The sequence below is a fragment of the Kitasatospora sp. NPDC051853 genome, assembly GCF_044452665.1.
Lineage (GTDB): Bacteria > Actinomycetota > Actinomycetes > Streptomycetales > Streptomycetaceae > Kitasatospora.
The window spans coordinates 1-55,331 of the sequence record NZ_JBITBY010000025.1 but is presented as its reverse complement, the minus strand read 5'-3'; the positions used below and the strand labels follow the sequence as shown (position 1 = coordinate 55,331).

Annotated in this window: 54 protein-coding genes (1 of these 54 running past the window's edge); 17 read left to right on the top strand and 37 right to left on the bottom strand. The window is 73.5% G+C overall.

What is annotated here, in order from left to right; translation table 11 throughout:
* On the bottom strand, positions 1–692 hold the 5' portion of the coding sequence (tyrS, locus tag ACIA8O_RS39805; RefSeq protein ID WP_396298985.1) for a tyrosine--tRNA ligase. 574 nt of this gene lie to the left of the window's left edge; 692 of the gene's 1,266 nt are visible here — the first part of the coding sequence; its start codon is at positions 690–692; its stop codon lies beyond the left edge, outside the window.
* A 264-nt stretch (positions 693–956) separates the two neighbouring features.
* On the opposite strand from tyrS, the gene ACIA8O_RS39800 reads away from it, so the two are divergent.
* Positions 957–1,478 (top strand): HNH endonuclease, encoded by a 522-nt coding sequence (locus ACIA8O_RS39800; RefSeq protein ID WP_396298984.1) that lies wholly within the window; start codon positions 957–959, stop codon positions 1,476–1,478.
* Between the two features lie 115 nt (positions 1,479–1,593).
* On the opposite strand, the gene ACIA8O_RS39795 is transcribed toward ACIA8O_RS39800, so the two are convergent.
* From ACIA8O_RS39795 to ACIA8O_RS39770, 6 genes are all read right to left on the bottom strand, one after another.
* The gene (locus ACIA8O_RS39795) at positions 1,594–3,342 is read right to left on the bottom strand and encodes a PQQ-binding-like beta-propeller repeat protein (RefSeq protein ID WP_396298983.1); all 1,749 of its coding nucleotides are present in this window, start codon (positions 3,340–3,342) and stop codon (positions 1,594–1,596) included.
* 110 nt (positions 3,343–3,452) lie between these two features.
* Entirely contained in the window at positions 3,453–3,749 is a 297-nt protein-coding gene (locus ACIA8O_RS39790) for a 4a-hydroxytetrahydrobiopterin dehydratase (RefSeq protein WP_396298982.1), read from the bottom strand.
* A gap of 34 nt (positions 3,750–3,783) precedes the next feature.
* Positions 3,784–4,542 carry a sulfite exporter TauE/SafE family protein gene (locus tag ACIA8O_RS39785; RefSeq protein ID WP_396298981.1) on the bottom strand — a complete coding sequence of 253 codons (759 nt, stop codon included), beginning with the start codon at positions 4,540–4,542 and terminating at the stop codon, positions 3,784–3,786.
* A gap of 171 nt (positions 4,543–4,713) precedes the next feature.
* Positions 4,714–5,742, bottom strand: a complete 1,029-nt coding sequence (locus ACIA8O_RS39780) for an SPFH domain-containing protein (RefSeq protein ID WP_396298980.1) — start codon at positions 5,740–5,742, stop codon at positions 4,714–4,716.
* Positions 5,743–5,752: 10 nt separating this feature from the next.
* A complete protein-coding gene (locus tag ACIA8O_RS39775) occupies positions 5,753–6,175 on the bottom strand; it encodes an NfeD family protein (RefSeq protein WP_396298979.1) in 423 nt (140 codons plus the stop codon).
* Between the two features lie 133 nt (positions 6,176–6,308).
* Entirely contained in the window at positions 6,309–7,100 is a 792-nt protein-coding gene (locus ACIA8O_RS39770; RefSeq protein ID WP_396298978.1) for an ABC transporter ATP-binding protein, read from the bottom strand.
* Positions 7,101–7,223: 123 nt separating this feature from the next.
* Here ACIA8O_RS39770 and ACIA8O_RS39765 point away from each other — a divergent pair, with 123 nt between their 5' ends.
* Positions 7,224–8,036: a hypothetical protein gene (locus ACIA8O_RS39765; protein ID WP_396298977.1), complete on the top strand. Its 813-nt coding sequence runs from the start codon at positions 7,224–7,226 to the stop codon at positions 8,034–8,036.
* A gap of 78 nt (positions 8,037–8,114) precedes the next feature.
* Positions 8,115–9,875: a glycosyl hydrolase family 28-related protein gene (locus ACIA8O_RS39760; RefSeq protein ID WP_396298976.1), complete on the top strand. Its 1,761-nt coding sequence runs from the start codon at positions 8,115–8,117 to the stop codon at positions 9,873–9,875.
* 7 nt (positions 9,876–9,882) lie between these two features.
* Here the strand turns inward: ACIA8O_RS39760 and ACIA8O_RS39755 are convergent, their stop codons facing one another.
* From ACIA8O_RS39755 to ACIA8O_RS39745, 3 genes are all read right to left on the bottom strand, one after another.
* A complete protein-coding gene (locus ACIA8O_RS39755; RefSeq protein WP_396298975.1) occupies positions 9,883–10,530 on the bottom strand; it encodes a response regulator in 648 nt (215 codons plus the stop codon).
* Entirely contained in the window at positions 10,523–11,674 is a 1,152-nt protein-coding gene (locus tag ACIA8O_RS39750) for a GAF domain-containing sensor histidine kinase (RefSeq protein ID WP_396298974.1), read from the bottom strand. Before ACIA8O_RS39750 ends, ACIA8O_RS39755 begins: the two co-directional genes overlap by 8 nt.
* A gap of 94 nt (positions 11,675–11,768) precedes the next feature.
* Positions 11,769–14,162, bottom strand: coding sequence for an ATP-binding cassette domain-containing protein (locus tag ACIA8O_RS39745; RefSeq protein ID WP_396298973.1), 2,394 nt, complete (start codon positions 14,160–14,162; stop codon positions 11,769–11,771).
* 173 nt (positions 14,163–14,335) lie between these two features.
* On the opposite strand from ACIA8O_RS39745, the gene serB reads away from it, so the two are divergent.
* On the top strand, positions 14,336–15,583 hold the full coding sequence (serB, locus tag ACIA8O_RS39740) for a phosphoserine phosphatase SerB (protein ID WP_396298972.1): 1,248 nt from the start codon (positions 14,336–14,338) through the stop codon (positions 15,581–15,583).
* A gap of 86 nt (positions 15,584–15,669) precedes the next feature.
* Here serB and ACIA8O_RS39735 read toward each other — a convergent pair whose 3' ends face one another.
* The 3 genes from ACIA8O_RS39735 to ACIA8O_RS39725 all read right to left on the bottom strand — a co-directional run bounded on the left by ACIA8O_RS39735 (position 15,670) and on the right by ACIA8O_RS39725 (position 17,714).
* Complete coding sequence (locus tag ACIA8O_RS39735; RefSeq protein ID WP_396298971.1) at positions 15,670–16,200, bottom strand: SixA phosphatase family protein; 531 nt, start codon at positions 16,198–16,200, stop codon at positions 15,670–15,672.
* Between the two features lie 73 nt (positions 16,201–16,273).
* Positions 16,274–16,396, bottom strand: a complete 123-nt coding sequence (locus tag ACIA8O_RS39730) for an SGM_5486 family transporter-associated protein (RefSeq protein WP_396298970.1) — start codon at positions 16,394–16,396, stop codon at positions 16,274–16,276.
* A gap of 43 nt (positions 16,397–16,439) precedes the next feature.
* Entirely contained in the window at positions 16,440–17,714 is a 1,275-nt protein-coding gene (locus tag ACIA8O_RS39725; RefSeq protein ID WP_396298969.1) for an MFS transporter, read from the bottom strand.
* A gap of 96 nt (positions 17,715–17,810) precedes the next feature.
* On the opposite strand from ACIA8O_RS39725, the gene ACIA8O_RS39720 reads away from it, so the two are divergent.
* On the top strand, positions 17,811–18,479 hold the full coding sequence (locus ACIA8O_RS39720; RefSeq protein ID WP_396298968.1) for a FadR/GntR family transcriptional regulator: 669 nt from the start codon (positions 17,811–17,813) through the stop codon (positions 18,477–18,479).
* A gap of 279 nt (positions 18,480–18,758) precedes the next feature.
* Here ACIA8O_RS39720 and fabI read toward each other — a convergent pair whose 3' ends face one another.
* Together fabI and fabG are read right to left on the bottom strand one after the other, a co-directional pair.
* Positions 18,759–19,529 carry an enoyl-ACP reductase FabI gene (gene fabI / locus ACIA8O_RS39715; protein WP_396298967.1) on the bottom strand — a complete coding sequence of 257 codons (771 nt, stop codon included), beginning with the start codon at positions 19,527–19,529 and terminating at the stop codon, positions 18,759–18,761.
* A 2-nt stretch (positions 19,530–19,531) separates the two neighbouring features.
* Positions 19,532–20,251, bottom strand: coding sequence for a 3-oxoacyl-[acyl-carrier-protein] reductase (fabG, locus tag ACIA8O_RS39710; protein WP_345290744.1), 720 nt, complete (start codon positions 20,249–20,251; stop codon positions 19,532–19,534).
* 374 nt (positions 20,252–20,625) lie between these two features.
* Between fabG and ACIA8O_RS39705 the strand changes: the two genes are divergently transcribed.
* From ACIA8O_RS39705 to ACIA8O_RS39685, 5 genes are all read left to right on the top strand, one after another.
* Complete coding sequence (locus ACIA8O_RS39705; protein ID WP_396298966.1) at positions 20,626–21,753, top strand: MBL fold metallo-hydrolase; 1,128 nt, start codon at positions 20,626–20,628, stop codon at positions 21,751–21,753.
* A 60-nt stretch (positions 21,754–21,813) separates the two neighbouring features.
* Positions 21,814–23,382, top strand: coding sequence for a serine/threonine-protein kinase (locus ACIA8O_RS39700; RefSeq protein WP_396298965.1), 1,569 nt, complete (start codon positions 21,814–21,816; stop codon positions 23,380–23,382).
* Between the two features lie 113 nt (positions 23,383–23,495).
* Positions 23,496–25,049, top strand: a complete 1,554-nt coding sequence (locus ACIA8O_RS39695) for a TldD/PmbA family protein (protein ID WP_396298964.1) — start codon at positions 23,496–23,498, stop codon at positions 25,047–25,049.
* A complete protein-coding gene (locus ACIA8O_RS39690) occupies positions 25,049–26,446 on the top strand; it encodes a metallopeptidase TldD-related protein (RefSeq protein ID WP_396298963.1) in 1,398 nt (465 codons plus the stop codon). The genes ACIA8O_RS39695 and ACIA8O_RS39690 overlap by 1 nt, the downstream gene beginning before the upstream one ends.
* A 14-nt stretch (positions 26,447–26,460) precedes the next feature.
* On the top strand, positions 26,461–27,012 hold the full coding sequence (locus ACIA8O_RS39685) for an RNA 2'-phosphotransferase (RefSeq protein ID WP_396298962.1): 552 nt from the start codon (positions 26,461–26,463) through the stop codon (positions 27,010–27,012).
* A 23-nt stretch (positions 27,013–27,035) separates the two neighbouring features.
* Here ACIA8O_RS39685 and ACIA8O_RS39680 read toward each other — a convergent pair whose 3' ends face one another.
* Positions 27,036–27,302 carry a GlsB/YeaQ/YmgE family stress response membrane protein gene (locus tag ACIA8O_RS39680; protein WP_396298961.1) on the bottom strand — a complete coding sequence of 89 codons (267 nt, stop codon included), beginning with the start codon at positions 27,300–27,302 and terminating at the stop codon, positions 27,036–27,038.
* A gap of 198 nt (positions 27,303–27,500) precedes the next feature.
* Here ACIA8O_RS39680 and ACIA8O_RS39675 point away from each other — a divergent pair, with 198 nt between their 5' ends.
* Together ACIA8O_RS39675 and ACIA8O_RS39670 are read left to right on the top strand one after the other, a co-directional pair.
* Positions 27,501–27,830, top strand: coding sequence for a DUF3099 domain-containing protein (locus tag ACIA8O_RS39675; protein ID WP_396298960.1), 330 nt, complete (start codon positions 27,501–27,503; stop codon positions 27,828–27,830).
* A gap of 219 nt (positions 27,831–28,049) precedes the next feature.
* Positions 28,050–28,307 carry a hypothetical protein gene (locus ACIA8O_RS39670; protein WP_396298959.1) on the top strand — a complete coding sequence of 86 codons (258 nt, stop codon included), beginning with the start codon at positions 28,050–28,052 and terminating at the stop codon, positions 28,305–28,307.
* 69 nt (positions 28,308–28,376) lie between these two features.
* On the opposite strand, the gene moaA is transcribed toward ACIA8O_RS39670, so the two are convergent.
* The 4 genes from moaA to ACIA8O_RS39650 form a co-directional block, all read right to left on the bottom strand.
* The gene (moaA, locus tag ACIA8O_RS39665) at positions 28,377–29,366 is read right to left on the bottom strand and encodes a GTP 3',8-cyclase MoaA (RefSeq protein WP_396298958.1); all 990 of its coding nucleotides are present in this window, start codon (positions 29,364–29,366) and stop codon (positions 28,377–28,379) included.
* 141 nt (positions 29,367–29,507) lie between these two features.
* Positions 29,508–31,133, bottom strand: coding sequence for a cation acetate symporter (locus ACIA8O_RS39660; RefSeq protein WP_396298957.1), 1,626 nt, complete (start codon positions 31,131–31,133; stop codon positions 29,508–29,510).
* Positions 31,130–31,486 carry a DUF485 domain-containing protein gene (locus ACIA8O_RS39655; protein WP_396298956.1) on the bottom strand — a complete coding sequence of 119 codons (357 nt, stop codon included), beginning with the start codon at positions 31,484–31,486 and terminating at the stop codon, positions 31,130–31,132. The genes ACIA8O_RS39660 and ACIA8O_RS39655 overlap by 4 nt, the downstream gene beginning before the upstream one ends.
* A 201-nt stretch (positions 31,487–31,687) precedes the next feature.
* A complete protein-coding gene (locus tag ACIA8O_RS39650) occupies positions 31,688–32,731 on the bottom strand; it encodes a zinc-dependent alcohol dehydrogenase family protein (RefSeq protein WP_396298955.1) in 1,044 nt (347 codons plus the stop codon).
* A gap of 175 nt (positions 32,732–32,906) precedes the next feature.
* Between ACIA8O_RS39650 and ACIA8O_RS39645 the strand changes: the two genes are divergently transcribed.
* The 3 genes from ACIA8O_RS39645 (at position 32,907) to ACIA8O_RS39635 (ending at position 35,715) form a co-directional block, all read left to right on the top strand.
* Entirely contained in the window at positions 32,907–33,896 is a 990-nt protein-coding gene (locus tag ACIA8O_RS39645) for a DEDDh family exonuclease (protein ID WP_396298954.1), read from the top strand.
* A gap of 214 nt (positions 33,897–34,110) precedes the next feature.
* Positions 34,111–34,914 carry an SURF1 family protein gene (locus ACIA8O_RS39640; RefSeq protein ID WP_396298953.1) on the top strand — a complete coding sequence of 268 codons (804 nt, stop codon included), beginning with the start codon at positions 34,111–34,113 and terminating at the stop codon, positions 34,912–34,914.
* 39 nt (positions 34,915–34,953) lie between these two features.
* On the top strand, positions 34,954–35,715 hold the full coding sequence (locus ACIA8O_RS39635) for an SDR family oxidoreductase (protein WP_396298952.1): 762 nt from the start codon (positions 34,954–34,956) through the stop codon (positions 35,713–35,715).
* A 20-nt stretch (positions 35,716–35,735) separates the two neighbouring features.
* Here ACIA8O_RS39635 and ACIA8O_RS39630 read toward each other — a convergent pair whose 3' ends face one another.
* The 9 genes from ACIA8O_RS39630 to ACIA8O_RS39590 form a co-directional block, all read right to left on the bottom strand.
* The gene (locus tag ACIA8O_RS39630; RefSeq protein ID WP_396298951.1) at positions 35,736–36,359 is read right to left on the bottom strand and encodes an alkaline shock response membrane anchor protein AmaP; all 624 of its coding nucleotides are present in this window, start codon (positions 36,357–36,359) and stop codon (positions 35,736–35,738) included.
* Positions 36,356–36,853 (bottom strand): DUF6286 domain-containing protein, encoded by a 498-nt coding sequence (locus tag ACIA8O_RS39625; RefSeq protein ID WP_396298950.1) that lies wholly within the window; start codon positions 36,851–36,853, stop codon positions 36,356–36,358. Before ACIA8O_RS39625 ends, ACIA8O_RS39630 begins: the two co-directional genes overlap by 4 nt.
* A gap of 37 nt (positions 36,854–36,890) precedes the next feature.
* Positions 36,891–37,211 carry a hypothetical protein gene (locus ACIA8O_RS39620; RefSeq protein ID WP_396298949.1) on the bottom strand — a complete coding sequence of 107 codons (321 nt, stop codon included), beginning with the start codon at positions 37,209–37,211 and terminating at the stop codon, positions 36,891–36,893.
* Positions 37,208–37,399: a hypothetical protein gene (locus ACIA8O_RS39615; RefSeq protein ID WP_396298986.1), complete on the bottom strand. Its 192-nt coding sequence runs from the start codon at positions 37,397–37,399 to the stop codon at positions 37,208–37,210. Before ACIA8O_RS39615 ends, ACIA8O_RS39620 begins: the two co-directional genes overlap by 4 nt.
* 24 nt (positions 37,400–37,423) lie before the next feature.
* Entirely contained in the window at positions 37,424–37,900 is a 477-nt protein-coding gene (locus ACIA8O_RS39610; protein WP_396298948.1) for an Asp23/Gls24 family envelope stress response protein, read from the bottom strand.
* Between the two features lie 410 nt (positions 37,901–38,310).
* Positions 38,311–39,117 (bottom strand): enoyl-CoA hydratase/isomerase family protein, encoded by an 807-nt coding sequence (locus ACIA8O_RS39605; RefSeq protein WP_396298947.1) that lies wholly within the window; start codon positions 39,115–39,117, stop codon positions 38,311–38,313.
* 254 nt (positions 39,118–39,371) lie between these two features.
* Positions 39,372–39,605, bottom strand: a complete 234-nt coding sequence (locus ACIA8O_RS39600) for a helix-turn-helix domain-containing protein (protein WP_396298946.1) — start codon at positions 39,603–39,605, stop codon at positions 39,372–39,374.
* 358 nt (positions 39,606–39,963) lie between these two features.
* Positions 39,964–41,562 carry an ABC-F family ATP-binding cassette domain-containing protein gene (locus ACIA8O_RS39595; RefSeq protein WP_396298945.1) on the bottom strand — a complete coding sequence of 533 codons (1,599 nt, stop codon included), beginning with the start codon at positions 41,560–41,562 and terminating at the stop codon, positions 39,964–39,966.
* A gap of 304 nt (positions 41,563–41,866) precedes the next feature.
* Complete coding sequence (locus tag ACIA8O_RS39590; protein WP_396298944.1) at positions 41,867–42,775, bottom strand: hypothetical protein; 909 nt, start codon at positions 42,773–42,775, stop codon at positions 41,867–41,869.
* A 187-nt stretch (positions 42,776–42,962) separates the two neighbouring features.
* On the opposite strand from ACIA8O_RS39590, the gene ACIA8O_RS39585 reads away from it, so the two are divergent.
* Together ACIA8O_RS39585 and ACIA8O_RS39580 are read left to right on the top strand one after the other, a co-directional pair.
* Positions 42,963–43,850 (top strand): neutral zinc metallopeptidase, encoded by an 888-nt coding sequence (locus ACIA8O_RS39585; RefSeq protein ID WP_396298943.1) that lies wholly within the window; start codon positions 42,963–42,965, stop codon positions 43,848–43,850.
* Between the two features lie 130 nt (positions 43,851–43,980).
* Positions 43,981–45,054 (top strand): glycoside hydrolase family 26 protein, encoded by a 1,074-nt coding sequence (locus tag ACIA8O_RS39580; RefSeq protein ID WP_396298942.1) that lies wholly within the window; start codon positions 43,981–43,983, stop codon positions 45,052–45,054.
* Here the strand turns inward: ACIA8O_RS39580 and ACIA8O_RS39575 are convergent.
* The 8 genes from ACIA8O_RS39575 to ACIA8O_RS39540 all read right to left on the bottom strand — a co-directional run bounded on the left by ACIA8O_RS39575 (position 45,031) and on the right by ACIA8O_RS39540 (position 55,056).
* On the bottom strand, positions 45,031–46,194 hold the full coding sequence (locus ACIA8O_RS39575) for a GNAT family N-acetyltransferase (protein ID WP_396298941.1): 1,164 nt from the start codon (positions 46,192–46,194) through the stop codon (positions 45,031–45,033). The two genes, ACIA8O_RS39580 and ACIA8O_RS39575, sit on opposite strands and share 24 nt — an antisense overlap.
* Complete coding sequence (locus ACIA8O_RS39570; protein ID WP_396298940.1) at positions 46,191–46,889, bottom strand: lipopolysaccharide biosynthesis protein; 699 nt, start codon at positions 46,887–46,889, stop codon at positions 46,191–46,193. Before ACIA8O_RS39570 ends, ACIA8O_RS39575 begins: the two co-directional genes overlap by 4 nt.
* 75 nt (positions 46,890–46,964) lie before the next feature.
* Positions 46,965–48,158, bottom strand: coding sequence for a glycosyltransferase (locus ACIA8O_RS39565; protein WP_396298939.1), 1,194 nt, complete (start codon positions 48,156–48,158; stop codon positions 46,965–46,967).
* Positions 48,155–48,970 (bottom strand): polysaccharide deacetylase family protein, encoded by an 816-nt coding sequence (locus ACIA8O_RS39560; protein ID WP_396298938.1) that lies wholly within the window; start codon positions 48,968–48,970, stop codon positions 48,155–48,157. The genes ACIA8O_RS39565 and ACIA8O_RS39560 overlap by 4 nt, the downstream gene beginning before the upstream one ends.
* A complete protein-coding gene (locus ACIA8O_RS39555) occupies positions 48,960–50,639 on the bottom strand; it encodes a lipid II flippase MurJ (protein WP_396298937.1) in 1,680 nt (559 codons plus the stop codon). Before ACIA8O_RS39555 ends, ACIA8O_RS39560 begins: the two co-directional genes overlap by 11 nt.
* On the bottom strand, positions 50,636–52,045 hold the full coding sequence (locus ACIA8O_RS39550) for an O-antigen ligase family protein (RefSeq protein WP_396298936.1): 1,410 nt from the start codon (positions 52,043–52,045) through the stop codon (positions 50,636–50,638). Before ACIA8O_RS39550 ends, ACIA8O_RS39555 begins: the two co-directional genes overlap by 4 nt.
* A 7-nt stretch (positions 52,046–52,052) precedes the next feature.
* The gene (locus tag ACIA8O_RS39545; RefSeq protein WP_396298935.1) at positions 52,053–53,543 is read right to left on the bottom strand and encodes a sugar transferase; all 1,491 of its coding nucleotides are present in this window, start codon (positions 53,541–53,543) and stop codon (positions 52,053–52,055) included.
* Positions 53,544–53,877: 334 nt separating this feature from the next.
* The gene (locus ACIA8O_RS39540; RefSeq protein WP_396298934.1) at positions 53,878–55,056 is read right to left on the bottom strand and encodes a glycosyltransferase; all 1,179 of its coding nucleotides are present in this window, start codon (positions 55,054–55,056) and stop codon (positions 53,878–53,880) included.
* Positions 55,057–55,331: the final 275 nt, after the last annotated feature.

Here is a 55,331-nt window from a genome sequence, read left to right as displayed (position 1 = left end):
AACTTCGTGCCGTCGGCCTTGACGATCAGCGGGGTCGCGAGGGCGTGGGCGGACTTGCCCTCGGCCTTGCGGATCAGGTCGGTGCCGGCGGTGAGGTTGCCCCACTGGTCGCTGCCGCCGGTCTGCAGGGTGCAGCCGTAGCGGCGGTTGAGCTCCAGGTAGTCCATGCCCTGGAGGACCTGGTAGCTGAACTCGGTGTAGGAGATGCCGGCCTCGGAGTTGAGCCGTCGGGCGACGGCCTCCTTGGCGATCATGTTGTTGACCCGGAAGTACTTGCCGATGTCGCGCAGCAGGCCGATGGCCGAGATGCCCGAGGTCCAGTCCAGGTTGTTGACCATGCGGGCCGCGAACTCGCCCTCGAAGTCGAGGAACTTCGAGATCTGGCCACGCAGGCGCTCGACCCAGGCGGCCACCGTCTCGGGGTCGTTGAGGACGCGCTCGGCGGTGGGCTTGGGGTCGCCGATCAGGCCGGTGGCGCCGCCGACCAGGCCGAGCGGGAGGTTTCCGGCCTGCTGGATGCGGCGCATGGTCAGGATCTGGACCAGGTTGCCGAGGTGCAGGCTGGGGGCCGTCGGGTCGAAGCCGCAATAGAACGTGACCGGGCCGTCCGCGAACGCCTTGCGCAGTGCGTCCTCGTCGGTGGACAGGGCGATCAGCCCTCGCCACCGCAGCTCGTCGACGATGTCCGTCACGGTCACGCTTCTCCTTCGGTCGGGCGCCCCGCCGCGTGGTCGGGTCCGTATCGGTCGGGCCCGGCGGGGGGACGGTTCCAGCGTGCAAGAGCCTACGCGGTCCGGGCCAGCGGGTTTCCGCTCCGCCCGGCAGGCCGGCCGCCGGGCACCGAAAATTCCGTTGTTCGCAGCACGGGCCGCCGTTCAGAGTGGAGTACCGCCGACCGGCGGACAGGTTCTGGACGGGCGTGCCGTCGGGCACGGTCCGCAGGAAGGTGGCCCGAGGTGCGCAACACGCTGGTGCTGAACGCGAGCTACGAACCGCTGACGACGGTGTCGCTCAAGCGCGCCGTGGTTCTGGTGCTGCAGGACAAGGCGGTGGTGGAGCACGCCCATCCGCTCGGCATGGTGCGCGGTTCGGGGGTGTCCGTCCCGGTGCCGCGGGTGATCAGGCTCCAACGGTACGTCCGGGTGCCGTTCCGACAACGGGCCCCGTGGTCACGGCGGGGGGTGCTGGCGAGGGACCAGTTCCTCTGCGCGTACTGCGGGCGGCGGGCCACCACGGTGGACCACCTGCAGCCGAAGTCGCGCGGCGGGGCGGACTCCTGGCTGAACACGGTGGCGGCCTGCGCGGAGGACAACCAGCGCAAGGCGGACCGGACGCCGGAGCAGGCGGGGATGCGGCTGCTGCGGCAGCCGTTCGAGCCGACGCCGGAGGCCACGCTGATGCTGGCGCTCGGGCTGCGCGGCTCGGACATGGCCGAGCTGGCCCCGTGGCTGCCGGCGGCCGCGATGGCGGTCGCTTGAGGGCGGCCGGAGTAGGACACAGAGCCCTGGTGGGCCGACCCGGTCGGGGGACAGGTCGGCCCACCAGTGAGGTCGGGAACTGACGGGCCGTCGGCTCCCGACCGGGGTCAGGGGCTCAGCCCTTGGCCTGGAAGGCGGTGGCGAGGCCGAAGTTGGTGGAGTGCTCAGGCACCGCCACGACCTTGCCACCGCCCGTCAGCAGCCGGCCCGAGGTGAGCAGGGAGCCGGTGCCCTGGGCGAAGCCGCCGCCGGTGGCGGCGCGGCCGTCGGTGAGGGGGTAGCGGCTGAGGTGGGCGGGCTGGTCGAGGCGTTCGTCGGTGGCCAGCAGCAGGGCGCCGTCGGCCAGGCCGATCGGGGCGGTCTTGCCCTTCTCGGTGACCGGGGTCCGCCACTTCTGCTTGCCGGTGGTGAGGTCGTAGGCGACCGCCGCCGGCTGTCCGCCGTTGCCCGGGGTGAGGGTGGTGGCCAGGGTCTGCTCGTGGAAGAAGACCGAGGGGGTGGCGGAGAGCGCGCCCCGGGTGGCCTCCAGACGGCCTTCGTCGGTGTTGAGGGGGATCTCGGCGGCCGGGTCGCCGCTGTCGCCCCAGGCGAAGATCCGGTCGTCGGCGGGGGCTCCGCCGGTGGTGAGCACCACGGCCGGTTCGGCGGAGAGCACGGTGACGGTCTTGGGCTGGTTGTTGAGCCCGCGCCACCAGTGCACCTTGCCGTCGGCGGCGTTGAGCGCGACGGCCTGGTCGTTGGGGTTGCTGTCGGCGCAGGTGCTGTGGAGCAGCACCCGGCTGCCGGCGGCGGTGCCGCTCAGGGTGCAGAACTGGCCCTGCCCGGCGTACGCCCAGAGGTCCTTGCCGTCGGCGGCGGCCCAGGCGGCGGCGCGGTCGTCGCCGACCACCACGATCCGGTCGGCCAGCACGGCGGCGTGGGCGGTGTAGCTGTCCTTGGCGTCCGAGACGGGCTTGGTCCAGGCGTTCTTGCCGGTCTTGGTGTCGACGGCGGCGAGCAGGGTGCAGGGGCTCTTCGGGTCGGCCGAGGTGCGGAACAGGGCGGCGCCCAGGCCGTCGGAGTTGACGGTGGGTGAGAGGCCGCAGGGGACGGCGCCGTCGGCGGGCGGGGTGACCGTCCAGGTGGGCTTGCCGTCGGCCAGCGCGTAGGCGTGCACGCCGGTGGAGTCGGCGCGGACCACCGCGTCGCCGGTGATCCAGCTGCCGAGCAGGGTGTCGTCGGCCCCGGCGGCCGGGGCGCCGGCGGGCTGGGCGGTCCAGGCCTTGGCGTGCGCGACGTTGAAGGTCCTCGGGGCGGCGGCGGGGCCGGCCGTGCCGGCCTCCTCGTCCTGGTCGCCGGTGACGGTCAGCGCGGCGGCGACCAGCACGCCGAGGGCGGCGACGCCCGCGCCGGTGCGGATCAGCAGGGCGCGCTTGCCGGGCGCGTGCTCGCCGGAGAGGGCGGAGCCGACCAGGTCCTTGACGCGGTCGAGCGGTGAGCCGGTGGAGGACCTGCCCGCGGGGGACTTGCTCCCGGAGGTCTTGCCCCCGGAGGACTTCGTGCTGCCCTTGGCGGCCGCGCGGGCCGCGCGGCGGCCCTGGGCGGGCAGCGCGACGGCCGTGGCCACGGCCGCGGCCTCGACGGCGGGTGCCTCCTGTGCGGGCACGGCGGCCGGCCGAGGTGCGGCCGCGGGCTCGAAGGCCGGTGCGGGCGGCGGTTCCTGGTGGTCCGTCGGCGCGTACGGCGAGGGGTCGTAGTACTGCTGATGCCCCGCGTACTGCTCCTGCGGCTGGTACTGCGGCTGCTCCTGGGTCGGGTACCAGCCGGGCTGGTAGTCGTAGCCGACCGGGTCCTGCCCTGCGGGGCCGGAGTAGTCCTGGGCCATGCGATCCGTCCGTCCGACTGCGTGGTGCGGGGGCCAGCATCTCACGCCCTCGGGGGCATCCCGCCCGGAACCAGCGCTTTTCGGGCATCCGGGCGGCGTGCGACGGTGTGTCAGAGGGCGCGCAGCGCCTGGTCGATGCGGGCGGCCATGGTGAGGTCGAGGGCGGTGAGGCCGCCGGCGCTGTGGGTGGAGAGGACGAACCGCAGGGTGCGCCAGCGGATGTCGATGTCCGGGTGGTGGTCGAGCTCCTCGGCGGCCAGGGCCACCGCGTCCACCACGGCGATGGCGGTGGGGAAGCTCGCGGTCTCGGCGGTGCGGACGATGCTGCCGCCCTCCCGGGTCCACTCCGGGAGGGCGGCCAGGCCCTCGGTGATCCGGGCCTCGGTCAGCAGGGTGCGATCTGTCATGCCGTCAGGCTACGCACGGTGCGCCGGGCACGGGTCAGGTGAGGAGCATCCGGGTCACGGCGACCAGGCCGACGGCCACGATCAGGCAGCGCAGGGCGACCGGGGAGAGGCGGCGGCCGACCTTGGCGCCGACCTGGCCGCCGATGGTGGAGCCGACCGCGATCAGGGCGACCACCAGCCAGTCGATCTCGGAGGTGAAGACGAAGAAGACCGCGGCCACGCCGTTGACGACCATGGCGAGGACGTTCTTGATGCCGTTGAGCTTCTGCATCGGGTCCTGGAGCAGCATGCCGAGCAGGGCGATCAGCAGCACGCCCTGGGCGGCGCCGAAGTAGCCGCCGTAGACGCCGGCCAGGAAGACGCCGGTCAGCAGCACCGGGCCGATGCCGCGCGGTTCGCCGTCCCGGGTGCGGGCGGCCATCGCGCGGGCGACCCGTGGCTGGATCACGACCAGGACCAGGGCGAGCAGGATGAGCACCGGCACGATGGCGTCGAAGGCGGAGCCGGGGAGTTCGATCAGCAGCCAGGCGCCGAGCAGGCCGCCGAGCAGCGAGGCGGTGCCGAGCCGGAGCAGCTGGGGGGCGGTGCCCTTGAGCTCCTCCCGGTAGCCGATGGCGCCGCTGAGGCTGCCGGGGACGAGGCCGATGGTGTTGGAGACGTTGGCGGTGACCGGTGGCACGCCGAAGGCGAGCAGCACCGGGAAGGTGATCAGGGTGCCGGAGCCGACCACGGTGTTGATGGTCCCGGCGGCGACCCCGGCGAGCAGGACCGCGAGGTCCTCCCAGAGCGTCATTGCGTGTACCCCTCCCTGGTCCGGTCCACGGCACTCGGGCGGCTCGCAGCCGGACGTCCGGACGATTCGTCCGCTGATCATGCATCAGGGCGGGCCCCGGCGGATAGGGGCGTCCGGTACGCGAACGGGCCCGCTCCCCCGGTGGGGGAACGGGCCCGTCGGCACTGCGGCCTACTCGGGGTCGAGCTTGGGGTACTCGCGGCTGGGCTCCACCCGGGGGCGGGCGGCGCCCTTCTCGGTGTCGACCGGGCGCGGGCCGGCGGCCGGCGGGACGGAGGGGCGGTCGACCGGGACGGCGGTGGCGGCCGGGGCGGCGCCGTTGCCGTTCGGGGCGAGGCCGGTGAAGGCGCCACCGAGGCCCTTGAGCGCGTCGCCGACCTCGCTCGGGATGATCCAGAGCTTGTTGGCGTCGCCCTTGGCCAGCTCGGGCAGGGTCTGCAGGTACTGGTAGGCGAGCAGCTTCTGGTCGGCGTCGCCGTCGTGGATCGCCTCGAAGACGGTCCGGATGGCGGCGGCCTCACCGTCGGCGCGGAGCACCGCGGCCTGGGCCTCACCCTCGGCCTTGAGGACCTCGGCCTGCTTGTCACCCTCGGCGCGGAGGATGGCGGCCTGCCGGGCACCCTCGGCGGTGAGGATCGCGGCGCGCTTGTCGCGGTCGGCGCGCATCTGCTTCTCCATCGAGTCCTGGATGGAGGTGGGCGGCTCGATCGCCTTGAGCTCGACCCGGTTGACCCGGATGCCCCACTTGCCGGTGGCCTCGTCGAGGACGCCGCGCAGCCCCGCGTTGATCACCTCACGGGACGTCAGGGTCGACTCGAGGTCCATCGAGCCGATGATGTTGCGCAGCGTGGTGACGGTGAGCTGCTCGATCGCCTGGATGTAGCTGGCCACCTCGTAGGTGGCGGCCCGGGCGTCGGTGACCTGGTAGTAGATCACCGTGTCGATGTTCACCACCAGGTTGTCCTGGGTGATCACCGGCTGCGGCGGGAACGGGACGACCTGCTCGCGCAGGTCGATCCGGTTCCGGACCCGGTCGATGAACGGGACGACGATGTTCAGGCCGGCGTTCAGCGTGCGGGTGTAGCGGCCGAACCGCTCCACGATGGCGGCGCTGGCCTGCGGGATCACCTGGATCGTCTTGATCAGTGCGATGAAGGCCACCACGACCAGGACGATCAGGACGATCAGGACGGGTTCCACTCGTTCTCCCCTAGACGACCAGGGCGGTGGCGCCCTGGATTTCGACGACGTCGACCTGCTGCCCCGGCTCGTAGACGCTGCCGGGGTGCAGTGCACGGGCCGACCAGATCTCGCCGTTCAGCTTGATCCGCCCTCCCTGCCCGTCGACCTGCTCCTGCACGATGGCGGTGGCCCCGGTGAGCGCATCGACGCCCGTCCTGAGCTGCGGCCCCTTCTCCAACTGGCGCCGCACGATCGGCCGGACGAACACCAGTTGGGCGACCGAGGTCCCGACGAAGATCAGGAACTGCCCGGTCACGCCGACGCCGAGGGCCGAGGCCCCTGCGGCGAAGCCGGCGCCGACCGCGAACATGGCGAACTCCGGCATCGCGGTGAGCACCAGCGGTATGCAAAGTCCCACGGCGGCCAGGAGCCACCAGATCCAGCTGTCCACGGGTCCATCCTAGGGAGGCGAGGTCTCTCCCGGCGGAAAGTTCCCGCAGGTGGACGGGCGGAAACCGGCCGCATGTGCGACCGGCCCCGGTTCAGTCCTTGTTCAGCGCGTTCAGGGCCGCGTACAGCAGTGTTCAGCCGAGCGGGAGGCCCTGGGCGGTCCAGCGGTCGCCGTGGCGCTCCAGGGTGAGCGGCAGGCCGAAGCAGCGCGAGAGGTTGCGGGCGGTCAGCTCGGTGTCGATCGGGCCGGCGGTGAGCACCTTGCCCTGACGGATCATCAGGACGTGGGTGAAGCCGGGGACGATCTCCTCCACGTGGTGGGTGACCATCGCCATCGCCGGGGCGAACTCGTCCTGGGCCAGCGCGCCGAGACGGCGGATCAGGTCCTCGCGGCCGCCGAGGTCCAGGCCGGCGGCCGGCTCGTCCAGCAGCAGCAGCTCGGGGTCGGTCATCAGGGCGCGGGCGATCATGGTGCGCTTGCGCTCGCCCTCGGAGAGGGTGCCGAACTTCCGCTCGACCAGGGCCGACATGCCGAGCCGGTCGAGCAGCGCGAGGGCGCGGTACGAGTCGGTGTTCTCGTACTCCTCGTTCCAGGTGGCGGTCATGCCGTAGGCGGCGGTGAGCACGGTCTGCAGGACGGTCTGCTGGGCGGGGAGCTTGTCGAGCAGGGAGGCGGAGGCCAGGCCGATCCGGGCGCGCAGCTCGAAGACGTCCACCTCGCCGAGCTTCTCGCCGAGCACGGCGGCCGAGCCGGAGGTGGGGTGCAGGTAGGTGGAGGCGACCTGGAGGAGGGTGGTCTTGCCCGCCCCGTTCGGCCCGAGGATGACCCAGCGCTCGCCCTCGGCGATCGACCAGGAGACCTGGTCGACAAGCGCGCGCCCCTCCCGGACCACGGATACGTCCACCAGTTCCAGCACGTCGCTCATGCCTACGCCTTCCCCAAAGCAAGAAAAATTCGGCGGTGTCCGAGGGCCCCGGGCGCCGGGCCCTCGGGATTGCTGTCCAAACCTACGCCACGCGGATGGCCGTACTTTCCGTAGGCTGGCCGGATGCCTGCCTTTGCCGCCGACAATCCGGCCGACAATCCGTACGAAGAGCCGCGCTCCGGGCGCCTGGCCGCCTGGGGCAACGCGCTGCTGGCCGGCCACACCTCCCCCGACCACGCGGCCACCGCCGTGGCCGGCGCCGACGACAGCCACCGGGTGGCCGGGCTGCCCGGCGACGCCGAGGGCGAACTGCACGGGCTCACCTGGGCCCTGGGACGGCTGCGGGTGCTCGGGGCGACCGGGCTGCGGCTGGCCCTGCCGGTCTCCGGCCACCCGCTGGGGCTGACCGGCCCGGCCGGCTTCAACGACGCCGCGATGGTGGCCGGCGAGGCGGTGCTGGCGGTCGGCCTGCCGATCGGCTTCGTGCCCGAGGTGGAGGTGTACGGGCCGGCCGGTGACCAGGGCGTCCGGGTGCTCTGGCGCTGCTCGGCGGTGAACGACGGCCCGCCGGCCGACGTGCCGTCCCTGCACGAGGCGGAGCGCGAACTGGCCGACGGACTGCGCGAGACCACCCTGATGCTCACCAAGCTGGACGTGGCCGGCGCCGGCCCGCAGGCCCTGCGGGCCCTGGACCAGTGGCGCCGCCGGGGCCACACCGAGCTGCTGGCGCCGGGCTACCCGCCGCGGGCGGTGCGGGTGCTGGAGTCGGCCCGGCAGATCTCCGCGCTGCTCTGGATCGCCCTCGGGCACGGCGACGGCGCGGCCGTCTCCGCCACCGAGATGGCCGCCCGCCGGGAGGTGCTGGCGCCGCTCGGCCGGACCGCGCGGCGGGCCAAGGCGGCGGCGTACAACGCGTTGGTGGACGAGCGGGGCTGACCCGAAAGCGGTCGACACACCGTCAGGTGTGCGTGGCAGACTCCCCCGGCGATCACCGATCACCTCTGGGGGACCTCCATGCACGCGACCCGACGCAAGCTCCTGTTCGCGGCGGCCGGGGCGGGCGCGGCCGGCCTGGCCGCCGCCTCGCCGGCCGCCGCGGTCACCACCACCGCCCCGTGGCTCGACGTGACCGCCGCGCCCTACGGCGCGGCCGGTGACGGCACCACCGACGACACCGCTGCGATCAACTCGGCGCTGGCCGCCTGCCCGATCGGCGGCGTGGTGCACCTGCCGGCCGGGGTGTACGCCACCTCGGCCCCGCTGGTGGTGCCGCCCGGCGTCACGCTGCGCGGCAGCCACGGCACCCACCTGGACCTGCTGGCCTGCTCGGTCCGGCCGCTGGCCTCGTTCGTCGGCGACGCGGTGATCCGCTTCGTCGACCAGGCCACCGGCGGCTACCCGGTGGTGAGCAACGAGCAGCGGCTGACCGAGGTGACCGTGGACGGCTCCCGGCTGCCGGCCGGGAACACCGTGGCCGGCATCCGGGCCGTCGGTTACGTGCACGGCGTGGTGCTCCAGGACGTGGCCGTGTTCAAGGTCGGCGGCAACGGCGTCACCGCCTCGTACAACTCCTCCGGCATCGCCTACAGCTGGCGCGGCACCCGGGTGGTGGCCAACGCCTGCGGCGGCTTCGGCTTCAACCTCTCGATGACCGACTGCACCTGGATCGACCTGGAGGCGATCGGCTGCGGCAAGAGCGGCTTCTACGTCAACAACGCCGCCAACTCGCACTTCGTCAGCTGCCGGGCGGAGTGGAACGGCCACCACGGCTTCGAGTTCACCGGCGCCTGGACCACCGGCAACGGCGCGGGCGGCTGCTCGGCCACCAACCTCTCCACCGACCGCAACGCGTACAACGGCGTGCTGGTGAACGCCACCGGCGCCGGGCCGCTGGTGCTCAACGGCCTGATGCTCCGTCGGGACGGCCGCAACGGCGGGGGCGGGGGCGGCGGGTACGCCGGGCTCCAGGCGCTCGGCACCACCCTGCCGGTGGTGGTCTCCGGCCTGGCGGTCTTCCCCGGCACCGACGACGGCGGTGCCAACGCCTCCACCCCGCAGTACGGGCTGGCGGTGAAGAACTCCTCCTTCGTCTCCGTCTCCGGCGGCTACCTCCAGGCCACCGAGGCCCCGGTGCTGGACGGCGGCGGGAACGGGCTGCTGCGCCTGGACCCGGGCCTGGGGCTGGCCACCGGCCCGACCTCCGCGCCGGTGACGGCCGACCGCAACCGCTGGGGCGCCACCGCCGCGTACGGCGTCGCGGTGGCGCAGGACGACCGGACGGCGCTGGCGCTGGACAACAGCGGCTCCAACGTCAACCAGCCGCTGGTCCGCCTGCAGACCGGCACCGCCGCGAGCAACGTGCTCAAGACGGCCGTCGCCGGGGAGGCCCGGACCCGCTTCGTGCTGGGCGCCGCCGGCCGGATGGAGTGGAGCGACGGCACGGCGGCGGCCGACACCGTGCTGCAGCGCTCCGGGCCCGGGGTGCTCCGCACCGACCAGGCGCTGAGCCTGGGCCAGGGCCTGCGGGTGAGCGAGGGCGGCGGCAGCGCGCGGATGGGCACGCTGACGCTGAACGGGACCGCCGAGGTGACGGTGCCCACGACGGCCGTGACGGCGCGCAGCCGGGTCTTCCTGACGGCCCAGTCGGCGGCGGGCACGAGCACGACCCCCGGGGTGGCGTACGTCTCGGGGCGGACGGCCGGGGTGTCGTTCGGGGTCCGCGGGACGGCCGGGGACACCTCGGTGGTGGCCTGGCTGGTGGTCGAGCCCGCCTGACGCCCCGTCAGCCGGCCGCGTTCCGGACCGCCCAGAGGGCGGCCTGGGTGCGGTCGGCCAGGTCGAGCTTCATCAGGATGTTGGAGACGTGGGTCTTCACGGTCTTCTCGGAGAGGTGGAGCGCCCGGGCGATCTCGCGGTTGGAGCGGCCGTCGGCGATGTGCGAGAGCACCTCGCGCTCGCGCTCGGTCAGGCTGCCGCCCCGGCCCTGGGGGGCGCGCGGGGTGTCGTCGGAGAGCAGGGCGGTGGCCAGCTCCGGCTGGAGCAGGACGTGGCCGGCGTGCACCGAGCGGATCGCGCCGGCCAGCGCCTCCGGGTCCACGTCCTTGTAGACGTAGCCGCAGGCCCCGGCGCGCAGCGCGGGCACCATGGTGCGCTGCTCGGTGAAGCTGGTGACGATCAGCACCTTGGCCCCGGAGCCGCCCTCGCGGAGCAGCTTCAGCGCCTCGATGCCGTCCACCTTGGGCATCTTGAGGTCCATCAGCACGACGTCGGGGGCGAGGGCGAGGATCCGCTCCACGCCCTCGGCGCCGTCGGCGGCCTCCCCCACCACCTCGATGTCGTCCTGCACCTCCAGGAAGGTGCGCAGGCCTCGGCGGACCACCTGGTGGTCGTCCACCAGCAGCACGCGGATCGGTGACGCGGTGTCAGGCACCGGGGACCTCCAGCTCGATGACGGTGCCCCGGCCGGGGGCGGATTCCAGCGACAGGGTGCCGCCGACGGCCGCCGCCCGGTCCCGCATGGAGACCAGGCCGAGGTGGCGGCCGGCCCGGCGGACGGCGTCCGGGTCGAAGCCGTGGCCGTCGTCGGCCACCCGCAGGCGGGCGCCGCGGCCCGGCGTGCCGGCCAGGGTGACCTCGACCGTCCCGGCGCCGGAGTGGCGCAGCGCGTTGTGCAGCGCCTCCTGGGCCACCCGCAGCAGTGCCGCCTCCTGGGCCGGCGGCAGCGCGCGGACGCCGTCGGCGGTGAACCGGACGGCGGCGGTGTGGGCCCGGTCGAGGACCTGCACCTGGGAGGCCAGGGTCGGCACCAGGCCGTCCTCGTCCAGCGCGGCGGGGCGCAACTCGACCACCACGGTGCGCAGTTCGTCGGCGGCCTCGGCGGCGAGCCGGGCCACCTCGGCCAGCTCGGCGCGGGCCCGGTCCGGGTCGCGGTCGACCAGCTTGGCGGCGGCCTTGGCGGTCAGGCGGAGCGAGAAGAGCTTCTGCGAGACGGCGTCGTGCAGGTCGTGGGCGATCCGGGCCCGTTCGCCGGCCAGGGTGAGCTCGCGGCTGCGCTCGTAGAGGCGGGCGTTGCCGAGCGCGATGGCGGCGTGGGCGGCCAGGATGCGCAGCAGTTCCTCGTCGTGGGCGGTGAAGCCGCCCTCCTTGTTGGCCAGGAAGACGGCTCCGAGGATCTCGGTGCCGTCCACGATCGGGACGCCGAGGAAGTCCTTCATGTCGGGGTGGGCGCTGGGCCAGCCCTCGAAGTCCGGGGCGTGCCGGACGTCGTCGAGCCGGGTCGGCTCCAGCCGGTGCAGCATGGCGGCGAGCACGCCGTGCTGGCGGGGCAGCGGGCCGATCGCCTTCCACTGCTCGTCGCTGACGCCGTCGACCACGAACTGGGCGAAGCCGCCGTGGTCGTCCGGCACGCCGAGGGCGGCGTACTCGGCGCCCAGCAGAGTGCGGGCCTCGGCGGTGATCCGCCGCAGCACCTCGCGCACCTCCAGGTGGCGGCTCATCGCCAGCACGGCGCTGCTGACGGCCTCGATGCCGCTGAGGTTGGGGTCGCAGGCGGGCTGGTCACACGGTTCCGGCATGGGGCCACGCTACCGCCGGGGCCCGGGGGCGGGCATGAGGCATCGGGTCTAGGTCGATGGTCCCGGTCCTGGCGGCGCGTACCTCCCCAGGTGCTCAGCCGCGCTGCATCACCTCGGGCTCGTGGCGGCGCTGGAGCCGGGCCAGCAGCAGGCCGAGCAGGACCGCGAAGAGCACCAGCACCGCCCAGTTGAGCACCAGCTGCCCGGCCTCGTGCGCCCAGAGGCCGTCCGGCTCGGGGGCGGTCGGGGAGATCCGGCCCAGGTCCAGGGTGGCGGCGCCCGCCGCGACGCCCCAGCGGGCCGGCATCAGCCAGGCGAACTGCTCCAGGCCGGGCTCGTCGTAGAGCCGGAACACCGCGCCGGTGAAGACCAGTTGGACGATGGCGAACATCACCAGCAGCGGCATGGTCTTCTCGGTGGTGCGCACCAGGGCGGAGATCACCAGGCCGACCATCATCGAGACGAAGCCCAGCAGGGTCACCCCGATGCCCAGCTCCACCGCCGGAGCCCCCGTCAGCAGCAGCCCCTCGTCCGGGAGTTCGCGCACCCCGAAGCCGATCGCCGAGATCAGCCCGCCCTGCACCAGGCTGACGGCGCCGAGCACCACCACCTTGGAGGTCAGGTAGGCGGATCTGGACAGGCCGGTGGCCCGTTCCCGCTCGTAGACGGGGCGTTCCTTGATCAGCTCGCGGACCGAGTTGGCCGCCCCGGCCAGGCAGGCGCCGACCGCGAGCACCAGCAGGATCATCCGGGCGCCGCCGTTCACCGCCTTGGGGCCGGTGCCCTCGCAGGCGACCAGGCCGCACGGGTCCGGGATCACCGCGCTCACCCCGCCGAGCACCAGCGGCAGCAGCAGGGAGAGCGCCAGGAAGCCCCGGTCGGTGCCGAGCACCGCGAGGTAGCGGCGGACCAGGGTCCAGAGCTGCGCGCCCCAGCTGCGCGGGCGGGGCGGGGCGGCACTGCCGCGCTGCACGGGCAGCGCGGGCAGCGGGGTGGCGATCGAGTCGGCCGAGTACTCCTGGTGGTGCGGGGAGTCCCGGTAGCGGCCGGCCCAGTCGTGGCCGGGGTGGTTCTCGAAGGCCTGGAAGACGTCCGCCCAGCTGGGGTAGCCGAAGAAGTACAGCGCCTCGGCGGGCGGGCCGAAGTAGGCCACCGACCCGCCGGGGGCGAGCACCAGCACCCGGTCGCAGAGCGCGAGTTCGGCCACCGAGTGGGTGACCACCAGGACGGTGCGGCCGTCGTCGGCCAGGGTCCGCAGGGTCTGCATCACCTCGCGGTCCATGCCCGGGTCCAGCCCGGAGGTCGGCTCGTCCAGGAAGATCAGCGAGGGCTTGGTGAGCAGCTCCAAGGCGACGCTCACCCGCTTCTGCTGGCCGCCGGAGAGCGCGCTGATCCGCTGGTCGGCCCGCTGGTCCAGGCGCAGCTCGTACAGCACCTCCTCGATCCGGCGCTCGCGCTCGGTGGCCTCGGTGTCCCCGGGGAAGCGCAGCTCGGCGGCGTAGCGCAGGGCGGTGCGCACCGTCAGCTCGCGGTGCAGGATCTCCGACTGCGGCACCAGGCCGATCCGGGCCCGCAGTTCGGCGAACTGCCGGTACAGGTCGCGCCCGTCGTACAGCACCTGGCCGGCGTCGGCCGGACGGTAGCCGGTGAGCGCGCGCAGCAGGGTGGACTTGCCGGAGCCGGACGGGCCGACCACCGCGACCAGGGACTTCTCCGGGACGGTGAAGCCGACGTCGTTCAGCAGCGTGCGGCGGCTCCCCTTGTGCTCCACCTCGACGGTGAGGTGGCGGGCCGAGAAGGTCACCGCGCCGTCGTCCACGTACTCCTGCAGCTGGCCGCCGACCAGCGCGAAGCTGGAACGGCCGACGGTGAGGCGGTCCTGCTCGCCGACCCGGGCGCGCTGCACCGGCAGGCCGTTCAGGTAGACCCCGTTGTTCGCCCCGAGGTCGACCACCTCCCAGTCGCCGTGCGGGAGTTGGCGCAGCTCGGCGTGGTGGCGGGAGACCATCAGGTCGGTCAGCACCACGTCGTTGTCCAGCGCCCGGCCGAGCCTGATGGTGCGGGTGTACGCGGCCAGGCTGCGCACCACCGTCGGGGGCTCCTGGCGCGGGAAGGCGGCGGACGGGAACGCGGCCGCCGGGAAGGCCTGCTTCGGTGCCTCGCCGCGCTTGGTGACCGCCGCGTGCCAGGGCACCTGCGGGGCGGCGAAGCTCAGCACCGGGCCGGTGACCGCGCTGCCCAGGCGGACCTCGGTGCCCGGCTGGAGCGGGAGGTGCGCGGTGCGCTCGTTCCGGTGGTAGGTGCCGTTGGTGGAGCCGTGGTCGGTGAGGTGCCAGCCGTTGTTCTGGTGGCCGATGGTGGCGTGCCGCCAGGAGACCCGGGCGTCGTCGATCCGCAGATCGGCCGCCGGGTCGCGGCCCACCGAGTACGAGCGCGCCGGATCGAGGGGCACCCGCCGCCCGTCGACCACCACTTCGAGCTGTGCCACGTCCCGTTCTTCCCCCCGCCCGTCCCGACCCCTGACGGGGCGCCATCTTTCCAGTACCCCGGGGCGGGCACTGTCAGCCGGTCACTGTTCGCCCACCGTTCGTCCGCGCGTTGGTCCAGAGGGCGGACGCCGTTGCGGGCGCGGTCCGGCCGTTCGGTAGCGTGGGAGGCACCATGAACGCTGCGCCCCTCCCCCCGCTGCCCCGGTCGTACGACGATGAGCGCACCTTGCTGGTCAAGGTCTTCGGCAAGGACCGTCCCGGCATCACCTCCGGACTGTTCAACACGCTCGGCGCGTTCGGCGTGGACGTGATCGACATCGAGCAGATGGTCACCCGGGGGCGAATCACCCTCTGCGCCCTGATCGCCACCCCCGAGGGCGGCCCCGGCGCCGAGGGCGCACTGCGCTCGACCGTGCACCGCTGGGCGGAGGAGCTCAAGCTCCAGGCGGAGATCATCTCCGGCACCGGCGACAACGCCCCGCGCCGCGAGGGCCGCTCCCACGTCACCGTGCTCGGCCACCCCCTGACCGCCGCCGCCACCGCCGCCCTCACCGGCCGCATCACCGAAGCCGGCGGCAACATCGACCGCGTCTTCCGCCTCGCCAAGTACCCCGTCACCGCGGTCGAACTGGCCGTCTCCGGCGTGCCCACCGAGGAACTGCGCTCCGTCCTGGTCACCGAGGCCGCGGCCCAGCGGGTCGACATCGCGGTGGTGCGGGCCGGGCTGCAGCGCCGGGCCAAGCGGCTGGTCGTCATGGACGTCGACTCCACCCTGATCCAGGACGAGGTGATCGAGCTCTTCGCCGCGCACGCCGGCTGCGAGGAGGAGGTCGCCGCCGTCACCGCCGCCGCGATGGCGGGCGAACTGGACTTCGCCGAGTCGCTGCGCGCCCGGGTCGCCCTGCTGGCCGGCCTCGACGCCGCCGTCACCGAGAAGGTCCGCACCGAGGTCCGCTTCACCCCCGGCGCCCGCACCCTGGTCCGCACCCTGCGCCGCCTCGGCTTCCAGGTCGCCATCGTCTCCGGCGGCTTCACCCAGGTCACCGACCACCTGGTCGAGCAGCTCGGCCTCGACTACGCCGCCGCCAACACCCTCGAAGTGGTCGACGGCAAGTTCACCGGCCGGGTCACCGGCGAGATCGTCGACCGCGCCGGCAAGGCCCGCTGGCTCGCCCGCTTCGCCGAACAGGCCCGCGTCCCCCTGGAGCAGACCGTCGCCATCGGCGACGGCGCCAACGACCTCGACATGCTCAACGCGGCCGGCCTCGGCGTCGCCTTCAACGCCAAGCCCGTCGTCCGCGAAGCCGCCGACACCGCGGTCAACGTCCCCTTCCTCGACACCGTCCTCTACCTCCTCGGCATCACCCGCGAAGAGGTCGAGGCCGCCGACGCCCTGGACGGCACCCCGACCGAGGACTGACCGCCTCCGGCGGGCAGGACCGGGAAGCACCACGTCGCACGTCAGAGGCCCCGACCGTCGGAACGGTCGGGGCCTCTGACGTGGCGTCAGTCCTCGTGCGGGGTGTGGAAGGTGTCGAGGCGGGCGATGCCCGGTTCGACGGTCTTCCAGGGGGTGGTGAAGGAGAGGACGGCGATGGCGGCGGTGGGGAAGCCGCCTCGGGTGAGGCGGGTGAGGGCGTCGGGGTCGCCCTGGTCGCCGGCGAGGATCTGGGTGAGGCCGAGCACGCCCGGGTTGTGGCCGACCAGGATGAGGTCGTGGTGGTCGTCCGGGGTCTCCTGGAGGACCGCGATGATCTCGCCGGGGCTGGCCTCGTAGATGCGGCTCTCGTAGACCGTCTTGCGGGGGCGCTTGGGCAGCTCGTGGGCGGCGAGCTTCCAGGTCTCCCGGGTGCGCAGGGCGGTGGAGCAGAGCACGTAGTCGGGGTTGATGCCGGAGTCGGTCAGCCAGCGGCCGGCGTCCGGGGCCTGGTGACGGCCCCGGTCGGCCAGGGGCCGCTCGTGGTCGTCCACGCCGTTGGGCCAGTCGGCCTTGGCGTGGCGGAGAACGATGATCCTTCGGAGGGTGTCGGCGCTCATACCCAGAGCTTTCCAGAAAACCCCCGGTCGGGCGCGGTGCTACCGGGCCCCGCCACTCCTGGGAGTGGCGGGGTCAGCCCATGTCGTTGGCGACGCTGGCGAGGATCGCGATCACCACGACCAGGGCGGCGATCAGGCCGAGGAGCTGGAGGAGCTTCTTCTGGCCGTTCGGGGGGTTCGGTTCGAGGACTGGCATGGGAGGAGTCTCGCACTGCGAACGGATCCCGCGGACGCCGGGGTCAGCCCTCGTCCTCGACGTGGCGGGCCTTGCCGGCCCGGATGCCGAAGGCCATCTGCGGGACCAGCAGCAGGGCGAGGAACCCGAGCGGCAGGTACCACTGGCCGGTGCTCTGGTAGATCGAGCCGACCAGGATCGGGCCCGGGATGGAGATCAGGTAGCCGAGGCTCTGGGCGAAGGCGGAGAGCTGGGTGACGCCGCCGGGGGTGCGGGCGCGCAGGCCGATCATGGTGAGGGCGAGCGGGAAGGCGCACATCGAGAGGCCGACCAGGGTGGCCCACAGCCAGGGGACGGTGCCGGCGGCGAGGGCCAGGCCGGTGAAGCCGGCGATGCCGCACAGGCCGAGGACCACCACGAAGAGGCCCTGCTCGCCGCGCTTGGCGGCCAGGTTGGGGAGGACGAAGGAGGCCGGCACGCTGATCGCCATCACCAGGGCGAGCAGGACGCCCGCGGAGCCGGCGGAGACCCCGGCGTCCTGGTAGATGGTGGGCAGCCAGCCCATGGTGGCGTACGCGCTGGTGGCCTGGAGGCCGAAGAAGGCGCCGAGGGCCCAGGCGGTGCGGCTGCGGGTGATCGGCAGCTTGGCGGTGGCGGCCGGGGACGCGGAAGAGGAGGAGGCGGAGCGGCGGGTGTCGCGGCGGAGCAGGAGGGTGACCAGCCAGAGCAGCAGGGCCGCCACGGCGAGCAGGCCCCAGACGCCCAGGCCCTCGCGCCAGCTGCCGCCGAGGGCGGTGGTCATCGGGACGGTGAGGGCGGCGGCGGCCGCGGTGCCGATCGAGAGGGCCATCGAGTAGAGGCCGATCATCGGGCCGACCCGGTTCGGGAAGTAGCGCTTGATCACCACCGGGATCAGCACGTTGGCCACCGCGACGCCGGCCAGGGCGACGGCGGTGAGGAGCAGGAAGACCGCCGTGCCGCCGGAGAAGGAGCGGGCCAGCACGCCGAGCGCGATGGCGCCGAGGCCGGCCGTGACCACCACCACCGGGCCGAGCCGCCGGGCCAGTGCGGGGGCGGCCAGGCCGAAGGCGGCGAAGCAGAGGGAGGGGACGGCGGTGAGCAGGCCGGCCACCGTGGCGCTCATGTGCAGGTCCGCCCGGACCTGGTCGAGCATCGGGCCGAGGCTGGTGACCACCGGGCGGAGGTTGAGCGCGGCGACCGCGACGGCGAGGGCCAGCAGCCAGCCGAGGCGGTGGGCGGTGGGGCGTTCGGTGGAGCGTTCGGGGGTGCGTGCGGCCGGGGTGGTGCGCTCGGCTGCGGTGGTCTTGGCGGTCGGCATGCGCCCCATCATAGAATGATGGGATGAATTTGGGCACCCCGGTATCCTGGCGGCGTCCGCACGTAGAACCGACAGGTAGAACTGACAGGGAGTCCGATGGCGCTGTCGACCACCCGCCGCACCCCGCTCTCCGACCAGGTGATCGCCCAGATCCGGGCCCAGATCACCTCCGGCGAGTGGCCGGTCGGGTCACGCATCCCGACCGAGGCCGCGCTGGTGGAGCAGTTGGGGGTCGCCCGCAACACCGTGCGGGAGGCGGTCCGGGCACTCGCCCACAACGGGCTGCTCGACATCCGGCAGGGCTCGGGGACGTACGTGCTGGCGACCAGCGAACTGGCCGGGGTGATGCACCGTCGCTTCGCGGACGCCGACCAGGAGCAGGTGGCGGAGTTGCGGGCGGTGCTGGAGACCTCGGCGGCGGGGTTGGCGGCGGTGCGGCGTACCGAACGCGACCTGGAGCTGATCGGGGTCACGCTGGAGCGGCGCGAGGCGGCGTGGCACTCCGGGGAGACGGAGGACTTCGTGCAGGCCGACGCCGCGTTCCACCAGGCGGTGGTGGCCGCCGCCCACAACGACGTGATCGCGGCGGTGTACGCGGACCTCGGCGAGGTGACGCGGGCTCACCTGCGGCACGACGTCGGGCCGGAGCTGATCGCCGAACGGTACGTCAGCCACGACGGGATCCTGGCGGCGGTGCGGGAGCGCGACGCCGCGCGGGCGTCGGTCGAGGCGGGGCGGGCGATCGGGGTCTGCAGCGACGCCTGACGCTCCGCGCGAGGGCGACCGTCCACGGCTGCGGCTTCGCACGAGGGTGACCACGCACGAACCGAAGGGGCGCGAGGAACTGCGCGGGGCGGGAGAAGCTGAGCTTCGCTTCTCCCGCCCCGCGCAGTTCCTCGCGCCCCTGTTGTGCTTGACCCAGGTGCACACGGCTCGCGCCCACGCGGCGGAGCCGCACATCAGCAGAGCCTCGCGCCCCTGGTGTGCTTGACCTAGGTGCACATGGCTCGCGCCCCTGGTGGGCCTTGGCCTAGGTGGCTACGTTCAGGCGCCGATGGCGTGGAGGCCGCCGTCGACGTGGACGATCTCGCCGGTGGTCTTGGGGAACCAGTCGGAGAGGAGGGCGACGACGCCGCGGCCGGCCGGCTCGGGGTCGGAGAGGTCCCACTTGAGGGGGGAGCGGGTCTCCCAGGTGGCGGCGAGGTCGCCGAAGCCCGGGATGGACTTGGCGGCCATGGAGCCGATGGGGCCGGCCGAGATGAGGTTGCAGCGGATGTTGCGCGGGCCGAGGTCCCGGGCGAGGTAGCGGCTGGTCGCCTCGAGGGCGGCCTTCGCGGGGCCCATCCAGTCGTACTGCGGCCAGGCGAACTGCGCGTCGAAGGTGAGGCCGACCACCGAGCCGCCGTCCTGCATGAGCGGGAGGAGCGCGGTGGTGAGCGACTTCAGCGAGAACGCGGAGACGTGCATGGCGGTGGCCACGGACTCCCACGGGGTGTGCAGGAAGTTGCCGCCGAGGGCGTCCTGCGGGGCGAAGCCGATGGAGTGGACGATGCCGTCCAGGGTCGGCAGGCCGGCCTCGCGGACCTTGTCGGCGATCCCGGCGAGCTCCTCCTCGCTGGAGACGTCGAGCGGCAGGACGGTGACCGGGTTCGGCAGCTTCTTGGCGATGCGCTCGGTGAGGCTGGGGCGGGGGAACGCGGTGAGGATGACCTCGGCGCCCTGCTCCTGGGCCAGCTTCGCGGTGTGGAAGGCGATGGAGGACTCCATCAGCACACCCGTGATGAGGATGCGCTTGCCCTCGAGGATTCCACTCATGATCAGTGACCCATGCCCAATCCGCCGTCGACGGGAATGACGGCTCCGGTGATGTACGCGGCCTCGTCGGAGGAGAGGAAGCGCACGGTAGAGGCGATCTCGCCGGGGGTGGCGTAGCGGCCCAGCGGCACGCCCGCGACGATCTCCTTGCGGCGCTCCTCGCTGAGCACCGCGGTCATGTCGGTGTCGACGAAGCCGGGGGCGACCACGTTGACGGTGATGTTGCGGGAGCCGAGCTCACGGGCCAGGGAGCGGGCGAAGCCGACCAGGCCGGCCTTGGAGGCGGCGTAGTTGGCCTGGCCCGGGGAGCCCAGCAGGCCCACCACCGAGGAGATGAGGACGACCCGGCCCTTGCGGGCGCGGAGCATCTTGGCGGAGGCGCGCTTGACCACCCGGAAGGTGCCGGTGAGGTTGGTGTCCAGGACGGAGGTGAAGTCCTCCTCCGACATCCGCAGCAGCAGGGTGTCCTTGGTGATCCCGGCGTTGGCGACCAGCACCTCGACGGGGCCGTGGGCGGCCTCGACCTCGGTGAAGGCGGCGTCCACCTGCGCGGCGTCGTTGATGTCGCAGCGGACGGCGATCGCCTCGAACTTGGCCAGCTCCTCGGGCAGCTCGCCCGACCGGCTGGTGATCGCGACCTTGTCACCCGCCTCGGCGAAGGCCAGGGCGATGGCAAGACCGATGCCCCGGTTACCTCCGGTGACGAGAACCGAGCGGCTCACGGACACACCTCTTCTCCTTGGTTGACCGGCGGGCCCGGACCGGCACGTGGGGTGGCCGGTGGGCCGCGGCGGTACGCGGTGCGCGACGCGGTGCGCGCGTACGCAGTGTGACGCTATCGGTCATTTCCGGCCGGGAGCGAATCGTTCTCCCACAGGTCCACCCGGCGCGAACTGTGGCCTTCCGACAATGGGCGGCGCGGCCGGGGCGCCCGGTGCTGACGTTCCGCTACCGCGCGGCCACCCGGGGCTCAGTGGACCCGCCAATGCGCCGGGGAGGCGGCCGGAACGGGAACAACCGGCCCGGTCGCCGCCGTTGCCCTCGTGGGCCGCCGTCGGCCGGCCCGTCGCCACGGACCGAGAGAGCGTAGAACCGGATGAGCAAGGAACGATCGGGCAGCCGGAAGACCCTCCTGCTGGCCGCCCTGACCGCCGCGGCCGGGGCCGCCGCCGCCTGGACCTTCCGCGAGGTGCCCGTCGCCTTCGGCCGTCGGCCCGACCCGGCCGACCCCCGGGTGCGGAACTCCCCCCAGTACCGGGACGGCGTCTTCCACAACGCCCCGTCCGAGCTGGCCCGGGACTCGGTCGGCTCGCCCGACGCGGGCACCCTGCGCCGGATGCTGTTCGAGCGCGACGGCCTGCCGACCGGCCCGGTGCCGCTGGCCCGGTTCGACGGCGGCCCGCACCAGGACGTCGAGGGCGTGCGGCTGACCTGGTTCGGCCACGCCTCGGCGCTGGTGGAGATCGAGGGCAGCCGGGTGCTGCTGGACCCGATCTGGAGCGACCGCTGCTCGCCGTCCCAGCACGTCGGCCCGAAGCGGCTGCACCCGGTGCCGGTGGAGCTGGAGGACCTGCCGCCGGTGGACGTGGTGCTGATCTCGCACGACCACTACGACCACCTGGACATGCCGACCGTCCAGCGGCTGACGAAGAGCCAGTCCGCGCCGTTCGCCGTGCCCCTGGGCATCGGCGGGCACCTGCGCAGCTGGGGCGTGCCGGAGCACCGGATCATCGAGCTGGACTGGGACGAGACCTGCACCCTGGGGGACCTGACCGTCACCCTCACCTCGGCGCACCACTTCTCCGGCCGCGGCACCACCAGGAACACCACCCTCTGGGGCTCCTGGGTGATCGCCGGGCCGACCAGGAAGGTCTACTACACCGGGGACTCGGGCTACTTCGAGGGCTACGCGAGGATCGGCGAGCAGCACGGCCCGTTCGACGCCGCGCTGGTGCAGATCGGCGCGTACGACCCGGCCTGGGCCGACATCCACATGACCCCGGAGGACGCGGTGCTGGCCCACCGCGAGCTGCGCGCCGGGCTGCTGGTGCCGGTGCACTGGTGCACCTTCCGCCTCGGCCTGCACCCGTGGGCCGAGCCGGTGGAGCGGCTGCTGGTGGCGGCCAAGGAGCACGCGGTGCCGGTGGCCGTGCCGCGCCCCGGCCAGCGGGTGGACGTGGACAGCCCGCCGGAGCTGGACGGCTGGTGGGAGACGGTGGCCTGACGCGTCGTCACCCCGCCCCGGGAGGGGACAACCCGGGGCGGGGGCGTCAAGATGTCCGGCATGAACGAGTACGGGGGAACGTCGAACACCACGCCCGGCACGCTGCTGGCCGGGCGCTACCGCCTGCGGGAGCGGCTCGGCCGGGGCGGCATGGGCACCGTCTGGCGGGCCGAGGACGAGCGGATGCACCGTCAGGTCGCGGTCAAGGAGCCGACCCTGCCGCCCGGCGTCGGCGAGCAGGAGCGGACGGAGCTGTGCCGCCGGATGGAGCGGGAGGCGCAGGCGGCCGCGGCGATCCGGCACCCCGGCGTGGTCCGGGTGCACGACATCGAGACGGTGGACGGCCTGCCCTGGCTGGTGATGGAGCTGATCGAGGGCGAGAGCCTGGAGAGCTGGCTGGCCCGGGGCACCGTGGACGTGGCCGAGGCCGCCTCGACGGGGCGTCAGCTGGCCGCCGCCCTGGCCGCGGTGCACGCGGCGGGGGTGGTGCACCGGGACGTGAAGCCGGCCAACGTGATGCGCACCCCCACCGGTGAGCTGGTGCTGACCGACTTCGGCATCGCCCAGGTGGAGGGCGGGGTGGACCTGACCAGGACCGGCCTGCTGGTCGGCTCGGTCCCCTACCTCTCCCCCGAGCGGGCCGCCGGGCGCCGCCCGGGCCCGGCCGCCGACCTCTGGTCGCTCGGGCTGGTGCTGTACGAGGCCCTGGAGGGCGTCCACCCGTTCCGGCGGCTGTCCGCCGAGAGCACGCTGGTGGCCGTCGTGCAGGACCCGGTGCCCGAGCCGCGCCGGGCCGGCCCGCTGACCGGGGTGATCACCGCGCTGCTCTCCCGGGACCCGGACCGGCGCCCGGACGCCGCCGAGGCGGAGCGCCTGTTCGCCCTCCCGGCCGCGGTGCCGACCCCGACCGAGGTGGTCGCCGCCCCGCTGCCCGGCCCGGCCGCCCCGACCGTCGCGCTGCGCGCCGCCGGACGGCCCACCGCTCCGCGGCCCCGGTGGCGCCGGAGGCCGCTGCTGGTCGGCGCCGCGCTCGCGGGGGTGGCCGCGCTGACCGCCGCCGGCCTCGGCGCGTGGCGGCTGCTGGGCGGCCCGCCGGAGCCGAGGAGCGTCCCGGCCGGCTACACCGCGCACAGCTACGACCAGCTGGGCCTGGGCATCGCGGTGCCGGAGGGCTACAGCACCAGCCTGGGCCTCAGGGAGGCGAACTGGGCCTCCCCGGACAGCCGGGTGCAGATCCGGGTGAAGGACGAGGGGAAGGCGGAGAGGAGCGCCGAGCAGTACGCCCGGGAGCGGCTGGCCCTGCTGATGAAGGGTCAGGGCACCTTCTGCTCCGAGTCGAAGCCCGCCCCGGAGTACTTCCACGTGGAGACGGTGCACGGCCCGCAGTCCGAGCTGCACGGCGACCTGGACGCCTCGGTGATCAAGTACCGGTACAGCACCCTCGCCGAGGACGTCTACCCCTGCCTGTCCCACGATCCGGTCGACGAGGCCACCGAGCAGTACCTGGTGCGGGACGGCCGGGTGCTCCACCTGACCTTCCGGTTCGTCCGACAGAACGTCAAGGACGGCCCGGCGGCCGACAACCGGACCGTCTACGACAACGTCAACCGCTCGATCGACCTGGGCTGACCCGCCGTGAAATCTGCTGGCCCGAAATGGCTCGGCGGTCCATGATGCGGTACGGGGTGTCCCGTGTCCGGGGCTCCCCCACCCTCCGATCGTCCCCCGACCCAGGGAGCCCGATGCCCCCGACGCCCAGCGCCGGCCACACCACAGGCCGTGCCGTCGACCCGCTGTTCCTCGCCTACCCGCTGCGCACCCTCGCCGACGCCGCGCTGAGCCGGGCGAAGCAGCTCGGCGTCTCGCACGCCGACTTCCGTCTGGAGCGGGTGCGCTCCGCCTCCTGGCGGCTGCGTGACGCCCGCCCCTCCGGCTCCTCCGACACGGTGCAGCTGGGCTTCGCCGTCCGGGTGCTGCTGGACGGCGCCTGGGGCTTCGCCGCCGGGGTGGACCTGACCCCGGAGGCGGCGCAGCGGGTGGCCGAGCAGGCCGTCGCGGTGGCGAAGCTGTCCGGCGGGATCAGCCGGGCGGCCGGCGGCACCGACCTGGTGGAGCTGGCCGAGGAGCCGGTGCACGCGGACGTCACCTGGGTCTCCTCCTACGAGGTGAACCCCTTCGAGGTGCCGGACGCGGAGAAGACCGCGCTGCTGGCCGACTGGAGCCGCCGCCTGCTGGCCGCCGACGGCGTCTCGCACGTCTCGGCGAGCCTGCTGACGGTGCAGGAGAACAAGTTCTACGCGGACACCGCGGGCACCGTCACCACCCAGCAGCGGATCCGGCTGCACCCGACCCTGGAGGCCACCTCGGTCGACGAGCGCACCGGCGCCTTCGACTCGATGCGCACCATCGCCCCGCCGGTCGGCCGGGGCTGGGAGTACCTGCTCGGCACCGGCTGGGACTGGGACGCCGAACTGGACGGGCTGCCCGGCCTGCTGGCCGAGAAGATGAAGGCCCCGAGCGTCACGGCCGGCCCCCTGGACCTGGTGGTCGACCCGTCCAACCTCTGGCTGACCATCCACGAGTCGATCGGCCACGCCACCGAGCTGGACCGCGCGCTGGGCTACGAGGCCGCCTACGCGGGCACCTCCTTCGCCACCTTCGACAAGCTGGGCTCGCTGAAGTACGGCTCCGAGCTGATGCACGTCACCGGTGACCGCACCGCCGAGCACGGCCTCTCCACCATCGGTTACGACGACGAGGGTGTGGCCACCCAGTCCTGGGACCTGGTCAAGGACGGCGTCCTGACGGGGTACCAGCTGGACCGCGCGATGGCGAAGCAGAAGGGTCTGGGCCGCTCCAACGGCTGCGCCTTCGCCGACTCCCCCGGCCACGTGCCGGTGCAGCGGATGGCCAACGTCTCGCTCCAGCCGGTGGCCGGCGGCCCCGACACCCAGGGGCTGATCTCCCAGGTGGAGAACGGCCTCTACATCGTCGGCGACCGCTCCTGGTCGATCGACATGCAGCGGTACAACTTCCAGTTCACCGGCCAGCGCGCCTTCGCCATCCGCAACGGCGAACTCGCGGGCCAGGTCAAGGACTTCGCCTACCAGGCCACCACCACGGACTTCTGGGGCTCGATGAGCGCCGTCGGCGGCCCCGAGACCTACGTGCTCGGCGGTGCCTTCAACTGCGGCAAGGCCCAGCCCGGCCAGGTCGCCGCCGTCAGCCACGGCTGCCCGTCCGCGCTCTTCCGCGGCGTCAACGTGCTCAACACCCAGCAGGAGGCGGGTCACTGATGCCCATCGTCCACCCGCACGAACTGGTCGAGCGCGCGCTCGAACTCTCGCAGGCCGATGGCTGCGTGGTCATCGCCGACGAGGAGACCACCGCCAACCTCCGCTGGGCCGGCAACGCCCTGACCACCAACGGGGTCACCAAGGGCCGCCGGCTCACCGTGATCGCCACCGTGGACGGTGCCGAGGGCACCGCCTCCGGCGTGGTGGCCGCCGAGGCCGTCACCCCGGACGAGGTCGAGGCGCTGGTCCGCGCCGCCGAGGCGGCCGCCCGCGAGGCCGGCCCGGCCGAGGACGCCCAGCCGCTGCTGCCGTCCCGCGAGCCGTCGGCGGACTTCACGGCGCCCCCGGCCGAGACCTCCATCGAGGTCTTCGCCGCCTTCGCCCCGGCGCTCGGCGAGGCCTTCGCCCGGGCCCGCAAGGAGGGCCAGCTGCTCTACGGCTTCGCCCGCCACGAGGTGGTCTCCAGCTACCTGGGCACCTCCACCGGCCTGCGGCTGCGCCACGACCAGCCCACCGGCACGGTCGAGCTGAACGCCAAGACCGAGGACCTGTCGGCCTCCGCCTGGGTCGGCGCCGCCACCCGGGACTTCGCCGACGTGGACGTGGCCGCGATGCACGCCGAGGCCACCAAGCGCCTCGGCTGGGGCCGCAAGAAGATCGACCTCCCGGCCGGGCGGTACGAGACCCTGCTGCCGCCGACCGCCGTGGCCGACCTGATGGTCTACCTGAGCTGGTCCTCCGGCGGCCGCGACGCCGCCGAGGGCCGCACGGTCTTCTCCAAGGCCGGCGGGCAGACCCGGGTCGGCGAGCGGCTCAGCCCGCTGCCGCTGACGCTCCGTTCGGACCCGGCGCAGCCGGGCCTGGAGGCGGCGCCGTTCGTGCTGGCGCACTCCTCCGACGGCGACAGCTCGGTCTTCGACAACGGCCAGCCGCTGGCCGCCACCGACTGGATCAAGGACGGGGAGCTGGCCAACCTGCTGACCACCCGTCACACCAGCGGCCTGACCGGCCTGCCGCTCACCCCCGCGATCGACAACCTGGTGCTGGAGACGGCCGACCAGGACGCCGCCCCGACCCTGGACGAGATGATCGCCCGGACCGAGCGCGGCCTCCTGCTCACCTGCCTCTGGTACATCCGCGAGGTCGACCCCGCCACCCTGCTGCTCACCGGGCTGACCCGGGACGGCGTCTACCTGGTGGAGAACGGCGAGGTCGTCGGCGCGGTGAACAACTTCCGCTTCAACGAGTCCCCCGTGGACCTGCTGGGCCGCATCACCGAGGCGGGCAGGACCGAGCCCTGCCTCCCCCGCGAGTGGGGCGACTGGTTCACCCGGGCGGCCATGCCGCCGGTCCGGGTGCCGGACTTCAACATGAGCTCGGTCAGCCAAGCGAGCTAGGAGCTGCATCAACCGTGGACGAGAAGCGCACCGTGAGGGTCTCCAAGACCCTCTCCCGGGTCCTGAGGCACGACCCGGCCTCGATCGGCATCGCGCTGGACGAGGCCGGGTGGGTCCCGGTGGACACCCTGCTCGCCGCCCTGGCCCGCAAGGGCACCCGGATCACCCGGGACGAGCTGGACCACGTGGTGGCGAACAACAACAAGAAGCGCTTCGCGTACTCGGAGGACGGCTCGGCGATCCGGGCCAGCCAGGGGCACTCGGTGGCGGTCGACCTCGGTCTGGCCGCCGCCGAGCCCCCGGCGGTGCTCTACCACGGCACCACCGGGACGAACCTGGACGCGATCTTCCGCGAGGGCCTGCGTCCGATGAGCCGTCAGGACGTCCACCTGTCGGCGGACACCGAGACGGCCGTGCGGGTCGGTTCCCGGCACGGCCGTCCGGTGGTGCTCACGGTGGACGCGGCGGGCCTGCACGCGGCCGGGCACGAGTTCCGGATCTCCGCGAACGGCGTCTGGCTGACCGACGCCGTACCGCCCGGCTACCTGGGGCAGCTGCCCGCCTGAGGCCGCGTCACGTCAGGCGCCGGTCAGGACTTCTTGCGAGCACCCCAGACCGGCGCCACCACCACGATCAGCAGCACCGCGGCGCCGAGCTGGAAGGCGTGCCGCCACCAGTCGAAGCCCCGGGTGTCGGCCACCCCGAACAGGTGCGCCACCAGGTTCCCGATGATCGCCCCGACCATGCCGAGCACCATGGTCAGCCAGACCGGGATGTCCTGCTTCCCCGGGATCAGCAACCGGGCGATGCCGCCCAGGATCAGACCCTCGATCAGCGCCGAGATGATCGCCCACATAGTCAGCTCCCGGAGGCCGCGGCCGCCGACCCTCGGCGGTGCTCCTCCCGTGGACCACAGTTTTTGCCCCGTCCGGCCCACCCGCACCCCGGGTGGGCCGTTCCCGTGCCCCCACCCTCCTCGCCGGGCGTCAGCGGGCGTACCGTGAGAACGCCGCACCGGGCCGGAGTGCGGGGGCTGACGAGGACGGTTAGAGGCATGGGCAAACGGGACGAGGTCTTCCGGATCACCCGGGCGCGGAGCAGTCTGAGCGAGGACGTCCGCGGCCGCCAGCGGCGCTACGTGATCTCGATGCTGGCGCGCACCCTCTGCGTGCTGCTCGCGGTGGCGATGTGGAACGTCGAGCGGTTCGTCGCGTACGGCGCGCTGGCCGGCGCGGTGCTGCTGCCGTACTTCGCCGTGCTGATCGCCAACGCGGGCCGGGAGAAGGCCCCGGGCCTGCCGAGCACCTTCGCGATCCCGGCCGACACCCCCCTGATGCTGGGCCCTGGGGGCTCCGGCGGTGGCGGCGACCAGACCCGTTCCTGAGGCTCCATGCCCGGTTTGACTGCTGTTCAGCGGATTTGCCGGACAGAAAGCTCAGAACAAGCTCAGATTAATCTCGGCGGACCTAGCCACGCGGGCGGTCCGGCGTGACATACTGCGTACGCGCTCCGCATCCCCCGTCGGAGCGACTGACCGACGCCGGGCGGCTCCCCCCGTGGCTGCCCGGCGTCGTCGTGCTCGGGTACTGGGAACGGCAGCTCCATGGACAGCCCCTCGATCAACCTCTTCGGCCCGGCGGACGGCCCGGAGGGCCCGCCGGTCTGCTCGGCCAAGGGCTGCCGGAAGCCCGCCGCGTGGGTGCTGGTGTGGAACAACCCCAAGCTGCACACCCCGGACCGCAAGAAGACCTGGCTCGCCTGTGAGGACCACCAGGAGAGCCTGGGCCAGTTCCTCGGCGTGCGGGGCTTCCTGAAGGACACCGTCGCCCTCGCCGACTGGCAGGACACCGAAGGGGCCTGACGGCCCCTCAGCCCCCCGCTCGGCCGCCGATGGCGACTGCGCCGTCAGCCGCCGACGGCGACTGTGTCGTCAGCCGCCAATGGCGGACATCGGCCGGTCGGGCTGGAGGAAGTCCGGGTCGTCGATCCCCGCACCGGCCTTCTTGCCCCACATCGCCGCCCGCCAGAGCGCGGCCAGTTCGGCGTCGCCGGAGCCGTCCCGCAGGGCGGTGCGCAGGTCCGTCTCCCCGGTCGCGAAGAGGCAGTTGCGGACCTGGCCGTCGGCGGTCAGCCGGGTGCGGTCGCAGGCCCGGCAGAACGGCCGGGTGACCGAGGCGATCACGCCCACGGTGGCCGGGCCGCCGTCCACCAGCCAGCGCTCGGCCGGGGCTGCGCCGCGGACCGAGGAGGGTTCTGGGGTGAGCTCGAAGCGGGTGCGCAGCCGCTCCAGGATCTCCTCGGCGGTGACCATCTGCGAGCGGTCCCAGCCGTGCTGGGCGTCCAGCGGCATCTGCTCGATGAAGCGCAGCTGGTACCCGCGCTCCAGGCACCAGCCGAGCAGAGCGGGCGCCTCGTGCTCGTTGACCCCGCGCATCAGCACCGCGTTGAGCTTGACCGGGGTGAGCCCGGCGGCCTCGGCGGCGGCCAGGCCGTCCAGCACGTCGTGGTGCCGGTGACGGCGCGTCAGGGTGTGGAAGAGCTCCGGGTCCAGGGTGTCCAGCGAGACGTTGACGCGGTCCAGGCCGGCCGCCTTGAGGGCGGTCGCGGTGCGGGCCAGGCCGATGCCGTTGGTGGTGAGGGAGAGCTCGGGGCGGGGCTCCAGCGCTGCGCAGGCGGCGACGATGCCCACCAGGCCGGGGCGCAGCAGCGGCTCGCCGCCGGTGAACCGGACCTCCCGCACGCCGAGTTCGCGCACCGCGAGCGAGACCAGGCGGACGATCTCCTCGTCCGTCAGCAGGTCGCTCTTGCCCAGCCACTGCAGGCCCTCCTCGGGCATGCAGTAGGTGCAGCGGAGGTTGCAGCGGTCGGTCAGGGAGACCCTGAGGTCCACGGCCTGCCGACCATAGGTGTCGAGGAGCACGGAGCTCGGCCCCCTTCCCTGGAGCGCGACTGGCCCGGCCGCCGGTGTCGGCGGGCCGGGCCAGCTTAACGCCGTGATCCCTCACGGCCGCGTCCTTATCCGGTGGGCGGACCGACCGGCTGCGACTAGGTCAGCTCCCTGTCAGTGTGCACCCAGGCCGGTGAGCGAGCGGACCTCCAGCTCGGCGGCCTTGGCAGGGTCGGCCTTCTCCTTGGCGAGCACGGTGCCCAGCCAGCCGGCCAGGAAGCCGATCGGGATGGAGACCAGGCCCGGGTTCTCCAGTGGGAACCAGTGGAAGTCGCTGTGCGGGAAGAGCGAGTTCTTGCCGCCGGAGACCACGGTGGAGAAGAACACCAGGACGACCGAGCTGACCAGACCGGCGTAGACCGAGCTGACCGCGCCGGTGGTGTTGAACCGCTTCCAGAACAGCGAGTAGAGCAGGGTGGGCAGGTTGGCCGAGGCGGCCACCGCGAAGGCCAGCGCCACCAGGGCGGCGGTGTTGAGCTTGTCGGCGAACAGGCTGAGCACGATCGCCACCGCGCCGATGCCGATCGCGGCCAGCTTGGCCGAGCGGACCTCCTCCTTCTCGTCCGCCTTGCCCTTGCGGATCACGTTGGCCCACAGGTCGTGGGCGAAGGAGGCCGAGGAGGCCAGGGTGAGCCCGGCCACCACGGCCAGGATGGTGGCGAAAGCGACGGCCGAGATGACGGCCAGCAGGATCGCGCCACCGGTGGTCCCGGCCCCGCCGCCGAGGTTCTCGGCGAGCAGCGGGGCGGCGGTGTTGCCCGCCGCGTTGGAGGCCTTGATGGTCTTCGGGCCGACCAGGGCGGCGGCGCCGAAGCCCAGCGCCAGGGTCATCAGGTAGAAGCCGCCGATGATGCCGATCGCCCAGAGCACCGACTTCCGGGCCGCCTTGGCGGTGGGCACGGTGTAGAAGCGGACCAGGATGTGCGGCAGGCCGGCGGTGCCGAGCACCAGGGCCAGGCCCAGGCTGAGGAAGTCCAGCTTGCTGGTGCCGGTGGCCCCGTACTTGAGGCCGGGCTCCAGGAAGGCCGAGCCCTTGCCCGCCTGGTCGGCGGCGGCCTGCAGCAGGTGCGAGACGTTGAAGTCGAACTTGGCCAGCACCAGGACGGTCATCAGCGCGGTGCCCGCGATCAGCAGCACGGCCTTGACGATCTGCACCCAGGTGGTGCCCTTCATGCCGCCGATGGCGACGTAGATCACCATCAGCGCGCCGACCGCGACGATGGTCCAGCGCTTGGCGCCGTCCCCGCTCACCCCGAGCAGCAGGGCGACCAGCGAACCGGCGCCGACCATCTGGGCCAGCAGGTAGAAGATCGACACCACGATGGTGGAGATCCCGGCGGCGGTGCGCACCGGGCGCTGGCGCATCCGGAAGGCCAGCACGTCGGCCATGGTGTAGCGGCCGGAGTTGCGCAGCGGCTCGGCCACCAGCAGCAGGGCGACCAGCCAGGCCACCAGGAAGCCGATGGAGTAGAGGAAGCCGTCGTAGCCGAAGAGCGCGATGGCCCCGGCGATGCCGAGGAAGGAGGCGGCGGACATGTAGTCGCCGGAGATCGCCAGGCCGTTCTGGAAGCCGGTGAAGCCGCGGCCCCCGGCGTAGAAGTCGGCGGCGTCGTTGGTCTGCCGGCCGGCCCAGATCGTGATGCCCAGGGTGGCGAGCACGAAGAGGCCGAACAGGGTCATGGTCAGGCCGCGGTGCTCGGTGGCCGCGGTGGCCAGCTGGGTCGTGGCGAGGGCGTTCATTCGGCGGCCTCCCGCGGGCTCACGACGGTGGCGCGCTCGCGGATCGCGGCGGCCTTCGGGTCGAGTCGGCGGTCCGCGTACCGGGCGTACCAGGCGGCGATGCCGAAGGTGGAGGCGAACTGGAGCAGGCCGAGCAGCAGGGCCATGTTGACCGCGCCGAAGAGCTTGATCGCCATGAAGTCGTGGGCGTAGCTGGAGAGCAGCACGTACAGCAGGTACCAGAGCAGGAAGCCCGCCGTGACCGGGAAGACGAACCCCCGGAACGCCCTCCTCAGGGCGGCGAACTCCTCGCTCTGTTCGATGAGTTGGACTTCCGTGGGCGTCGCGCTCTCGGCAGTTGATGGGGTTTCCACTCGGCGTCTCCTGTGATGTGTCGGCGGCACAGTGGGGAACGAATGGACGTGAGGGGCGTCACAGTCGCGATGCCGCTGCATGGTAGGGCCTGCTGAGGCGGGCACGACAGACCCCGGGCCGAGGTTGGACCGCACAACATCAAGAAGGCGGTACCGCCGCAGCGGTACCGCCTTCTTGACGCCGTGTCAGACGTCGGCCCCTCAGAAGCTGATGCGGACCTTCAGCGCCTCGCGGTCCTCCATCGCCCGGTAGCCCTCCGGCACGCCGTCCAGGCCGACGGTGCGGTCGAAGACCAGGCCGGGCTCGATCTTCCCGGCCAGCACGTCCGCGAGCAGCTCGGGGATGTACGCGCGGGCCGGGGCGACGCCGCCGCCGAGGCGGACGTTGCGGTTGAACATCTGGCTGATGTCCACGCCTGCGCTGCCGCCGTGCGGCACGCCGACGTAGCCGACCCCGCCGCCGTCCCGGGTGATCGAGATGGCGGTGCGCATCGACTCCTCGGTGCCGACCGCCTCCAGCACGGCGTGCGCGCCCTGACCACCGGTCAGCTCGCGGACCGCCTCGACCGCGGCCTCGCCGCGCTCGGCCACCACGTCGGTGGCGCCGAACTTGCGGGCGATCGCGGTGCGGGCCTCGTGCCGGCCGAGCGCGATGATCCGCCCGGCGCCCAGGCGGTGCGCCGCCAGCACGCCGCACAGGCCGACCGCGCCGTCCCCGACCACCGCGACGGTGGCCCCCGGGCGCACGCCCGCCGCCAGCGCCGCGTGGTGGCCGGTGCTCATCACGTCGGAGAGCGCCAGCAGGTGCGGCAGCAGCGCCTCGTCGGTGGCCGCCTCCTTGGGCAGCGGCACCAGGGTGCCGTCCGCGAACGGCACCCGGACGGCCTCGCCCTGGCCGCCGTCCGAACCCGGCTCGCCCCAGAAGCCGCCGTGCGGGCAGGAGGTCTGCAGGCCCTCGCGGCAGTAGTCGCAGACGCCGTCGGACCAGACGAAGGGGGCCACCACCAGGTCGCCCGCCCTCACCGTGGAGACCTCGGAGCCGACCGCCTCGACCACGCCGAGGAACTCGTGCCCGATCCGCTGGCCGGGCTGACGCTTCGCCACCCCGCGGTACGCCCAGAGGTCGCTGCCGCAGATGCAGGCGTTCAGCACCCGGACCACCGCGTCGGTGGGCTGCCGGACCTGTGGGTCCGGCACCTCCTCGATGCGGATGTCGTGGGGGCCGTGGATGACGGTGGCGCGCATGAGGGGTCTTCCTTCGTGCTGGTGTTCCGGTGGTGCCGCCCGGTAGGACGTTCTTCCTCCCCCACGGTATTCCTGATGGATCCCGATGTCGGATACGCCACTTTCCGGGCCCCCACCGCCCCTGAAAGGGCCGTTCGGCCATCGGTGTGGGCGCGCGCCCTTAAAGTGGTTCACCATGTACGCGATCCAGCCCCCGGACGACGAGCCCTCCTGGGCCCCGCCGTTCCCGGCCCAGCGCACCCCCGAGGACGGCCCCGGCTTCGCCGTGGTCGACGTCGAGACCACCGGCCTCGGCCGGCAGGACCGGGTGATCTCCGCCGGTGTCTACCAGCTGGACGCGCACGGCGAGGTGACCGACCACTGGTACACCCTGGTCAACCCCCAGCGCGACCCGGGCCCGACCTGGATCCACGGCCTCACCAGCGCGGCCCTGGCCGACGCCCCGACCTTCCCCGAGGTGGCCGCCGAGTTCAGCGAGCGGCTGGCCGGGCGGGTGATGGTCGCCCACAACGCGCTCTTCGACTGGAACATGATCTCGCGCGAGTTCTCCCGCGCCGGGCTGCGCGCCCCGGTCGAGCAGCGGATCTGCACCATGGTGCTCTCCCGCGACCTCGGCCTGCCGCTGCCCAACGGCAAGCTGGCCAGCCTGGCCGCCCACTTCGACGTCCAGCAGCGCCAGGCCCACAACGCCCTCGACGACGCCCGCGTCCTGGCCGAGGCCTTCCGGCCCAGCCTCCAGCTGGCCCGCCAGTTCGGCATCCCGCTCCCGCTCACCACCTGCGTCGCCGTCACCGACTTCGACGACTCCCCCGGCCCGGCCGTCGCCGGCCGCTCCTACGGCTCCTCCTACCGCCCCAGCCGCAAGCGCCCCGCCTGCCCCTACCCCAACCCCGGACGCTGGGTCGACGGCCGCCCCCTGATGCAGGGCATGCGGGTCGCCATCACCGGCGACACCGCCACCGACCGCGAACTGCTGGAGGACCGCGCCATCGAGGCCGGCCTGCACATCGCCTCCTCCGTCAGCCGCCTCACCAGCCTCCTGGTCACCAACGAGGCCGACAGCTGGAGCGGCAAGGCCCGCAAGGCCCGCGAGTACGGCACCCCGGTGATCGGGGAGGACGCCTTCCTCCACCTCCTCCGCGAGGTCGCTCCCCACTCGGAGTAGCTGGAGAACGGCGCTCGGGAGGGCAGCGACCCAGGGGCGCGGGGAACTGCGCGAGTCCGGAAGGCGGACCAGCGTGAGATCGGGGCAGGCGAGCCAGTTGCACGCGCTGCCGTTCCCCCGCGCGCAGTTCCTCGCGCCCCTGGGTCGCTGCCCTGCCGGTCCACTTGCCGACCCCGGTGTGTGATCGACTTGTGAGTGCGCGTAGTTTGCCGATGTGTACCGTTTTCTGCTGTCCCGGCGCTGGGCGTTGATCGTCCTGTTCGTGCTGCTGCTGATCCCGACCATGGTCCGGCTGGGCTTCTGGCAGTACCACCGGCACGAGGCCCGGGTGGCCCGGAACGAGTTGATCGCGCAGAGCCTGACCGCCCCCGCCGTCCCGTTCGACTCGTTGTCGCGCCCCGGTGCGGCCGTGCCGAAGGACCTCACGTGGCGGACCGTCAACGCCACCGGCCAGTACGACCCGGCGGCCGAGTTCGTGATCCGCAACCGGACCGAGCCCGGCGGCAGCAGCATCGGCTACTTCGTGATCACCCCGCTCCGGCTGGCCGACGGTGCCGGCACCGTCCTGGTCAACCGCGGCTGGGTGGACTCGGCCGGCGACGCCACCAGCTACCCCACCGTTCCGGCCCCGCCCGCCGGGCAGGTGACCGTCACGGGCCGCCTGCGTGCCGACGAGTCCGCCGAGAGCAGGAGCCTCAAGGCCCGCGGCAAGCTGCCGGACCGTCAGTACCAGCTGATCAGCAGCACCGAGCAGGCGGAACGCCTCGGCACCCCCGTGCTCGGCGGCTTCGTCGAGCTGACCGCCTCCACCCCGGGCCAGGGCGACTCGCCCACGCTGCTCGCCGAGCCCGACCACTCCTCGATCGGCCCGCACATGGCGTACGCCGTCCAGTGGTGGCTGTTCGCCGGCCTGGTGCCGGTCGGTCTGGTGGTGCTGGCCCGCCGCGAGGCCCGTGACCGCGCCGCGGCCGCGGCCAAGGCCGCGGAGGCCCCGGCGGCGGAACCGGTCAGCACCTGACGCTCCGTCCGGGGCCCGGGGTGCGGCAGGATGTGCCCCATGGATCTCGGACTTCAGGACAAGGTGTACGTGGTCACCGGGGCGACCCGGGGCCTCGGGTTCGCCACCGCGCGCGAGCTGCTCGCGGACGGCGCCCAGGTGGTGGTCAGCGGCCGCACCAAGGAGGCGGTGGACTCGGCGGTCAACGCCCTGGCCGCCCCCGGCCGGGTGCACGGCGTGGCGGCGGACAACGCGGACCCCGGCGCGGCGGCCCAGCTGATCCACGCGGCGGTCGCCGAGTTCGGCCGTCTGGACGGCGTCCTGGTCAGCGTGGGCGGCCCGGCGGCCGGGACGGTGCTGGAGACCACCGAGGCGCAGTGGCAGTCGGCCTTCGAGTCCGTGGTGCTCGGCGCGCTGCGGATCGCCCGCACCGCCGCCGCTTCGCTCACCGAGGGCGGGGTGATCGCCTTCGTGCTCTCCACCTCGGTCCGCCAGCCGGTGCCCGGCCTCGGCATCTCCAACGGCCTGCGGCCGGGTCTGGCGATGGCCGCCAAGTCGCTGGCCGACGAGCTGGGCCCGCGCGGCATCCGGGTGCTCGGCCTGCTGCCCGGCCGGATCGCCACCGACCGCCTGCGCGAGCTGGACGCCCTCAGCGGTGACCCGGCCGCCGCCCAGGCCCGGGCCGCGGCCACCATCCCGCTCGGCCGCTACGGCACCCCGGAGGAGTTCGGCAAGGTCGCCGCCTTCGCCCTCTCCCCCGCCGCCTCCTACCTGACCGGCGTGATGATCCCCGTCGACGGCGGCGCCGTACGCGGCCTCTGACGCCCCCGCCCCGCGTGGCCTCAGGTCACGCGGGGCGCGGCACCGGTCCGCCGCGGCGGGCTCGGCGGGCGGACCACCCGCAGTCGCAGTTCGGCCGGGAGGTCGCGGGCCAGGGTGGTGCGGGCGTGGGCGAGCGGTCCGGCGTGCAGGTGCTCCAGGGTGGTGGCCGGGTCGGCGTCCGGGGTGAGCCGGACGGCGGCGCGCAGCCGCAGCCGCTTCGGAGTGCCGGTCAACTGGGCGCTCACCCGGGCGACTTCGGGCAGGGCGATGGTCTCGGTCTCCACCGCGTCGGCCAGCGCCCGGGCCCGCAGGCGCAGGGTCAGGCCGGGGGCCGCGACGGGCAGGGTGACGACGGTGGGCCCGCTGCGGCGGGCCTGGGCGAACAGCCACCACAGTCCGCCGGCCACCGCGAGCCCGAGCACCGCGAAGACCACCGGCCACCACCAGGCCTCGCCCGACCACCTGGTCCGCGAGGCGTCGCTGAGCACCGGCTGGTCGGGTGAGGTCAGCGGCCACCAGGACGGCGGGGACCAGCCGAGCCGCCCGTAGAGGTCCAGGCCGCCGGCCAGCACCAGGACGCCGCCCGCCAGCAGCGCCGCCCCGGCGAGCAGCAGGACCGCGCGGTTGACCGTGCCCCGGCTCATCGACGCCCCCGTCCGGTCCGTACGTCCAGCCGGTGCTCACCGGCCAGTGGCACCCGGGCCAGGTCGGCCCGCAACTCCCGCTCCACGGCGGCCGGTTCGGCCCGGCCGTCGATCCGCACCACGGTCCGCCCGCGCCGGGTGCGGACCGTCGCCGCCTCGACCCCGTCGATCCGCCGCGCCCACCGGGAGACCAGCGCGGAGACCCCGGCCCGGTCGATCACCGCACCCGGCCGGGTCAGCGGCAGCCAGCGCCGCTGACCCGCCGTCAGCGCCAGCACCAGACAGCCCAGCCCGAGCAGCACCGCGGCCCCGGCCGCCACCAGCACCACCGGATCGTCCAGGTGACGCCGCGCCAGCTCGTCCGCGCTCTCCGAGCGCCACGGCCGGGCCGTGTGCCCGGCCCGCACCGCCGCCGCGTCGTACAGCAGCGCCCCGGCGACCACCAGCCCGGCGACCACCACCAGCCCGGCCCAGAAGGTCCGGTCCGAGCGCAACCGCCGTACCCTGGCCGGGGGTTGTCCCGCCGTCAGCTCACCGGCCACGCGGCACCAGCCGTTCCACCACGACCACCACCTCGCCGACGGACCGCCCGGTCAGCTCCGACAGCCGCTCCTGCACCGCCGCCCGCACCCGGTCCGCCAGCGCCGCCAGGTCGGCCGGGAACGGCAGCTCCACCCCGACCGTCAGCCGCACCACGCCGTGCAGCTCGGCCACCGAGGCGCGCCGCACCGTGCCGTCGCCGTCCTCGGCCAGCGCCTGCCGGGCCGCCAGCGCGGCCAGGCGGGTGAACACCCGGTCGGCGATCCGGAGTTGACCGCGCTCGACCGCCGGCACCGGCACCGCGGTGGTCAACGACGCCGGTCCCGGCCGCGCAGCAGCTCACCCAGGTCACCCAGTTCGAGGTCCCCGTCGATCAGCCGGCCGGCCACGAAGCCGACCGCGCCGAGCGCGGCCACCAGGAGGAAGGCGGCGAACCCGCCGAAGTACCCGGCGAAGCCCAGGGCCATCCCCACCACCAGCCCGATCAGGCCGAGATTCACGCCTTTTCCCCTTCACTCTCCGGTCTACTGCACCCTGGCCCGGCGGCCGCTCTCGGCCTCGGACTGCTCCTGCTCGTCCTCGTCCGGCTCGTCCGGCAGGTGGACGTCGTTGACGGCGATGTTCACCTCGACCACCTCCAGGCCGGTCATCTTCTCCACCGCCGCGACGATGTTGGCCCGGACCTCGGCCGCCAGCTTGGGGATCACCACGCCGTACTCCACCACCAGGGCGATGTCGATCGCGGTCTGCTTCTCCCCCACCTCCGCCTTGATCCCCCGCCCCACACTCGACTTCCCCCCGGGCACCCTGTCCCGCATCGCCCCGAAGGTCCGGGAGAACCCCGACCCCAGCGCATGGATCCCGCTCACCTCCCGGGCGGCCATCCCGGCGATCTTCTCGACCACGCCGACGGCCAGGGCGGTGCGGCCACGCTCCTCCGCCGCCGCGGGCTTCGCGGGGTCGTTCTTGGCCAGGGCAGCGGGCGTCGGGCTCTCGGACATCAGTGGCTCCTCGCGGTACGGGTCCAGCTATATCGCAAACCAGCCCAACTCTGACATTCCGCCACTCCCCGCGCCCGCTTTGAGGACCGTACGGCCCAAACGGCGGCAGGGCAGCGCCCCAGGGGCGCGGGACTCTGCTGATCTGCGGCTCCGCCGCGCGGGCGCGAACCGAAACACGGCCCAGCGCCGACGGTATCGGTGATGCTTTCGGGGGCGCGGGGAACTGCGCGAGTACGGAAGGCGGACCGGCGTGGGATCGGGGCAGGCGAGCCAGTTGCACGTGCTGCCGTTCCCCCGCGCGCCCACGCGGCGGAGCCGCAGATCAGCAGAGCCTCGCGCCCCCGGAGGTGTGACCACATACGAAGAAGGGCCCGCCCCCGGGTGGGAAGCGGGCCCTTCGTGAGGGGGCGTCAGTCGCCGAGGCCGGCGAGGTCGCGGAGGCGGCGGGCCTGGGCGGCGCGTTCGGCGGTGCGCTGCTCGTCGTAGGTGCGGGTGGCGGCGCCCTGGAGGAGCGCCTTGGTCTCGATGACGGCGCTGCGCGGGGCGGCCAGCAGGGCGGCCGCGAGGTCGCGCGCGGCGGCGTCGAGCTCGGCGGCGGGCACCGCGAGGTTGGCCAGCCCGGTGGCGACGGCCTCCTCCGCGCCGACCTGGCGGCCGGTCGCGCAGATCTCCAACGCCCGGGCGTAGCCGACCAGTTCGGTGAGCGGCTTGGTGCCGGCCAGGTCGGGGACCAGCCCGAGCGAGGTCTCCTTCATGCAGAAGCGGACGTCGTCCGCGACCACCCGGATGTCGCAGCCGAGGGCCAGCTGGAAGCCGGCCCCGACCGCGTGGCCCTGGACGGCGGCGATCGAGATCAGGTCGGGGCGGCGCCACCAGGTGAAGGCCTCCTGGTAGGAGGCGATGGTCTCGTCGAGGTCCTTGTCGTCGGCGGCGGCGAGCTGGAGGAAGTTCCGCTCCCCGGGGATGCCCTCGGGGGTGAACATCGCCCGGTCGAGGCCGGCCGAGAAGGCGGGGCCCTCGCCGCGCAGCAGGACCACCCGGACGGTGCCGGGCAGGGCGCGGCCGATGCCGGTGAGCGCACGCCACATGGCGGGCGACTGGGCGTTGCGGCGGTCGGGGCGGCAGAGCGTCACCACGGCGGTGTCGCCCTCGACTTCGAGCCGGACCCCGGCCTGCTCCAGGAGTTGGGGGTCGAGGTCGACGGCGGGGCTGGTCATGAGCGGTACCTCCGGCAGCGGGGTGACTGGCTACCGGAGAGTAACAAAAACCGGCACCGCCGGACAGTGCCCCGGTCGGAGGCGCCCGCGGTGCCGGGAACGACGATCGGCGGTCCGGGATTCCGGCCGCCGATTCGTCTGGAGCTGGGAGCTGAGTGGTGGTGCGTGCGGTGCTGAGCTGCGTGGTGCTACGGACGTGCTGGCGCTCGGGTCAACTGGCGCTGCCCTGCCGGACCACCTGGCCCGACGATCCGTCAGGAACCGGAAGCCGCAGCGGTCTTGCCCTTGCCTCGCGTGGCACCGCCACGGCCCCGGAGATTCACCCCGGACTCGCTGAGCATGCGGTGCACGAAGCCGTAGGAACGGCCGGTGGATTCCGCGAGCGCGCGAATGCTCGCTCCGGAGTCGTACTGCTTCTTGAGATCGGCCGCGAGCTTCTCACGCGCGGCACCAGTCACCCGGCTGCCCTTTTTCAGAGTCTCGGCCACCCGTGCCTCCTCGTAACTGTGCTGCTCGGTCAGATTCCCATGATCACCCATAGCCAGGCTCCTGGCCACCCATTCGACAAGGTCGATACCGGGAAAGCGCAGTCTGCCGGTCGTGATCGCAGCGCACAAGGGCGCTCACCAAGAGTGCTCGCGCCCCCTCGGACGGCACACGGGTGGGCGGGGTGAAGAGAGAAAGAGCTGATCAGCACAGGCGGACGGGGGGATGAACACCGCCCTGACACGAGTGGAACTCCTCAAACGGAATCCGGGAGTCTCCCATTCCCGGATTCCGTCGGAGACCGGCTTATCTACGTCAGATCGGGGAGGAGGCGTCTACTCGGCCCCCTCCCCCGGGCACTCAGGCCAGCGAGACCAGGTCCGCGTAGTCGGCACTCCAGAGGTCCTCGACGCCGTCCGGGAGCAGGATGATCCGCTCCGGCTGGAGCGCCTCCACCGCGCCCTCGTCGTGGGTCACCAGGACCACCGCGCCGGTGAAGGTGCGCAGCGCGCCGAGGATCTCCTCGCGGCTGGCCGGGTCGAGGTTGTTGGTGGGCTCGTCGAGCAGCAGCACGTTGGCCGAGGAGACCACCAGGGAGGCCAGCGCCAGACGGGTCTTCTCACCGCCGGAGAGCACCCCGGCCGGCTTGTCGACGTCGTCGCCGGAGAACAGGAAGGAGCCGAGGATCTTCCGGATCTGCACCAGGTCGGTGTCGGGGGCGGCGGAGCGCATGTTCTCCAGCACGGTCCGCTCGGGGTCGAGGGTCTCGTGCTCCTGCGCGTAGTAGCCGATCTTCAGGCCGTGGCCCGGGATCACCTCGCCGGTGTCCGGCTGCTCCACGCCCGCGAGCATCCGCAGCAGGGTGGTCTTGCCCGCACCGTTGAAGCCGAGGATGACGACCCGGGAGCCGCGGTCGATGGCCAGGCCGACGTCGGTGAAGATCTCCAGCGAACCGTAGGACTTGGAGAGGCCGCTGGCGGTCAGCGGGGTCTTGCCGCAGGGGGCCGGGTCCGGGAAGCGGAGCTTGGCGACCTTGTCGGAGACCCGGGCCTGCTCCAGGCCGGAGAGCAGCTTCTCGGCGCGGCGGGCCATGTTCTGCGCGGCCACCGTCTTGGTCGCCTTGGCGCGCATCTTGTCGGCCTGGGCGTTGAGGGTGGCGGCCTTCTTCTCGGCGTTGGCGCGCTCGCGCTTGCGGCGCTTCTCGTCGTCCTCGCGCTGCTGCTGGTACTGCTTCCAGCCCATGTTGTAGATGTCGATGGTGGCGCGGTTGGCGTCCAGGTAGAAGACCTTGTTGACGACCGTCTCGACCAGGTCGACGTCGTGCGAGATGACGATGAAGCCGCCCTTGTAGGTCTTCAGGAAGTCCCGCAGCCAGACGATCGAGTCGGCGTCGAGGTGGTTGGTCGGCTCGTCGAGCAGCAGGATGTCGGAGTCCGAGAAGAGGATCCGGGCCAGCTCGACGCGGCGGCGCTGACCACCGGAGAGGGTGTGCAGCTCCTGGCCCAGGATGCGGTCCGGCAGGCCGAGCGCGGCGGCGATGGTGGCGGCCTCGGCCTCGGCGGCGTAGCCGCCCTTGGTGAGGAACTCGGTCTCCAGGCGGGCGTACTTCTTCATCGCGTTGTCGCGGGTGGCGCCCTTGCCGTTGGCCATCCGCTCCTCGTTCTCGCGCATCTTCTTCAGCACGGTGTCGAGGCCGCGGGCGGAGAGGATGCGGTCGCGGGCGAGGACGTCCAGGTCGCCGGTGCGGGGGTCCTGCGGCAGGTAGCCGACCTGGCCCGAGCTGGTCACGGTGCCGGCGGCGGGCAGGCCCTCGCCGGCCAGGACCTTGGTGAGGGTGGTCTTGCCGGCGCCGTTGCGGCCGACCAGGCCGATCCGGTCGCCGGGGGCGATCCGGAAGGAGGCGGAGTCGATGAGGACGCGGGCACCGGCACGCAGTTCGAGCGCGTTGGCGGCAATCATGGCTGTGGGTACTCCTGGGACTGGCGGGGGCAGCGGACGGCGGGCATGTGGCGGCGCTGCGAGCGCTAATGCCGGGAGAGAACAGCCATGCGGGCCAGTCTACCGGCAGCCCGGAGGAACCCCGGAAGGATTAAACCTCCGCAGCCGGGCGCGGGGCGCCGCCAGTGGTCACACCGGGGGCGCGGGGAACTGCGCGCAGGGGAACGGCAGCACGTGCAACTGGCTCGCATGCCCCGACCTGGCTGTGGTCCGCCTTCCGAACTCGCGCAGTTCCCCGCGCCCCCGGCATCACCACTTTCGGCTGTCAGCCGGTGGGGCAGCCGGGGCGGGGGTGGAGGGCGGCGAAGTCGGAGGCGCAGGCGGATTCGGGGCTGGCCAGGCGGGTGTCGTAGACGCGGGTGCCGAGGACCGGGCCGTCCTCCATGGAGACGCGCTGCCCGTCCAGGCGGCGCAGCTGGACGTTCGGGCCGGCGCCGAGCTGGAAGCCCTTGCCGTTGAGCTTGAAGCCGGTCACGCCGCCGGGCAGTTGGCCGCCCGCGTTGGTGGTGCCGGTGCAGGAGCGCGGCACCAGGACCGCGTAGTCGGTGTGCACGGACCGCAGCGGGTCGTACGAACATCCGGACAGCGGGCGGGAGTTGAAGCGCAGGTCGCCGTCGCTGTCGCGGAAGCCCATGGTCAGGGCCGGGGTGACCACGGCGACCCAGCCGCCGTCCGGCTCGTTCACCGGCTGGAGGGCGGCGGCGGCCCGGCGGACGGCGGTGGCCAGCTTCTCGGCCTCGGTGCGGCTGCCGGCGTCCTTGAGGTCGCTGCCGGCCAGCCAGTCGCCCAGGCCGGGCACCGCGCGGTGCCAGCGGACCTCGTGGTCGCTGGGCCGGACCGAGGTGACCATGCCGTCGTCCCAGACCACCACGGCGTTCTCGCCGACCATGGACAGGTGCAGCGCGGTCGCGCCCTCCCGGCGGTAGGACCAGAGGTGCTCGGCGGTCAGCCGGTCGAAGGCCTCCAGGCCGGGGCCGACCTTGAGCTCCAGGGAGCCGGAGTCCCGGGACTGCGCGCCCACCGGGCTGGCGTCCACCGCGCCCGGCTTGACCAGCACGTCGCCGAACGGGACCGGCTTGTTGGCGTGTGCCGCGGCGCCCGCGCCGAGCACCACGAGGACGGCGACGGCGGGCAGCACGGATCGTCGGACGGGGGCAGGCAGCTTCCAGGACACGGGCGGAGCGTACCCGGGCCGGGCCCGGTCCGTCAGCCAGGCTCGGCCGTCCACCCGGAGGACCGACGGCTTCCCCGGGGTCCGTCCGGCCCCCTCCGGACCTGGGATTCTCGGCGGGCGGGCGCCCTGCGGCGGGGCTAGGGTGCGACTGCGATCACCCGACGGACTGTTACAGAGGTGGTACTCGATGCAGTTTGACGACCAGGCGGATCTGGACACCTCTCAGGTCCAGGACCGGCGCGGGATGTCGGGCGGCGGGAAGATCGCGGTCGGGGGCGGGGCGGTCGGTCTGATCGGGCTGATCCTGGCCCTGCTGCTGGGGGTGGACCCGGGGAGTGTCGGGCTCGCCGACGGTGGTTCGGGCACCTCGGCGGGCACCACCACGGCGAACCAGGTGGACGACACCTGCAAGACCGGGGCGGACGCCAACCGGCGGCAGGACTGCCGGATCGTCGGCGTGGTGAACAGCGTGCAGGACTTCTGGCGGCAGGAGTTCACCCGGCGGGCCGGGGCCTACTCCCCCGCCCAGACGGTGCTCTTCACCAACCAGGTGAACACCGCCTGCGGGGCGGCGAGTTCGGCGGTCGGCCCGTTCTACTGCCCGGGCGACCGGAAGGCCTACTTCGACCTCGGCTTCTTCGACGAGCTGAGCACGCGCTTCGGCGCCAGGGGCGGGCCGTTCGCCGAGGCCTACGTGGTGGCGCACGAGTACGGGCACCACATCCAGAACCTGACCGGGCAGATGAAGAAGGTCGGCAACGACCGGCAGGGCGCGGACAGCGGCTCGGTGAGGCTGGAGCTCCAGGCCGACTGCTACGCCGGCGTCTGGGCGTACAACGCCACCCGCACGCCGCTGGCCACCACCGGGCGCCCCCTGATCACCTCGCTCACCGACGCCGACATCGCGGCCGGGCTGGACGCGGCGGCCGCCGTCGGGGACGACCGAATCCAGCAGCAGGCCCGCGGCCGGGTCAATCCGGAGACCTGGACGCACGGCTCCTCGGCGCAGCGCCAGCAGTGGTTCACCACCGGGTTCCGGAGCGGGGACATGGCCCGCTGCAACACCTTCGGCTGATCCGTCCGGACGGACCGCCCGCGACCTACCACTATCGAGTGACATGAGGCTTTTCTGACGGTCTGTGGGATTACCGTCGTGCCTGCGGGCCCGCCCGCGCCCGTAGGCACGTCCCCCGAGGAGAAGACCCATGCGAATCGGCCGCCTCACGCTGGCCGCTGCCGCGCTGCTGCTGGTGACCACCGCGAGCGTCCCCGCCGGCACCCCGCTGAGCCAGACCGAGCGGCACTCCTGGCTCTCCTCGGACGCCATCGAGCCCCGCGGCGCGGCGCCCCGTCCCAACGTGCAGCGGGCCAGGCACGAGCCGCCGTTCGGCGCCTTCGTCGGCTCCTGGGACAACTACATCCCCAACATCGCCCGGATGGCCACCTGGCTCAAGGGCGCCAACATGCAGGTCGGCCACACCTACCTGGCCGGGAACGGCTGGAACGACGTCGAGGGCGAGACGGTGGTGCTCGGCCTCTGGTCGCAGTGGAAACTGGCCGACCCGCAGCGCAAGTTGGTGCTCGGCGTGCCGATGCTGGTGCCGAACGAGAACAACACCCCGGACCCGGAGGTGGCCCGGCTGCTGGCCCGGGGCAACAAGGGCGAGTTCGACCAGCACTTCCTCAAGCTGGCCCGCAAGCTGGTCGCGCTCGGCGGCCACGACACCATCCTGACCCTGGGCTGGGAGATGAACGGCATCACCTACACCAGCCGCTGCAAGCCCGACCCGACCGCCTGGAAGGCGTACTGGCGGCGGATCGTGACGGTGATGCGCTCGGTGCCGGGGCAGCACTTCAAGTTCGACTTCAACCCGACCCGGGGGCTGGACGCGATCCCCTGGACCAGGTGCTACCCCGGCGACGACGTGGTCGACATCATCGGCATGGACAGCTACGACCAGCCGGCCGGCGCCACCTTCGACGAGTACGTCTCCGAGCCCTACGGCCTCCAGGACCAGGTGGAGTTCGCCGCCAAGCGCGGCAAGCCCGTCTCGTACCCGGAGTGGGGGCTGTTCCGCAACGGCGACAACCCCGAGTTCGTCCGGCGGATGGTGGAGTGGATCCGCACCCACGACACCGCCTACCAGACCGTCACCGACTACTGCCCGCACGGCTTCTGGCAGTGCGACCGGAACCCGCGCTCCAGCCGCGTCTACCGCGAGCTGATGACCGGCTCCAAGGGCGCCACCACGCCGTCAGCCGCGCATCCGGGCCAGTAGCACCCGCTTCAACCCCGGCATCCGGGTCCGCAGCTGGTGCGCCAGCGCCAGCCGGACCCGGACCCGGACGGCCCGGGCCACCGCCCAGGGCGCCAGCCGGCCGGGGCCCAGCACCAGCCGCTGGTTGGACAGCTGGTCCGGACGCCAGCGCTGCTTGTACGGCTCCTGGCCGCGCAGCAGGCTGAGCACCGGGATGTCCGCCGCCCGCACCTCGTCCAGCGCGGCGCCGAACAGCAGCCCGGCGATGTCCACCCGCTCGCGCAGCGCCGGGGTGGCCCCGTACATGTAGAGGCCGCCGAAGGACGGGCAGAGCAGCACCAGGTTCACCGCCACCAACTCCCCGTCCAGCACGAAGCGGTGGAGTGCGGCCCGGCCCGAGGCGACCAGGCCCCGGGTGGTGTCGGTGAGGTGGGCGGCGAAGCGCTCGGTGCGGTGCTCGGGGGTGATCCCGCGCTCCTGCCACTGCTCGAAGTGCAGCCGCAGCAGCTCCCGCACCGCCGCCGGGACCTCCTCGGCCGTGGTGGTGAGCACCTCCACCCCGACCTCGGCGTTCTTGCGCAGCTTCACCCGGCTGCGCTGCGCGGTCTTGCCGGGCAGCCGCTTGAGCAGCTCGTCCATCGGCACCGCCGGCAGGTACTGGCAGAGCGAGTCGTCGAAGCGGTGCCGGCGGCCGCGCCAGTGCCGGTACACCTGCTGGACGGCGGCCTCCGGGTGCACCTCGCGCAGCTCCAGGGAGTGCCACGGGCGGTGCAGCGGGAGGGCGGCGGCCAGTTCGGCGGCGGCCCGGTCGGTGCAGGAGTCGTCCAGCAGGACGTCGGTGAAGTCCACCAGCCCCGCTCCGAGGTTGGTCAACCCCCCGAACGGGCCCCGGCGGCGCAGCGCCGCCGCCCCGACCAGCCGGTCGTCCCGGCGGACCAGCACCACCACCAGGCCGCCCGGGGTGCCGTACTGGCGCCACCAGGAGGCCAGCCAGCAGGCCGCCTGGAACGGGGTCGCGGTGGCGCAGCGGGAGGCCAACTCGTCCCACTCGACGGCCAGTCGGTCGAGCGCGTCGTCCTCGCGGTGGATCTCGGTGCTCCACCGCGGGGCACCCGCTCCGGTCTGGCCGGGGAGGCTGATGCCGGAGATCTCGGTGGTCATCGCCGGCTCCCCGCCTGCTGCGGCTCCTTGCCGGCGGCCTTCTTCTCGCCTTCCTCCGACCGGCCCTTGGGGACGTCGAGGGAGGGGGCGGGGGTGGGCTCGACGGGCTCGGTCGGCTCGACGGGCCCGGCCGGGGCTGCCTCCTCGGCGGCGGGGCGGGGGCGGCGGGTCATCATGACCAGGGCGCCGAGCAGCAGGCCGCCGGCGGTGCCGACCGCGGTGTCCAGCGCGGCGGAGGGCGTGGCCGGGCGGTCCGGCTCGGCGGCGGTGGCCAGTTGGACCAACCGGACGCCGGTCTCCTTGCTACTGGTGTTGGCGAAGGCGATCAGGGACTTGGCGACCGCGTCGGCGGCGCGGGCGGCGTCGGTCGCGCGGCGGCCGGTGCCGGTGATCTCGATCACCGGGGCGTCCGGAGAGGTGGTGCCGCGGACCTCCTGCTCCAGCTGGGTCACGGAGCGGCCGGTCTCCCCGACCGCCCCCACCAGCACCTGCGGCTGACCGGCCAGCCGGCCGTACGCCTGCGCGAAGTTGACGGCCGTGGCGCTCTCCCCCGGCCCCTGCGGCACCACCACCACGTACGAGTTGGCGGCGTAGCTCGGGTGCGAGACCACGGCGTAGCCGGCCCCCGCGACGGCGCCCAGCGGCACCGCGACGGCGATCGGCCACCAACGGCGGGCTCGGCTCAGAACGGACATGCGGTTACTCCTTCGAAGGTGGTCACCCCAGGGGCGCGAGGAACTGCGCGAATCGGAAGGCGGACCAGAGCTGGATCAGGTTCGGCGAGCCAGTTGCACGTGCTGCTGTTCCCCCACGCGCAGTTCCTCGCGCCCCTGGGCGCGAAGCACCTGCTCGTAGAGCGAACCCAGGCGTTCGGCGATGGCGGCGATGTCGTAGTGGCGGACGGCGTCCGGGACCGGGAGGGGGGAGGTGCCGCGGGACCGGAGGTCGTGGAGGGCCGCGGTGTAGGCGGCGGCCGTCTGCGGGAGGCGGACCGCCCCGGGGGCGGCGTCCGGGGGGAGGTCGTCGAGGGCGGGGCAGGCGCTGTGGCGGACGGGGAGTCCGGCGGCCAGGCCCTCCAGGACGGTGAGGCCGAAGGTCTCCTCGGCGGAGGGGGCGGCCAGCACGTCCATCGTGGTGAGGAGTTCGGGGACGTCGCCGCGTTCCCCGGTGAGCAGCACCCGGTGCCGGACGCCGAGTGCGGCGGCCTGCCGGAGCAGGGCGTCGCGCTCGGGGCCGGCCCCGACCAGGAGCAGCCAGGGTTCCTGCGGCACCGGGTCCCCGGCGGCCCGCCGGGTGAGTTCGGCCAGCACGGTGACCAGCAGGTCGAACCGCTTGCCGGGCACCAGCCGCCCGACCGCGCCGATCACCCAGGCGTCCTGCGGCAGGCCGAGCTCGCCCCGCAGGTCCTCCCGGAGGGCGAGCCGGGAGGCGGCTGGCAGGGCGTACCGGGCGGCGTCGATGCCGTTGGGCACCAGCGCCACCCGGTGGTCCGGGACGCCCCAGTCGGCGAGAGTGGCGGCGACCTGCCGGGAGACCGCGACCGTGGTGGTGCCGAGCCGTTCGGCGCCCAGGTAGAGGGACTTGACGCCCCGGGTGACGGGGCGGCCCTCGATCACGGTGGCGTGCAGGGAGTGCTCGGTGGCCAGTACCCGGCGGACCCCGGCCAGCCGGGCCGCGAGGCGGCCGTAGAGCATGGCCCGGTAGAGGTGGGTGTGCACCAGGTCGTACCGGCCCTGCCGGATCAGGCCGGTGAGGCGGGGCAGCACACCGAGGTCGCGGTTGCCGCGCATCCGCAGGTCGTGCACGGTGACGCCGTCGGCGCGCAGCGCCTCGGCCACGCTGCCGGGGTTGGTGAGGGTGGCCACCTCGCACTCGTAGCGCGGCGGGAGGTGACGGACCATCAGTTCGAGCTGGCGCTCGGCGCCGCCGGAGGCCAGACCGGTGATCACGTGCAGGACCCTCACCGGACGGACCTCCGGGGTTGGCGCCGCAGGCCGGTGACCACGTCGCGGAACCGGTGGCGGCCGCGCTTGGCCCGCAGCCGCCATGCGCCGTCCCGGTCGCCGACGTAGCTCCGGGGCAGGGCGAAGCGGCCGGTGAGCCCGCTGTGCGCGATGGCGCAGGCGTAGTCGTACCCGGCCTCCCGGACCGCCAGGGTGGCCGCCAGGTCGACCGCGCCGTACGGGTAGCAGAACCCGGTGACGGGGCCGCCGATCAGCTCCTCGACGGCCCGGCGGCTCTCCCGGGTCTGGGTGGCCAGGGCCTCGGCGGACAGGCCGGGCAGCGCCTGGTGGCCGAGGCCGTGGGAACCGATCTCCCAGCCGGCCCGGGCGAGGTCGGTCACCTGGTCGACGGTGAGCAGCTGCTTGCGCGGGCCCTCGATGTCCCAGCCGTTCTCGGTGCCGAGCAGGTCCGGCACCACGTAGGCGGTGGCGGTGAAGCCGTACTGGTGCAGCACCGGGACGGCGTGCCGGGCGAAGTCGGCGTAGCCGTCGTCGAAGGTCAGGCCGACCAGCCGGTCGGCCCGGCCGGCCGCGCGGGCCCTGAGCAGCTCGCGGACGCTGACGCCGCGTCGGTTGGTGCGGTGCAGCCACTCCATCTGGGCGGCGAACCGGCTGGGGCTGACGGTGAGGAGGTACGGATCCTCCTCCTCGTCGGCCACCGAGTGGTACATCAGGATCCACGGGGCGGTCCGGCCGAGGCCGGTCGGGGGTTTCGGCCGGCCGGAGCGGGCCTGCGCCGGGAGGCGCAGGTGCTGGGCGGAGTCAACGTCCATGGGGCTTCCCTTCTGCGGGCGAAGGTTGGAGGGCCTTGGAGACGGCCAGGAGGGGGGCGCGCACCTCGGGGGCACCGAGGACGGCGGCCAGGGCGGCGAAGACGGTGAGGACGGTCAACCCGCCCAGCAGGGTGGCCAGCAGCGGATCGCGGAGCAGGCCGTCGATCCCCCAGCCGAGGGCGGCGGCGACCAACGCGGCCGCCAGCAGCCGGGCCTGACCGCTGATCACCTTCGGCATCCGCAGCGCGATCCCGCGCAGCAGCAGGCCGCGCATCAGCAGCGCGGCGGTGGTGGTGATCCCGGCCGCGTTCCCGGCCGCCAGGCCGAGGCCGCCGTACCGGGGGGTGGCGGCCAGGCCGACCGCCACCGTGACGACCAGGCCGAGCGCCATCGCGCCGACCGGGTACCAGTCCTGCCGGGTGACCCGGAAGCTGGCCGGGTCCTCGTCCGCCCGGCGGACCACCGGGCGGACCGAGAAGTACGGACGGACCATCACCCCGATCAGCGCCTGGGCCGGCAGTCCGAAGCTGTAGACCCGGATCACCGCGGCGGTGGCGGCGGTGTCGTGGGCGGTGAAGGCCCCGCGCTCGAACAGCAGCGCCACCACGGACGGGGCGCAGGCCATCATGAACGCGGTGCCCACCAGGACCAGGGCGGTGGCCTGGCCGATGTCCTTCTCCACCCTGTCCCGGGCCGCCCTGAGGTCGCCCGCGGCGAGGGCCCGGGCCACGATCGGGAAGGTCACGGTGCAGATCAGGATGGCCGCCGTCATGGCGAGCTGGGAGACCTTGGCGGCGTAGTTCAGGTGCGAGATGGTGCCCGGGGGCAGGCCCGAACCGAGGTGGCGCTCGATGAACACCTGGGACTGCCGGGTGAGGGTGAAGCCCGCCACCGGCAGTATCGCCAGCGGGATCAGCACCAGCCCGGCCGCGCCGCGGCGGGACTTGCGGCGCTTGGCCCCGCGCAGCTTCTTGAGGAACGGGCCGATCAGCACCGCCGCCATCAGCACGCTGCCGGTGGCCACGCCGATCGCGGCGGACTTGACGCCCCAGACGGTGTGGCCGGTGAGCAGCACCCCGAGGATGGCCAGGTTGTAGGCCACGTAGATGCCGGCCGGGGCGGTGAAGCTGTGGTGCGCCCGGAGGGCGGAGCCGAGGTAGCCGGCCACGCCGAACGGGAGGATGGTCAGGGCGGTGATCCGGGTGCAGGTGACGGCGAGCTCCGGGTCGGCCAGGCCGGGGGCCAGGAAGCCGACCAGGTGCGGGGCGCCGACGGCGACGGCGGCCGAGAGGCTGCAGAGCGAGAGCAGCAGCCAGGGCAGCGTCGCGCGGACCAACTGGCGTACCGGGTCCGGGCCTTCGGGGCGCTCCTCGCGGAGCACCAGGGCCAGGCTGAACGCCGGGACCATCAGGAAGGCCATCGCGTCCTCGATCAGCAGCGGCGCGGCGGTCTCGGGGACGGTCCAGGCGACCAGGAAGGCGTCGGTGCCCTGGTTGGCGCCGAAGTAGCGGGCCAGCAGGAGGTCGCGGAGCAGGCCGAAGGCGGAGCCGGCCGCGGTGAGCAGCGCGGTGACGCCGAAGGCCTTGGCGAGGAAGTCGCGCCGGGGCGGAGTGCTCTCCGCCCGCGGCGCGGGCACCTCGGCGACGGCCAGTTGCTGATCGGTGCTCACCGCTGCGCCGCCTCACCGGGGAACGCCGCCCGGATCGCCAGCCCGAGGATCACCGAGGTCAGCACCGTGGTGGTCCCCCCGATGTCCGCGTACAGGAAGTCCACGACCACCCAGGCCAGCAGCCCGAGCGCCGCCAGCCGCACGCCCCGGGGCACGCCCGCGGCGGGCTCCGCACGGAGGAGAGGAGCGCCTGCGGCGGGCCGGGCGGCACTGGCTGACGGGGTGTCGGCTCCGGGCCCCGCGTTGCGGAGGCAGTTGGCCAGGAGGGTCAGGAAGAGGGCGAGGTAGGCGAGGGCGCCGATCAGGCCCTGTTCGCTGAGGACCAGGAAGTACATGTTGTGGGGGGAGAGGAGGGGCTCGCGGGTGAAGCCCATCTGGGAGTCGGCGGCGTCGCTGCCGGAGGAGAGGCGGAGGGGGGCGTGGCTGTCGCGGAGTTGCTGGAATGCCTTGGGGCCGGCCCCGGTGGTGGGGTGGTCCTGCCAGATGCGGACGGCGGTGCCCCAGAGGTCGTAGCGGTCGGTCACGGACTGGTCGGGGGCGGAGGAGACCGAGCCGATGCTGGTGAGCCGGTCGGTGACGCCCGCGCCGCCGAGGCCGAGGCCGCCGATCGCGACCACCCCGAGTGCGAGGGCGAGGACGGCGCCGCGCAGGGCGAGCCGGGCGTCGGCCCGCAGCAGCAGGACGGCGACGGCGGCGGCGGTGGCGATCCAGCTGCCCCGGCTGAAGGAGACCGCGAGCGGGAAGAGCAGGAAGGCGGCGGAGGCGTACAGGGAGAGCCGCAGGCCCCGCCGCCCGCCGGGCCCCCGCTCGCCAAGGGCCAGCGCCAGCGCGGCGATCAGCCCGAAGCTGACCACGGTGGACATCGCCATGACGTCGAGCGCGCCGAAGGTGCCGATGGCCCGGATCGGCTGCCCGGTGTAGGAGGCGCCGGTGCCGGTGAGGAACTGCTTGGCGCCGACCACGCCCTGCACCAGGGCCGCCACCACCAGGGAGCCGAGCACCAGTTGCTGGTCGAGGCGGTCCCGCAGGGAGCAGAGCACGGCGGCCGGCACCAGCACGAACACCTGCACCAGCCGGACGAAGCCGGTGACGCTGGCGGCGGGGTCGATGGAGTGCACGGTGGCGACCCCGGCGGCCACCACCACCGCGCCGAAGAGCACGCAGACGGTGCGGTGCAGCGCCGGGAGCCGGCCCCGCAGGAGCGCGAGGCCGGTCACCGCGACGAGGGCGAGCGAGGCGAGGTCGGCGGCCGTGACGTGGACGGCAGCCGTGACGTCCTTCTCGCCGGTGGGCACGCAGACCAGCAGTACGGTGGCCGCGGCCAGCAGGCTGGGCCGGTGGAGCCAGGGGTGACGGGCCGTCAGTCCTGCCGGTAACGCCCGGTGGTGAGGGAGGGTCAGGGCCACCTGGTCGTCAGCTCCCGTCCGGATGCAGCATGAGGGCGGCGGTACGGAAGAGCAGCTTGACGTCGAGCCAGAGGCTCCAGCTCTCGATGTACCGGTTGTCGAAGCGGGCCCGGTCCTCGATGGAGGTGTCGCCGCGCAGGCCGTTGACCTGGGCGAGGCCGGTGAGGCCGACCGGGACGCGGTGGCGGTCGGCGTACTCGGGGTACGCCTGGCCGAACCGCATGACGAAGTAGGGACGCTCGGGGCGCGGGCCGACCAGGCTCATGTCGCCGCGGACCACGTTCCACAGCTGCGGCAGCTCGTCCAGCGAGCTCTTGCGCAGGAAGCGGCCGACCGGGCTCATCCGGTGGTCCTGGGAGATGTTCCAGTGGGTGGCCGACTCGTGCTCGTTGGCAGGGCGCAGGGTGCGGAACTTGAGGACGGTGAAGACCCGTCCGTCCAGGCCGGTGCGCTGCTGGCGGAAGAGCACGCCGGGGCCGGTGTCCAGCCGGACGGCGAGGGCGACGGCGGCCAGCACCGGGGAGACCAGCAGCAGGCCGAAGCCGGCCGCGGTGATGTCGAGCAGGCGCTTGGCGAGCCAGCCGGGGCGCTGCATGGCGGGGCGGCCGACCTGGAGGCAGGGGAAGCCCCAGAGGTGGTCCTGGTCCTTGGTGCGGACCGCGCCGTACTCCCGGAGCGAGGGCACCAGCCAGACCTCGCAGCCGAGTTGGGCGGCCTTGCGCAGGCTGGTGGCGGTCTCGGCGTCGTCGGTGGTGCCGGAGGTGGCGATCACGTGCCGGATCCGGTGGCGGCGGATCACCCGGCCGATCTCCTCGCGGCTGCCGAGCACCGGGAGCTTGGTGTCCTCGGCCAGCAGCACCGGCTCGGAGTCCAGGAAGCCGACCGGGCTGAGGCCGTAGGCGGGGTGCTCGGCCAGCGCGGCGGCGACCTTCTGGCCGTGCTGGCCGGCGCCGAGCACCAGGGTCGGGCTGGGCCGGCGGCGGCGGCCGCGGCGGAGCAGCCGGTAGACCAGGGCGCGGCCGGTGGCGGCGGTGGGCAGGAAGACGGCGAGCAGGGCGAGCAGCCGCAGCGGGGAGGCCGGGCTGTCGGGCCAGCCCTCCAGGCAGGCGGCCAGGGTGACGGCGAAGGCGGTGGCGACGGTGGCCCGGGCGGCCAGCGCGGGGAACTCGTCCAGGGCGGAGAGGGTGAGCCGGTTGCGGTAGAGGCCGCCGGCCAGGTTGAGCGCGAGCAGGAAGGGCAGCACGGCGGCGGCCGCGTGCAGCGGGTCGGTGAGGGCGACGGCGGCACCCAGGGCGAGGCAGTCCACAGTGACCAGGGCGACCGGGCGGACGATCCGGAACCGGGCCCGGCGGCGGTACCGGCGGCCGATCGGCGGGGCGGACCTGGACGCCGCCGGGCGTCGTGGCGGCCGCCGCTCCAGGAGCTCGGTGGCGACCCGGCGGGAGGGGGGCGGCACCGGGTGGCCCGGCCGCGGCACACTCTCGTGGTCAATGGTCATCAGCGCACGAACTCCCCTGCTGTGTACCCGTCTTGACGGGACACCCGGACCCGAGTCGGACCGACGAGGTAATCCCGGCCGACGGATGCGGTCCAGGTAGCGCCTGCTGCCACGGGCGGCTATTCGGGTATTTCCGAGTACGGTGCTCAGAAATGACAACGAAGCAGGCAAAATCAGACAATACCGAACGCTGGCTTGGTTCCAGGAAGCTGACTTGCCATTTCATTCCACCCGCCCATTAATAAGACTTTCGGATTTTGAATCCTCGGTCGCTCCGGTCGAGATGCGAACACGGCAGCACCCTCGCGGCGAGCATTCACGGTCTGAGAAACGATCAGAACCGCCCGGGGACACGGGTGTCGGGCCCCTCGGCGAGCCGCGGCGCGGGCACCTCCTCCCGAAGGAGGTTTCGATACAGGTCCCCCACCTGCCGGACCACCCCTCGGACATCGTGATGATCGGACATTCGTTCCCGGGCGAGCTGACCGAGGCGTTCGCATTCGATCGGATCCCTCAGGGCACGCACGACCGTGCGGGCGAGCGCGTCCGGGTCCTCCGGCGGCACCAGCCCGTGCGCGAGCAGCTCCGGCGGCAGGCACTCACGGGCCCCGGGCACGTCCGTCAGCAGCACCGGGCGGGCGGTGGCCATCGCCTCCAGCGGCGCCAGCGCCATCCCCTCCCAGCGCGACGGCAGCACCACCAGATCGGCGGCGGCCAGCCAGGGCCGCGGGTCGGCGACGTCCCCGGCCAGCCGGACGGAGGAGGGCTCGGGCAGCTCGCGGACCGCGTCGGCCAGCACGTTGGCGTCCGGCCCGCCGCCGACCAGGGCCAACCGGGCCTGCGGCAGCACGGAAGTGACGGCGGGCCAGGCGGCCAGCAGCACGTCCTGGCCCTTCTGGCGGCAGAGCCGTCCGACGCAGACCGCCAGCGGCGCGGCCGGGTCCAGGCCGAGCGACATCCGGGCGGCCCGGCGCGCGGCGGAGTCGGCGGGGGCGTGGTGACGCAGGTCCACGCCGTTCGGCACCACCTGCCAACGGGCCGTCAGACCGGCGGCCTCGCCGTCGGCCCGCTCCTGCCCGCTGACGCAGAGCACCGCGTGCGACCACCGGCGGGCGGCCAGCCGCTCCCAGCGCAGACTCGCCGCGGCCACCGGGCCGGTGACGGCGGCGAAGGACCAGGCGTGCGGCTGGAAGACGGTGGGGACGGCGCCGCGCACCGCGAGGCGGCCGGCCAGACCGGCCTTCGCACTGTGCAGGTGCAGCACGTCGGGATTGGTGCCGCGGACGATCCGGCGCAGCCGCCAGGCCTCCCCCGCGGTGCCCGGCCCCGGCGAGCGCCCCGCCTCCCAGTCCAGCACCAGCGCACCGGCGGCCGCCGCCTCGACGGCCAGCCGCCCCTCGGGCGGGCAGGCCACCAACACCCGGCAGCCGGCCTCGCGCTGACCTCGGACCAGGTCCACCACGACGCGGGCGACGCCGCCGTCGACGGGCTGGGAGACGTGAAGGATAGTCATCGGCACGGCGGCGAGCCTAGGTTCGCCGCCGCGCCGGCCCGGGGCACCGTCACCCGTACCGGTGACAACGACCACCCGTACGGGGAACCCGCGGGGGCCGACTGCGGGCGACGGTGCTCACCCCGGGGGCCGGCGTACGTGGTCACCCCGGGGGCCGGCGTACGCGGTCACCCCGGGGGCGCGGGGAACTGCGCGCAGGGGAACGGCAGCACGTGCAACTGGCTCGCCTGCCCCGACCTAGCGCTGGTCCGCCTTCCGCTTCGCGCAGTTCCCCG

Coding starts and splice junctions, on each gene's coding strand:
- ACIA8O_RS39795 (WP_396298983.1), bottom strand. CDS start 3,342: ATGGCCCAGGACTACTCCGGCCCCGCAGGGCAGGACCCGGTCGGCTAC.
- ACIA8O_RS39790 (WP_396298982.1), bottom strand. CDS start 3,749: ATGACAGATCGCACCCTGCTGACCGAGGCCCGGATCACCGAGGGCCTG.
- ACIA8O_RS39785 (WP_396298981.1), bottom strand. CDS start 4,542: ATGACGCTCTGGGAGGACCTCGCGGTCCTGCTCGCCGGGGTCGCCGCC.
- ACIA8O_RS39770 (WP_396298978.1), bottom strand. CDS start 7,100: ATGAGCGACGTGCTGGAACTGGTGGACGTATCCGTGGTCCGGGAGGGG.
- ACIA8O_RS39765 (WP_396298977.1), top strand. CDS start 7,224: ATGCCTGCCTTTGCCGCCGACAATCCGGCCGACAATCCGTACGAAGAG.
- ACIA8O_RS39760 (WP_396298976.1), top strand. CDS start 8,115: ATGCACGCGACCCGACGCAAGCTCCTGTTCGCGGCGGCCGGGGCGGGC.
- ACIA8O_RS39750 (WP_396298974.1), bottom strand. CDS start 11,674: ATGCCGGAACCGTGTGACCAGCCCGCCTGCGACCCCAACCTCAGCGGC.
- serB (WP_396298972.1), top strand. CDS start 14,336: ATGAACGCTGCGCCCCTCCCCCCGCTGCCCCGGTCGTACGACGATGAG.
- ACIA8O_RS39735 (WP_396298971.1), bottom strand. CDS start 16,200: ATGAGCGCCGACACCCTCCGAAGGATCATCGTTCTCCGCCACGCCAAG.
- ACIA8O_RS39730 (WP_396298970.1), bottom strand. CDS start 16,396: ATGCCAGTCCTCGAACCGAACCCCCCGAACGGCCAGAAGAAGCTCCTC.
- ACIA8O_RS39725 (WP_396298969.1), bottom strand. CDS start 17,714: ATGCCGACCGCCAAGACCACCGCAGCCGAGCGCACCACCCCGGCCGCA.
- ACIA8O_RS39720 (WP_396298968.1), top strand. CDS start 17,811: ATGGCGCTGTCGACCACCCGCCGCACCCCGCTCTCCGACCAGGTGATC.
- fabI (WP_396298967.1), bottom strand. CDS start 19,529: ATGAGTGGAATCCTCGAGGGCAAGCGCATCCTCATCACGGGTGTGCTG.
- ACIA8O_RS39705 (WP_396298966.1), top strand. CDS start 20,626: ATGAGCAAGGAACGATCGGGCAGCCGGAAGACCCTCCTGCTGGCCGCC.
- ACIA8O_RS39700 (WP_396298965.1), top strand. CDS start 21,814: ATGAACGAGTACGGGGGAACGTCGAACACCACGCCCGGCACGCTGCTG.
- ACIA8O_RS39695 (WP_396298964.1), top strand. CDS start 23,496: ATGCCCCCGACGCCCAGCGCCGGCCACACCACAGGCCGTGCCGTCGAC.
- ACIA8O_RS39690 (WP_396298963.1), top strand. CDS start 25,049: ATGCCCATCGTCCACCCGCACGAACTGGTCGAGCGCGCGCTCGAACTC.
- ACIA8O_RS39680 (WP_396298961.1), bottom strand. CDS start 27,302: ATGTGGGCGATCATCTCGGCGCTGATCGAGGGTCTGATCCTGGGCGGC.
- ACIA8O_RS39675 (WP_396298960.1), top strand. CDS start 27,501: ATGGGCAAACGGGACGAGGTCTTCCGGATCACCCGGGCGCGGAGCAGT.
- ACIA8O_RS39670 (WP_396298959.1), top strand. CDS start 28,050: ATGGACAGCCCCTCGATCAACCTCTTCGGCCCGGCGGACGGCCCGGAG.
- ACIA8O_RS39660 (WP_396298957.1), bottom strand. CDS start 31,133: ATGAACGCCCTCGCCACGACCCAGCTGGCCACCGCGGCCACCGAGCAC.
- ACIA8O_RS39650 (WP_396298955.1), bottom strand. CDS start 32,731: ATGCGCGCCACCGTCATCCACGGCCCCCACGACATCCGCATCGAGGAG.
- ACIA8O_RS39645 (WP_396298954.1), top strand. CDS start 32,907: ATGTACGCGATCCAGCCCCCGGACGACGAGCCCTCCTGGGCCCCGCCG.
- ACIA8O_RS39635 (WP_396298952.1), top strand. CDS start 34,954: ATGGATCTCGGACTTCAGGACAAGGTGTACGTGGTCACCGGGGCGACC.
- ACIA8O_RS39630 (WP_396298951.1), bottom strand. CDS start 36,359: ATGAGCCGGGGCACGGTCAACCGCGCGGTCCTGCTGCTCGCCGGGGCG.
- ACIA8O_RS39610 (WP_396298948.1), bottom strand. CDS start 37,900: ATGTCCGAGAGCCCGACGCCCGCTGCCCTGGCCAAGAACGACCCCGCG.
- ACIA8O_RS39605 (WP_396298947.1), bottom strand. CDS start 39,117: ATGACCAGCCCCGCCGTCGACCTCGACCCCCAACTCCTGGAGCAGGCC.
- ACIA8O_RS39595 (WP_396298945.1), bottom strand. CDS start 41,562: ATGATTGCCGCCAACGCGCTCGAACTGCGTGCCGGTGCCCGCGTCCTC.
- ACIA8O_RS39585 (WP_396298943.1), top strand. CDS start 42,963: ATGCAGTTTGACGACCAGGCGGATCTGGACACCTCTCAGGTCCAGGAC.
- ACIA8O_RS39580 (WP_396298942.1), top strand. CDS start 43,981: ATGCGAATCGGCCGCCTCACGCTGGCCGCTGCCGCGCTGCTGCTGGTG.
- ACIA8O_RS39575 (WP_396298941.1), bottom strand. CDS start 46,194: ATGACCACCGAGATCTCCGGCATCAGCCTCCCCGGCCAGACCGGAGCG.
- ACIA8O_RS39570 (WP_396298940.1), bottom strand. CDS start 46,889: ATGTCCGTTCTGAGCCGAGCCCGCCGTTGGTGGCCGATCGCCGTCGCG.
- ACIA8O_RS39560 (WP_396298938.1), bottom strand. CDS start 48,970: ATGGACGTTGACTCCGCCCAGCACCTGCGCCTCCCGGCGCAGGCCCGC.
- ACIA8O_RS39545 (WP_396298935.1), bottom strand. CDS start 53,543: ATGACCATTGACCACGAGAGTGTGCCGCGGCCGGGCCACCCGGTGCCG.
- ACIA8O_RS39540 (WP_396298934.1), bottom strand. CDS start 55,056: ATGACTATCCTTCACGTCTCCCAGCCCGTCGACGGCGGCGTCGCCCGC.